We start from the raw sequence: 57671 nt of genomic DNA on the forward strand, positions 1-57671 counted from the left end.
CAATCTGGGATCATCCTAGTCGCTTTCATTTGGTAGAAGTAAGTATCTCAGCATTTAAAAGTGTACTAGAACATTTAACACAACTCGATTTAGATTTCTTGTTGTTGCCAGGAGATTTAACCCAGCACGGCGAACCAGAGAACCACGCCTGGTTGCAACAATGTTTAGCCCAACTGCCTTTTCCCGTCTATGTAGTTCCTGGTAATCATGACGTTCCTGTGCTGTTGGCCGATCGGCAATCAATTGCCTTTGCGGATTTTCCCTACTATTACACGAAGTTTGGCTATGACGATCCCCAGCAGATGTACTACATTCGTCAATTGCTGCCTGGAGTTAAGCTAATTGGACTAAATTCTAACTCCTTTAATGACCAGGGTGAGCAAGTGGGGTGTTTAGATGCCAAACAGCTATGTTGGTTAGAAGAGGTGCTGGCGGCATCTGGTGATGACTTAGTTTTGGTAATGGTACATCATAATGTGGTGGAGCATTTGCCCAATCAATCGAACCATCCACTAGCAAATCGCTATATGTTGTCCAATTCAGCAGAACTATTGCAGTTGCTGAGGCGCTACGGAGTCAAGCTAGTGTTTACCGGGCATTTGCACGTTCAGGATATTGCTTACTCAGATGGAGTATATGATATTACCACTGGTTCTTTAGTTAGCTATCCTCACCCTTACCGAGTGCTAGAGTTTCATCGGGATAACCAAGGTAAAGAATCGTTGCAAATTTTATCCCATCGCGTCGAGTCAGTACCTGAGTTCCCTGACTTGCAACAGTCATCACGGCAGTGGATGGGCGATCGCTCTTTCCCTTTCCTAATTAAGCTACTAACTCACTCTCCATTAAACTTACCGTTATCACAGGCAAAAAAAATAGCTCCTGGTTTGCGCGATTTCTGGGCAACCATTGCCGATGGGGATGCAGTATTAGATTACCCTCATTTTCCCCCAGAAGTGCGGCGCTATATTCAGACATATAGTGCAGCATCACAGCCCAATCCAGGTATCGCTACTGCTGGCAGTTTGACGATGATTGATAATAACAGCACACTTTTGCTGAATAAGAGTTAGGAGTTAGAAGGTCATTCAATACTCAGGACTCAGCACTCAGCACTCAGCACTCAGCACTCAGCACTCAGCACTCATTACTGATTTTGGCGACAAATTCCAAATGCTGAAGTATAGGCGTGTAAAAAGGTTCTGCCACCTACAGGGCCGATTTCACCGCCACAGAAAAAGCCACCTACAGGAATATCGTTAAGGTAGCGCTGAAATAGTTCAGAATCAAAGTTGGGTTTTCCATAGAGTCCTTCACCTCGTCCCAGACAGGAAAACATTAAAGCAGCTACAGCAGAGGGTTCAGATTCTCGTTGGTGTTGATAGCTTTGGAGGAGTAATTCTAGGTCTTCAGCAGAGGCTTGGGCATCGCGGAGGTGGAATTGCAGCCTTTGACCAGGACGGACGCGATCGCCAATTGCGATCGCCCCAGCATTTGGATCGACCCCAAGAATACCACGTATTAAAAAGTCTCCTTGCTGCAAAGCCAGCTTAAACTCATCCATTGCCACACCAACAAACAAAGAATGCTGTGCTAAAATCCGTTCTTGTTCGCTGAGACTAGCAATCAAATCTCGCAATACTACCAGAGGCACTTTCTCATCTAACTCTAAAATAATATTGCGATCGGCTTTTGTAACTTGTAATGGCTTGCCAATTGGTCGGCATCCTTGGGCAACAATCGTTTCTAAAACAATATTGCCAGTCAAAGCTATACCAACAGTCCCCTCACGATACAAGTTTTGCTGTTCCTCACCGTTAGTATCGTTACAAAAAAGGGCAACACGACCACCCATACCTCCACCACTAGCCTGTCCCCCCACAATCGTCGATCCTGGATAAGCAAAATCTAGACCTTGCAACAAATCGTTGATTCCAGAGGCGAAAGAACTAGATAGCAAAATGAACTGCGGTGTCGGTGATGGTGGTACACCGATCAAATCAAGCCAAGCATCTGGTGAACTGTCTAAGTCAGGTAATTCTTCCGCAACAACATGAAAAACTTGAATCTTCACTCCTGGAAGGTGTGCTAAAGTCAAGCTAATAGCTGGTTCAGATTCCAATTCTTGGGTTTCTCCGCTAACTGTCGTCCCAATTACACCACCACCACTACAGCCAATTAACACAGGCACAGAAAGTTTTTCAGCTAACAACGGTAACAGTCGGGAATACTCACTCGCAAAAGCAGACGAAATGAATACCAGTCCTAGATCCGCAGGTAATGTTAACGATGAAACAGCTCGTTCCACCACATCTGTAACAGCGGCTTCCAGAGAATGACGGGTTGATAGGGCATTTGCCCACTGCATTTGGTCTGCCATGAGTTTTGAGCTTCTTTCTCTTTTTAGGCTAGTAGATTTTGACTTTTTATTTTGGGAAGAATTGCATCTTACAAGAATTGATGCCAGCCCTTTATCTCCTCCATCCCAAGAAGCTGGGGTTGTCATTCCCTAATATAGGCATCTAAATATATTGTATGATTATTTATCTATGCTACTAATTCCACAAAATCTTAAAAAATAAAGGTAAATGCATTATAGATGCGGTAGCTTAGTGTATTGGTTATAAATCAATGGGCTAAAACACTAACTTACCATCGGCTAAATAGTTAGAATGGTTAGTAATCAAGCGAAAAACTGCCATTTCTGAACATTTTCTATACTAGTATTAACAACACACAACGAGACTAAAGCTAATGACCAACATCCAAGAAACAGCAAAAGGCGACATCCAAGAGAAAATCCAAGAAGAAGTGGAACAAGCGCGTACTGTCTGTGATATTAACGGTAGCAACTCACCAGAGTGTGCTGCTGCTTGGGATGCAGTAGAAGAATTGCAAGCCGAAGCTTCCCACAAACGCCAAAGCAAGCCAAAAAACTCTCTAGAACAGTATTGTGATGACAACCCAGATGCAATTGAATGCCGGGTTTACGACGACTAGAAATTGAGGCAACTGGATTTTCTGTTGTTTGGTCAGCAAATAACCAGCATTGACTAAAGAAGACGCCTAGAGTGGAGGACGTGGAAACTCACCAATGTCCTCCAATCGCAAGCGTTTTGTTTAGAGTTACCGATTTTAGTCGTGGAAACAAAAAATAAATTCCTTATTTGCATCAATAAGCTTCTTCCAAAGGGATAAGTTGCGATTTTCATAAATTAAACAACCAATTAATTGGTATTAGGGGCGTACAGATGTACGCCCCTATAAATTTTTTGACTCGTGACTTCTAGTCATACTAGGTTCAATAAACTATTATCAAGAAGAATTCAGGATGAATGGGAGTTCGACTGACTCCTGAATAAAAGGGTTTAATATCCCTGCCTTATTTAGCAGTCTACAATCAATTAGTGGTATAAAATGTTGCTTGATTGATTCTTTGAACTCCTGACTTCTTTTTTATCTATTGTTTGAGAAAAAATATGGACTATGATATTTGGTTTCGACCTTTCGTCTGGATTGATTACCGACTGGCAGTATTATTTCTGGTAATTATTCCGCTAATTCTTCTGATTTGGGCATTTGTACAAAAAACAGAAGGCATACAACGCTTATTGGCTATATACTGGCGAGTATCAAGCTTGGTGGCAATCACGATTTACTTAATGATTGCTCAATATCCAGTTAGCTTTATCTCTGGGTTGATAGCTCAGATTTTGATCCCGATTTCGCTGTGGTTCTGGGTAGATATCAACGATGAAATTGAGTATCAAACCAGTGGTTCTTTGAAATTTATTTTTACCTCTTGGCGCTGGGCGACAACTGTTTATTGCTTTTTGGGCGCACTAGCCTTTATCCCTTTTTTGGGTTGTGCTTTTTCTGGCAATGTGCTGAAGACTTCCTATTGTCAGGTTTGGTTCGAGGCTCCGTTACTATTCAAAGAATATTTTCATGCTAATAGTAAGGCTGAGTTCTTAGGTTTTCTTGGCATAACTAGTTTAGTAATTTATGTGCTTTACTTAAGCTATTTTGTTCTAATTAAGCTGGGCAAACAAGGACGTTCAGCTACACCACAGTAACTGTCGCTGTTCCACCTTAACCCCTACTTAAAAAAAAATGAATTCCATTGGCAAGCGACTGGAACAATACACAGCTAAACGCACCAAAGAAGTCCTAATTGTAACGGTGGAAATTGCTGATGAGCAAGATACAATTGCTATTTTCAAAGGCTTTTCTAGTTCTTTGATGCGTCCAACGGCATTTGATGCAGATGTACCAGTTCTACCAGATGGGGCAAACATCCTCAACATTGACCGAGTAGCAAGTCCTTACAATCCTGAAGCACCCCGCTATATTCAACAAGGACTTTCTTGGGAAGCTATGGAAGCTCTATTATCAGAAGTAGGTGTTTGACTAATTACGAATTACGAATTAGTAATTTTGGTGTAATTAACTAAAATGCCTACTGCTGCTCAAGTAGCAAGTTTGTATCGTATTAGCTATCAACTAATGTATATCATGCTTCAACCCATATACATCATTTGTGTTGATAATCGGACTTCGTAATATATACATCCTTGCTGGGTATGACGAAGAGATTGAATTCCAAATTTTACCCAACGGACAGTTATCTGATGAGCCGGATTAATTACGATTCAATGTCTGATGTTGAAATGATCAACCATTTCAGGCTTGGCGAAGCTTACGCAATGTGTATCCATTACAGACAGTTTGCTCAGTGAGTAGGATTCTGAGCGACTGTGATAGAGCGATCGCCCTGTTTGATAAGATGGTTGGCATAGTTGGAGAAGTTCATAAGTCGTTCGTTCACCCTATGACAACCAAGAAATATGTTTACTGGCAAGATGAGGAGATGTGGCTTGGCTATCTCCAGGAGTATCCAGACTACTGGACTCAGGCAGAAACCGAAAACGAATTGAAGGAGAACTTAACTGATATTTACAAAGAATTAACGAGTGGCACAATCCCCAATGTCCGAAGAGTAGCTGAACTTGAGGTATCGTGAAACGACGGGACTTGATCAAATGCCTCGAAGAAATGGGTTGTGTATTTATTCGTCATGGTGGCAAACATGACTGGTATCAGAACCCAAGAACGAAAGTATCTCAACCTGTTCCAAGGCATCGAGAAATTAAGGAACAGCTTGCCAAACACATGATCAAAATGCTTAGTGACTAGAGCTAACACAGCGGTTTCTGGCAGCCTTTGAACGGGGGCGTTACCCTGAAGGAAGTAAGCTACAGTTGAGGTCTAAATTGGCATCTGAAACTGTCTTTATTTTTGAAGAATTATTTTGACTTTTAAATTTACAAAATGTCCCGTTCTGGATACACACTTCCCGTCTTTGCGTGCGCTGCTGCTGTTGCAGCTTTACACTGGTTACACGATCGCAAAACCCTAAGCATAGCATCTGTAGATTTGATTGAACCCGCACAAATAGCCGAAATCCCCATTGAACAGGTTGCAGGATTATCTGAGAATACAGCTTTGGCGATCGCTCGCAGCGATCCCGGTGATAATCTTGACCTGACTAAAGATACACCGATTTGGGCATTGGTGGAATGGCGAGAACAGGGTGATGATGCAGTAATTATTAAAGGTGGCGAAGGGATTGGTAGGCAATTAAACGCTGATGACAAGCCGGCTATTTATGCTTACGCTCAAAGGCTGTTGCAAGAGAATTTGCAACGAATGCTAGCACCTGGGGAAAAAATCACGGTGACGATTATTCTACCTGAAGGGCGATCGCTAGCTGTGAGAACTTCAAATTCTGCCTTTGGTGTGGTTGAAGGACTTTCGCTTTTAGGTACAACCGGCATTTCTCAACCTTTGAGTACACCAGATCAGCTTGCAGTTTTTCGGGCGGAATTACAAAATAAAGCCAGTCGTTTTGAGAGTTTAGTATTCTGTATTGGGGAGAATGGCCTAGATTTGGCGCGTAAACTAGGGATTAATCCTGAGCAATTGGTCAAAACTGCTAACTGGCTTGGCCCAATGTTAGTAGAAGCTGATGTGCTGGGTGTCAAAGAAATCTTATTATTTGGCTATCACGGGAAACTGATGAAGCTGGCTGGAGGGATTTTTCACACCCATCACTACTTGGCTGATGGACGGCGGGAAATTTTAGCAGCCCACTGTGCGATCGCAGGTTTAAAATTACCAGATATCCAAGCTGTGTTTAACAGTGCAACTGCTGAAGCAGCACTAACACACCTAAAATCCCTAGATGCTGCAACTGGTAGCGATTGGGTAAATCAAGTTTACAGTGCGATCGCCGAAACTATCGATGTTCGTTCTCAAGAATACATTCAAAGTCATAGCGAAAGCGGCACAAAAGTAACAGTCTGTGGCTCTATTCTCTTCGATCGCGATCGCAAAATTATCGTGAAGAGTAAAACTGCTGGTCTGTTGATGGGAAAATTATGTTAATTTATTATGAATAATCGTAAACAATCCAAAAAAATAATCCTTTAAGTAACCACTCTAGGGTAGATTTATCGTTTTAATACCATCTCCAACTCCGGGGTTTGACAAATGCACGTAAACTAGCGTTTGTCAAGGCTTTCTATACCGTTATCAGCCTATCCAGGTTGAATAATAGCATCACCATAGACCACAAAGCATCTATTTATCCTTAACAGATATAACACTTCCGTCATGAATACAGCGGTGACTCTACCAACAGAACAAGCGCCCCAAACATTGGAAACTTTTGGGCGGCTTGATCGCCAATTGATTGTAATTTTGGATTTTGGCTCTCAATATTCTGAGCTGATTGCTCGTCGCATCCGCGAGACTCAAGTATACTCCGAAGTTTTATCCTATCGCACTACTTCTGAACATTTGCGCCAACTCAATCCCAAGGGAATCATCCTCTCAGGTGGGCCAAGTTCAGTTTATGGTGATAACTCTCCCCATTGTGACCCAGAAATCTGGAATTTGGGAATACCCATTTTGGGTGTTTGCTATGGGATGCAGTTGATGGTAAACCAACTTGGTGGGGAAGTGGCAAAGGCCGATCGAGGTGAATACGGCAAAGCCTCATTATATATTGACGATCCCACAGATTTGCTCACTAATGTCGAAGATGGCACTACCATGTGGATGAGTCATGGAGACTCAGTGACTCAAATGCCATCGGGGTTTGAATTGCTGGCACATACACAAAATACTCCCTGTGCTGCGATCGCCGACCACGAAAGGAAACTTTACGGCGTTCAGTTCCATCCAGAGGTGGTGCATTCTGTTGGTGGTTTAGCATTAATCCGTAATTTTGTCTACCATATCTGCGATTGCGAACCCACTTGGACAACAGCGGCTTTTGTTGAAGAAGCAATTCGAGAAATTCGCGCCAGAGTTGGTGAAAAACGGGTGCTGTTGGCGCTGTCTGGGGGAGTGGATTCTTCTACCCTGGCTTTCTTGCTGTATAAAGCCATTGGCGAGCAACTGACTTGCGTGTTTATCGATCAAGGCTTTATGCGAAAATATGAGCCAGAGCGATTGGTCAAGCTGTTTCAAGAGCAGTTTCACATTCCTGTTGAATATGTTAATGCCCGCGATCGCTTTTTAGCTAAAGTTGCTGATATCACAGATCCTGAAGAAAAACGCCGCCGCATCGGACACGAATTTATCAGTGTATTTGAAGAAACATCCAAGCGCCTCGGTCACTTTGACTATCTAGCTCAAGGAACTCTTTATCCAGATGTGATTGAATCTGCTGACACCAACGTTGATCCCCAAAGTGGTGAGCGGGTAGCGGTGAAAATTAAGAGTCATCACAATGTTGGCGGTTTGCCCAAAGACCTAAGATTTAAATTGGTCGAACCACTGCGGAAACTATTTAAAGATGAAGTCCGCAAACTTGGACGTTCCATTGGTTTACCAGAAGAAATTGTTCAACGGCAACCTTTTCCTGGGCCTGGTTTAGCAATTAGGATTCTGGGGGAAGTTACATCTGAGCGGTTAAATATTTTGCGCGATGCTGATTTGATTGTACGGCAAGAAATTAACCAACGCGGTATGTATCATGATTTCTGGCAAGCATTTGCTGTATTGCTGCCAATTCGTAGTGTTGGCGTTATGGGAGATCAACGTACTTACGCTTACCCCATTGTTTTGCGGATTGTCACCAGTGAAGATGGCATGACTGCTGATTGGGCGAGAGTGCCTTATGATGTCCTGGAAGTGATTTCTACTCGAATTGTGAATGAGGTAAAAGGGGTGAATCGGGTAGTTTATGACATCACCTCTAAGCCGCCTGGAACCATTGAATGGGAGTAATCAAGTTTTGATATGAATCTTTCATCTAATTCAGATTAGTTGTATTAGTTGAGATTCATGTACAGCAGTTTGCAAGTTAATAGTCAAGGATAAAACCTAGTTTACTTCTGACTCCTAATTCAAGACTTGCGGTAGAGTGTCTCCGCCTCCGCTTCAGTTGTATTTCAAAATGACAATGCCGGAATGACTTGTTTGAAGCCTCGGTATTGTCTATTTTTTTGACTTTGGTATTACTACCTTTAATTTTTAAAGCATCGATCAAAATCTAAACCTGTTAGTAATAAAGCGGTTATTAATCAGCAAGATGATTTTATAGGAATCCAGTTTGATTTTTGAAAAAATTAAGTATTTGTAGTGCGTTAATGTTTCGCGTATCGCACCCTACTGGTGTGGCAAGCAAAAAAAAATTGTGCATTAGACGTAGGTTGGGTGGAACCCAACATACATATATAGGAATCCGGTTTGATTTCTGAAAAAAATTAAGTATTTGTAGGGTGCGTTATGACTTTAGTCTAACGCACCAAACCCTTTAAAATGGTGCGTTACGCTTCGCTATAACACACCCTACGTGTTGTTCAAAAATCAAATAGTAATCCTATATCAGGATGTTGGCTTTGGCAAAGCCTCCAACGCCACTTGCTACAACGCGGGGAACCCGCAAGGGCGCTGTGGCTACCCAACCTACAATTTTTTTGTAACATTTTAGCCTTGATACGCGACTACTAGCGTGTCAAAAATCAAATAGTAGTCCTATAGAACTTCAGCTATTCGTGAAAGGTAATTTTTTAAATATAAAGGAATTTAAACACTAACATAATTTTATCTACTCAATAATTATAAATACCAATGAATAATTAATCATCAATTGGATGGTGGCTAGACAAATTGAGTTATTGTCTAGGAAAATAGGCGCGATCGCAGTAAAATTACCAATGGTATGGTGATAGAGAAAAAAACAAGCAGCTGATTGGAAATACATTTCATTCGATCAACATTAATGGAGATGTTATGGAACCTGCTCTTCCCCTTGCTGGCTTAAACATCCTCGTAGTTGATGATGATGATGATAGCCGCTTTTACATTACAACTGTGTTGGAAGCTGATGGAGCAACCATTATGGCAGTTGCATCGGCAGCGGTAGCATTGAAAGTATTACCTGAGTTGCAACCAGATGTCTTGATTTGTGATATTGCTATGCCTGATGAAGATGGCTACACCCTGATCCGCAAGATCCGGGCACTGAAGCCCGATCTTTATGGAAAACTTCCCGCGATCGCTTTAACTGCTTATGGTGATAGCGAGTATCGTAGCCGTGCTTTGGAAGCGGGTTTTCAGACTCATGTACCTAAACCAGTCGATCCCGGAGAACTAGTTGCGATCGTCGCAGAATTGGTTGCTTCTTATAAGAGTTAATACAAAGATGCAGTTATTTGTCGGTCGTTATTTGTTATTTTCCTTATCATATTTTTAAACGAAGAAATTAAGGTTATAAAACATCACTTTTAGTAAGGTATTGGCTTGGGAAAAAAATGTTGACAATAACACAATATACTTAGGTTCAGGCTTGATCCCCCCTAACTCTCCTTTTTAATGAGGGAATTAAAGCAAGCATTTTTAAGGAGAACCAGCATAGTATAGGGCGTGATTTAAAGTTGCTGAGACTACTTTGCTCCAGTTTCAAAGCTAATTTGCTCAGACTTATACGCTGGTGGCTCGACGTGAATTAAAATTCTCACTGGACGAAATCGTTCTTCTAATCGGCTTTCTACTTCTTCAGTGATGTGGTGGGCGGTTTCTACATCTGCTGCATCCACTATTAAATGCATTTCAATGAACACTTGACGACCAAGAACGCCGCGAGAAGCGATCGCATGACAGTTAATAACACCTGGAACAGAAGTAGCGATCGCGTGTATTGCTTCTGGTGCGATCGCCATTCGATCCACAAGCCAAGGCAAATTCTCTTTTAAAACTGACCAGCCACTCCAAAATACCAACAAGGCGACAGGAAAAGCTAACACCAAATCCATCCATTGATAACCTAGCCAAACTCCTATCAAGCCGCCAATTACAGAGATTGTCACCCAAATATCGCTCATGGTATGTGTCGCATCAGCTATGAGAATTGAGCTACCTACCCGCCTACCCACAGCACGTTCATAAAACGCCACAAAAATATTCACACCTAGCACAATTAATAATAACCACAATTCTGGTGGCGATATTTTTATTGGTTCACCACCACCTTTAAGAATTCGTTCGATTGCTCCTTGCAGAATTTCAAAACAGGCTATTCCTAAAAACGAGGCTATTCCTAAAGCGCCTACTGCTTCAAACTTGCTGTGTCCGTAGGGATGTTCGCGATCGGGTTGTGGAGAAGAAAATTTACTCGCAATTAATCCTAAAACGTTGTTGGCGCTATCTGTCACACTATGCAAGGCATCAGCTAATAAACTCAAAGAACCTGTCCAGTAGCCCACAATTGCTTTCAATCCCATTACAAACAGGTTGAGCAATAGGGTAATAATTAAAACCTTTCGCACTTCAGCGCGGTTATCGTAAATCATAGATAATTTATCACATCAAGTTCTATGACTTCTAATGTAGACCTCAAAATAGAAATAAACACAAATGAAGTGTATCAAAGTCTTACACAGTAAGAGTTAAGTCTCTCTATAGTCTCTATGTTTTAGATCAATTTATTGAGATTCTTTTTAACTAACAACAGCTACAAGTTGGATAGGCATTAGTAATGGCTTTATAAATAACCGCGTATATTTAGCATTAATTTCAGTAATATTTTAATTAACTTTGTTATTAATACATCAACTGAGATCGTATTGAATTGTATTCAAAGAGATTATGACGACCATCAGTGGTCTGTATTTACTCTAAATAACCGATCGGCTTAATGAGTGTTATTTACTGCCTGATAAGGATAAATAAGCTCATGTTTTATTCAGGAAATTGTCAAAATTTGAGGAGCGAAATCTGACAATTTCCACGTCAGATGTCCATGTGATACCAAATAGGCTCTATCTTTACTGCGGCCACGCTTGCAACGCTGTCTCCACAACCCGCAGGAGTTCTGTTCGGGTAGCTCCGGTTGCCGCCAGAACTGATATTCCACAATTGACCGTCACAACAAAGCGAGCGAGAACTGCTGGATCTGAATCGGCTGGCAAGTCCCCTTCCGAAATCGCTTGCTCGAAACGCTTATGCAGAGAAGCTTCACTCGATTCTCGGCGTGCAGACAATTCCTGCCGGATCGGATCGGCTGGATCTCCGCATGAAAGCGTGCCATGAACCCAGAGACATCCCGGTGGATTACGTGGATCGGTTCCTAAGTCAACGACCCCATGCATCATCCTCTCGGCGACCTGGCGCGCAGTTGGCTCTTTGAGAGCTTCACGAAGATAAGCTGATGGCCCGTCGGCATAGCGATCCAGCACTTTGCGGAATAGAGATTCCTTATTACCAAAAGCGGCGTAAAGGCTAGGACGATTAATGCCCATAGCCTCAGTTAGATCCGAGAGGGATGTGCCTAGATAGCCCTTGCGCCAGAACACATACATTGCACGATTGAGCGCGTCATCGGTATCGAACTCGCGGGGTCGGCCTATGGCCGCAGTGGTTTTTTCCTGTTTCATACTCATCAGTATAATAATTTCTTGACAGGCTTACCCCCATGCTTTATATCTATACCAGACGATACAAAACTTTAACGACAAAAGAATACTATGAGCAACAAAAAACTTACAGGTAAGGTGGCATTGGTAACAGGTGGCTCACGCGGTTTGGGGGCAGCGATCGCTAAACGTCTTGCACAGGATGGCGCAGCTGTTGCCCTCACCTACACTAGCTCGCCGCAAAAAGCCGATGAGGTGGTGCTTGCGATCGAAACAGCAGGTGGGCAAGCCAAGGCTCTTCGCGCCGACAGTGCCAATGCTGAAGCGGTGAAAAATGCTGTCACCGAGACTGTAAAAACCTTTGGCCGTCTCGATATCCTCGTGAATAACGCCGGGATCGCCACCTTGGCCACTATCGACGAGTTCTCACTAGATGATTTTGACCGAATCATCGCGGTTAATATTAAGGGCGTGTTTGTGGCAACTCAAGAGGCTGTCCGCCATATCGGCGAGGGCGGAAGGATCATCATGATTGGCAGCGTCAACAGTGACATCATGCCATTTGCTGGTGGTTCCGTCTATGCTTTGACCAAGGGTGCGATCGCTAGTTTTACGCGCGGTCTGGCCCGCGATCTCGGCCCTCGTGGCATCACAGTAAATAATATCCAACCCGGCCCTGTGGATACCGACATGAACCCAGCGGAGGGTTCCTTTGCCGACACCATGAGAAGTATGATTGCCCTCCAGCGCTATGGTCGGAGTGAAGAAGTCGCCGATATGGTTTCCTATCTTGCCAGCGCGGAAGCCGGTTTTGTCACTGGTGCGAGTCTGAAAATTGATGGCGGCTTCGCAGCGTGATTCGGCGGTAACAGAACGACCAGGTAATAGTGTGATTGCAAGGTAATAAAAGCCTGTTACGTAGTAAGCACTTCAGTGCTTAACACAAGGACTAAAGTCCTTACTACAAACTTATTTACCCAGGAAAAAATACTTGTCTTGACAGACTAACGAATTACGCCAAGCTGTACTAATGGTCTTTGAAGAAGACATCGGGAACTATCAGAGTGGGATTCAGACCCCTTCTTCCGGTAATATAAGTACTTATCAAGAAGTTTTAATAAAAAAAATATGTCTTCAATTCCTCTAACATTGAACTTAATTGAAGGTTCAGTCTCCTTCAGTTTTTCATCCCAAGCAGCACGAGAATTAAAGACAGCGACGGATGAACTGATGGAACGCCTAAAAGCGATCGCTGCTAAACCCACTCCTGGCGGTGGTAGAGTCACTCCCCAGCCTCCCCTGGAATATCGTTATACGGGTGAAGTATTTTTAGAAATTTTTTGTAATCCTAATATCTGGCCAACGCCCTTCGCAGCCAAAGTTTTGCTGACTGTCCGCAATGTCAACATCCGCTTGACTACTGAAGCTGAACTTACTCGCATCATTGAAGACATTAATCAATATTTAGAGCAAGTAGGATAATAGTTCATCCAATTTTTCTGTGCTTTTCGAGATTTTTTCAGAAAAAATACTATAAAAATTTTGGATTTTGCGAAAGTTGAGCCAGTTGCTTGCGGAGGTTCCCTGTATTGTCGCAACTGGTGACGGTTAGCCGTACTTCGCAAACTTTTTAAGGCTGATTTTGGCTTTTAACAGCAAGCAGACAATCGCTTCCCTCAAGTAAGGGATGCAATAAATTGCGAGTCAAAAGTGAAGTTCCTACACTTCTATCGGATCGATGTAGGAACTTCGCAGAATCTATATACTAAACTCAAGCCGTGACACCAGATGTACAGAACAAATGGTTTTGATGCCTTCTTTAACTTGAAAAGTTGTATAAGTTCAGACTCAAATGCTTCTGTATTAATCAAAAACGCAAGATTCTGTATAGGGCAATGCTCATTCAAAACTAGAGATTATCCCCCAGATTGAGCGTTGAATCGTTGATGCTGACATCCACACATCAAAAACAAACCCCAATCCCAAACCCGAAATCAAACATTGATTAGTCGTTGTCCCACTGTTCGCGACCAATTAGGTCGCCAATGCGATCGCGCAACAAAAAGTCACATTTCTCTAATTCACATTCAACGCAAACCCACTCTCTAGCTGGAATGTATTGGCAGAGGCTATATATTGGCTGTTGCCGGCTAACCATTCCCTTTTGCACCAGTCGGCGTGCTTCGTCTTGAATCACATCTAGAGAGTAGTAATTGATAGAAGGCACCGTATTCACACTCATGTTTTTTACTCACAAATTAACACTTACGATAGTGTTCCCGTTAATAATTAGGAACAAACATTACAGAAATTAGACTTGTGGCTAGGATTTTGTAGTTTGCTATACGGAACTATTTTTATTTTGACGCTACATCTCCTGAAATTATCTCAAGAAATGTTAAGAAAGTCAACGAATCCTGACATTTATCGAAAATCCGCTTTACAAAAAAAATTCCAACTAGTTAACTTAACCTGCTTATGTAGCTGTATGACTTTGATGCCACAAGTCTGAAAGTCTTGCCATTACTGTATTTAGGCAAGATTTGGTGGGTGGGAAGAGTTTATATCGCGATTCGCTTACATATCAAATAATCACCTTAAAAGCTGGATCTATAACTGCGGGTATTCATCTAAGGGTAAACAACACAATAATATTTGTCAGTTACTAGGGTATAAATTGTTGCAAAACATAACGGCTAAAGTATACTACGAACGCTTTAACCATAGCATCTGTTAACAATTTCTTAAGTAAGCCTGTAATTTCTTAGTTAATTTCAGCACTAACACCATCCAATTTTCTTTTGAAAAACATCTGTAAAAGGGTGGAATAATACTCTAATTCGTAATCAGGACATACATAAACAGGAGTCAGAATTTCAGAATTAGTGAATATTCCACCCATCAAGGAATGGAGTTTTAGCAACGAAGAATGTTTAAACCTTGTTTCGCCTACAAGAAGAGAAGTGTCTTGCTGAATTGGGTTATGTTCACATTAAAACAGACGCGATCTAGTCACGTCTGTAAACTGTTTGGCGGATTTGCTGAGATTAATTGTTCTGAAGTTACATTGTTGTTTTAGTTACTTATTCGGAGAATTCTTCATCATTTTGAACAGTGCCGTCTTCTACTGCTACCAGATTTTCTGGCGGGCGATCGTGATTAAGTTGATTTAGTAGTGCTAATACTTTATTACCGCGTTCTATAGAGCGATCTTCGAGAAATATCACCTCTGGTGTACGACGTAGGCGTACCCGCGCCCCAAGTTCGCTGCGGACGTAACCTGTGGCCGACTTTAAGCCTGCCATTGTTTCTACCTTAGCTTCATCCGTACCATAAATGCTGACGTAGATTTTGGCGTGTTGGAGATCGCCGGAAACATCAACATCAGTCACACTGACCATTCCAGTACCCACACGGTCATCCTTAATTCCGTTAAGCAGCATTTGGCTAACTTCCCGTTTGATCAGTTCAGCAACGCGGGAAACCCGACGATTTGTAGCCATAAAAATTTCGCCTCGTCACAGAGGTTGTACGACAAAAATAGATGCAAGTTGTGTAGACAGTACTTAGCGAGAGCAACGCCAAGAGCAACCGTCTGTAGGGCACAGCCCCGATATAACGCTAGTCTAGATTGTACTTAAGCCCAGCATTGCCCGTAAGGTGAAAGTCAGGAAGACTAAGCTGCTCACAAATAACCCCAAGATAGCGATCAAGGTGATAGGGCGTTTCAACAATGGCACTAATGGCGCAAAGGTGTTCAGAAACAAGCCTAAGACGATCGTAATTAAGTATCGGGGGTAGCGAAAGACGTTATCCCAAAATCCGTCAAACATCTGAATGTAAACTGCCTTGTTATATACTTACGTTTGTTTTGATATGCTTTATCTACTCAATTGTAATATATGCGGCTGGAAAATTAGTCAGTTAATCTAAAATTTGGCTTGTCGGTTATATTGGCTTTATTTAGTCATAATTTTTTTCAGTTAAATTGTAAGTAAATGGTAATTCAAGTCTCGAAGGAAACTAGCCCGCGTCCATTTTTGAAGTGGGCGGGGGGTAAAAGTCGGTTGATACAGCAATATATTCCTTATTTTCCCAAGAGTTATAAAAATTACTATGAGCCATTTTTAGGTGGTGGTGCTGTTTTTTTCTATCTCCAACCAAGTGCAGCTATTTTAACTGATATTAATGCCGAGTTAATTAACACTTATTGTTGTGTTAGAGATCGTGTTGAGGAATTAATTTCTCTATTGAAGGAGCATAAAAAACGACATAATAAAGATTATTATTATAGTGTTAGAAATAACTCCATCGGTACTGATATAGAAAAAGCTGCTCGTCTAATTTATCTTAATAAGACTTGTTTTAATGGTCTTTATAGAGTTAATTCACAGGGTAAATTCAATGTGCCTTTAGGCAGATATGAAAATCCTAATATTTGTCATGAAAATTTGCTGAGAGTAGCTTCCGAAGCACTTTATTATGCAGAAATTAAACAAGCAGATTTTACAGAAGTCCTAAATCATGCTACTAGCAGTGACGACTTTGTATTTTTTGATCCGCCCTACCATCCTATCAGTGACACTAGCTATTTCACTGCTTATAGTCAAAATTGTTTTAGTAAAAAAGACCAAGAGATTTTAAGAGATACTTGTGCAGAGTTAGCAAGTCGTGGTGTCAAAGTTATGGTATGTAATTCTGATAGCGAATTTATTCAAAAAATTTATACTGATATCAATTTTGAAACCTATAAAATCAAAGCAGCGCGTTCAATTAACTCAAATACAAAAAATAGAGGCATGATTGATGAACTACTAATTACATCTTTTAAAGATTTTTATTTGCCCAAGCAATGAATCTGTCTAAACTATAAACTGCTAATAAATTATGGTTATCATTAACTCTTGCTTTCAGCCATTTGCTTGCGCCCTCTCGCATACCTTCACCGCCTAAAATTACAATAGTTGGTGCAGGATAATAGTTCTCGATATTCATATTCAAGTAAGGAAACTTTTCATCAACGGAACCGGGGCTTTCTTGCCATTTGCACTCGAAAATCAAACCAGATGGCATTGCAGATGAGCCAACAACATAAAAATCAACCTTCAAATAGGTATGATAAATTCCAGTTCCGATATAAACTTCTTTTCCATAACGTTTTGGTAATAAAGTAGCATTTAATATAAATTCTTTTTGGACATAGTTCCCTACTTGGAAATAATTATGCCCATGCAAGATTGCTTCTACATTTGCTTCTAAAATATTCCCAGACTTATTTGCCCGTCCGCCTTGAGTCAGAGCCATCTTCAATCCCTCTGCCAAAAGTCCTGCTTATTATAGGATTTCACAGAAGTAGTAAAAAATGGTCAGTTGCTTAATATGAATTTTTTATTTTGGCTAAATGTGGTTGGATTAATGGCTGAAAAATCGGAAAATATTGGTATTTTTGTACTAAATAAATACAAATGTATTAATAATTTGGATTATGAACGAGTTACTAATTCAGGTAATAGTTAAAGTAATGGATTTATCTTTAGTCTCAAAGACGAACTATTGCAAGCGACTCCGCCATTTTTCTGGGTCTTGGGAACAGTGGAAAACAGCGTAGATAATAATCTCCTGTTCATTAAACTCGTAAAAAACGACGTAGGGAAAACGCCTAATTGTAGCGCGGCGATAGGTTTCATGAACAATCTGGTATGTGCTGGGGTGACGCTGAATTAAAGGCAGGCATCAATACATCGTAGGAACTCAGCGCCTAACCCAAATTCCCGCCCCTCGTACCAGTCATAAGCTTCGATAATATCTAGTTCTGCGGCTGTAAGGATAGTTAAGTTTCTAGCCATGTCGTTGAGAGATTCTGGCTTTTACATCTTCCCAACTGTTGCTGATGGCTGGATTTTGCAGATATTCGGCTTTGCGACGAGCTAGCTCTTGTTTCTGCCAATCTAAAACTGGGAGTGCTGCTGGTGTAGCGGCAATCTCATCCCATAAATCTTCTACCAGTTGGAGTTTTTCCGCTCTCGAAAGACTAGAGAGTTCGGGAAATACTGGGTTCATGGTCTTCTCTATATTTTATTCACCTTTATTTTAGCCCGTCTGGGCTTCAGTATGACCGTTGCGGATAGACCATGCGATTTCTAAAAGTTGAGTCCAGCGCTTTTGTAGCTGTTTGGGGGTGCATTTGATGGCTTTGGCGATCGCCAGATCGTTTTCTCGTGCAGTTTTTAACTGTAATATTTCCTGTTGCTGTTCTGTTAGTTGATTCACAAAGATTTCCCACTGCTGGGAAGATAAACCCAACTTTTGCTCTAAACCCGCGCCTAACCATTGATGTACTAATTGCCAGTGGTGTTGTTTGGCAAACTTTTCGACGTGGTATTTAAAGCGCTGTTGGAGATAATCGCGCTGACGGCTAGTTAAACCGAGAATTTGGTCAATTTCGGGGGCTGAAAGGTCTTGAAGTTTCAAGCTGAGGTAGTTCATACAGTCAGATTGACCTTGAGACTCCAGGTATTTCATCAATTCAGTGATGACGCGATCGCGTTCTGACTCTTCAGATGGATCGAAATTAGTTTGAGCAATCATTTGCGATCGCAGCTGTTGCACCGCCGAGTTACGCTGGTAAGATTCTGCTTCTTCACCCTTAGCAGACTCTACCGCCATTTCAATATCCACGGTAGTTTCTTGGGGCTGACGACGAGCAAAACCTTGGGCGCGCAAGATAATCAATTGCTGATTTGCACCACCAGGTAAATTGATCCGGCGTTTGGCATACTGTTCTGTAAAAGCCATGTATTCAGCTAATTGCAGCTGAGTACGCGGCGTGTGATTCTCTGGTAGTTCGTTTTCTCTACGGAAAGCTTTAATCGCTTCGATATAAAATGCTTGTAAAAAATCTTCAATCAGGCTGTAACGAGCATCAAAGCCCAACTCCGAACCAGACATAGTTACATGACGGTAAACCATAGCACCCAAATTGCTATGTAATTCCACCCGCCCTTGTTTGGAACCTAGTTGGTAATAACGTAAGCACTTTTGCATCCGATGCCTTCCCAACGTCATCTGCCAGGACTTGATTTCCCCAGATGTTTGAATGCGGGAGCTTTTATCGCAAATGCGTTCTACTTCTACGGCTATGCGCTTTGCTAAAGCTTCTACGCACTTGGGCGTTGCTTTCACTTGCGCTTGCATTTCCTCAGACAGCAATTGAATCAAGCGATCGCTGCTGCTATTTGAAAATTCTTCAGTTGAAACGTGGTTCTCAAAAATGGGTGTAGAGTTTGGTAGATTGACGACGTTAGATTTCATGACTTTTCCAGTAGTATTGCACCGTAATTACAACGCAGACACAGCAATCAAAGCTGTCCAAGGCTTGTGAATCTTTAGGCATTCATCCATCAAGACTTGCCGTATATAATGCTCACATCTAAAGCTCATATATCAAAACTATAGGAAATACGAAAGAGTTACAGTTATGGCAATGTGTCGGTTTCCTTCACAAGCCACCATCTCAACGCTGGCACACGAGTACCCGCCATTTTCTTAAAGTTGTCAAATACCTTACTGTGCCAAGTTTTGCCACCATCCTCTTATATCCACTGTTTCACCGAACAGCCCATCATAGACATCGCTTTTAAATATGACAATTTTAAAACTGGAGTTGTTTTTATCACAATTTCCGAAACGGAGAGGTGTGCTTGTGAAGTGGAATTTTTATACCCATGTGGCTGCTGTTTCCCAACCTAAACCCCTCCGTATAATTGCTGGTTCGTCTCCAGTCATATCCAAGATGGTAGATACTTGATATGTAGGTTCCTCGCCAGTGTCTACAATTATGTCTACCAACTTGTCCAAACGATCGAATAGCTCTACCCGCGACTGAACAATTTCTGGATCTATCCGAACTATGCCATTATCTGCTTCATCTGGTGGCAGATGTGCTGAAGTTGAAATAATCGGATTGCCCAATGCTGTCAGCAACTCCAAACATACAGTATGGTTTGGTACTCTAATTCCAGTAGTTTTCCGCTTGGGGCTTTGCACCAATCGCGGTACTAACTTCGTAGCTGGGAGCAAAAACGTGTATGGCCCTGGAATCAGGCGTTTCATAATCCGATAAGCTGTGTCACTTACGAAGGCATAAGTTGCCACATTTGAAAGTGAGGGACATAAAAATGTCAATGGTTTATCGTTTGCTAGCTGTTTAATTTGCCGCACTCGTTCTACCGCCGACTTGGCATTCAAATCACAACCGATGGCATAGACTGTATCAGTAGGGTAAAGCATGACTGCGCCACTAGAGAGCGCCGACTTTATTTCCTCTATTCGGCGAGTTTGAGGATTATCCGGATGAACGGGGAAAATTTTTGCCATAGGACGGGGATTGGGGAGGGAGAGCAGGGGAGCAGGGGAGCAGGGGAGCAGGGGAGCAGGGGAGCAGGGGAGCAGGGGAAGAAGAACTATTAATTATTGATCAATTCCCAATTCTCAATGCCCAATGCTCAATGCCCCATGACTAATGACAAATGACAAATAACTAATGACAAATTTATTATGAATAAAATTGCTTATCTTCAATGTCCGACAGGAATTTCTGGTGATATGTGCCTGGGTGCTTTGGTAAGTTTGGGTGTTCCTGTGGAGTATTTAATTGAAAAACTCAATGGGTTGGGTATTGAACAGGAATATCAGTTAAGGGCAGAATTTGTCCAACGGAATGGTCAACAGGCAACTAAAGTCTATGTGGATTTAGTACACGATCGCCATCACCACCATCACCACGATGGCGAACACAGTCACCATCACACACGCCACTTGCCAGAAATAGAGCAGATGATTCTCAAAGCGGGGTTGCCATTACGGGCAGAAGCTTGGAGTTTGGCGGTATTCCGGCAGCTAGCGGTGGCAGAAGGCGCGGTGCATGGCATTTCACCTGAAAAAGTTCATTTTCATGAGGTTGGTGCTATAGATGCGATCGTAGATATTGTGGGTACTTGCCTGGGGTTGGATTGGTTGGGGATTGAGAGCAATCAGCAAGGATTGCCCCTACTTTACTGCTCGGCGTTTCCGACTGGTGGCGGCACTGTTCGGGCTGCACATGGTCAGATGGCAGTACCAGTCCCAGCGGTATTAAAGCTGTGGGAAATGCGGGGTTGTCCAGTTTATAGTAATGGCATTGACAGAGAATTAGTAACACCAACAGGAGCCGCGATCGCCACTACTTTGGCAAGAGATTTTGGTTCACCACCTGCGATCGCTATCAAGCAGATAGGACTGGGAGCAGGAACCATAAATTTACCCATTCCCAATATTTTACGCCTCTGGTTGGGTGAAAGCACAAGTTTACAGTCAAATTTCAGTGATTCTGAAGAAACTAGCTCAAATTTGGAAACCATCTCGGTATTAGAAACCCAAATTGATGATTTAAGTCCACAAGCTATTGGCTATACGTTTGAGGCGTTGTTTGCAGCTGGTGCGCTGGATGTTTTTACCCAAGCGATCAGTATGAAAAAGTCCCGTCCGGGGATTTTGCTAACTGTGATTTGTCATCCAGAAAATTTACTCAGTTGTGAAGCCGTTATCTTCCGCGAAACTACAACTTTAGGCATTCGGCGCACAACTCAGCAACGCGCCATTTTACAACGGGAAATTCAACAAGTGGAAACGGAATATGGCAAAGTGCGTGTCAAGATAGCATGGAAAGGGCAATCATCAGAAAAAGTTATTGCAAATGTGCAGCCAGAATATGAAGATTGTGCAGACTTAGCCCGAAAACATAATATTCCTTGGCGCGAAATTCAGCGGTTGGCGCTACAGCGTTGGTATTTGGTAAATCAAGATACTAATACTATTTCTGTTTGAAGATGCGTCTATAGGACTGATGCAAAACTATAGACTATAGCGGCAGTTCATGAATTGCCGCTACCCAAATAAAGCGCAGCCTTACATAGAATTGGTATTACTAAATACAATATTTTTTAATTCAATAAATAAAAACTCTCGCACACCAGCTTCTTCAAAGATTTTATATTGATAATCTCTTATTAAATCTATAGTTACAGGTATATTAATTTGCTGGCCATCTTCAGGTTCTAAACTAATAAAGCCATCTTTGATTTTAATTTCTTTCCCTTCATTTTTAAACAATACTGTATTGAAAATTTCTTCTAAATTTAAAGGATTATATGGTAAATGCTCTAAACAATCTTTTAAATATGAATTGTCCCAAAGCTCAGGTTTTTTAGTTTTGTGATCATACTTATCTATTCTATTTATATGACTCTCGCTGTATTCGTAAGCATCCTTGTGCCATATACAGGTTGAACCATAAGTATCAAAAAATTTTAATGGACTACCAGGAGGATGATCGTTAATAAATAATTCCCATATAAAAGCTACTCTTGCCCATTTTTGTTGTCTTCTTAATTGATGATGAAAATGAGATATCTCCTGATTTGTATAATGAGAAGGCATATCATTTTTTTGATATTTATCCCAATTACTCTTCATTTTAAGTTTGGGATATTTAGCCTCAAACATACAAACTTTAACTTTATCTCCTGCACGAAAGATTATCAGTGCATCACAGCCAAATTTTCTTTCTAAACTTTTATTTAGAACTTGAGAGCTATAAGAATCATCATTTGATCTTTGTATTTTAAAACCATAAATTTGTTTAGCAAGCTGTTTACTACGAAAAAATAATCTTATATAAGCCATAAGTGTAGAAACATAATCTACCTCGCTTTGAATACAACCTTCGCAAATATCTTGTCGAATATATTGATCTAAAATATAAATACCTTGTGCCATATCTGAGGTATAAGGCTGCGAGAAAAAAGGATAACTGTTAATCATGTGCTAAATATTTGTAATATAAAACTTAAAAACTGTTTAATTCCTTAGAGCTTTCATCAAATATTGTGTCAATGTAAACGCATCTACACCTAATTCGGTACGCTCTTGGGCTGCTAATATACCTGCTTGGGAATGCCACCATGCAGCAGTTGCCACAATATCTTCTACAGGAATCTGTTTAGTTGCTGCTTGCGCTAACAGTCCACCCAGTAGCCCAGTTAACACGTCGCCGCTACCGCCACGGGCTAAGGCGGGTGTGCTTTCAGGAACAATCCAAACAGCACCTTGAGGGTTTGCGATCGCAGTTCTTGCCCCTTTCAACAATACTACTGCCTCACTTTGGGCGGCAGCTTCTTGTACTGCTTTCACTCTGTCATGTTTGGCATCGGCGACATCAGGAAACAATCGTTCAAATTCGCCAGTATGGGGTGTGAGTATGGTTACTGCTTGGCGTTTTTTTAATGTGGCGATCGCTCCCATTTGTGCCAAGATATTTAAACCATCGGCATCGAGAATTAGAGGGCGGTCGCTCTTAATTACTTCTTGCACAATGGGAGTAGCATCTCGTGTTAAACCGGGGCCACAAGCGATCGCATTAAAAGAACTTAGATTGGTGTTTTCTGGTAATTGTAGGTGGGCAATGGCTCCACTTTCCGTCTCTGGACAACCGACAATGAGCGCTTCTGGCAAGTGTGACACCAAAAGAGGTTTTAGGGATTCGGGTACGGCAATCGAAAGCATCCCGACACCACTAGCCCTAGCACCCAAACCAGTTAAAATTGCCCCACCTGCATAGCGCCGCGAACCGCAAATCAGCAGTAAATGTCCTTCTTTATATTTGTGAGTAACTGCTGGACGGGGTAAAGGTAAAGTAGCAAGTGCCTTTGCTGGTGTAATCCGTTTGATTTTAGGTGCATCTTTGAGAACAGCTTCCACATCAGCTAAAGGAATATCAAAATCGATTAACTCAGCTTTACCAAGATATTCCAACGCTCGATCTTGGAAGAAAGCGAGTTTCCATAAACCTAAGCAAAATGTGTGAGTGGCGCGAATGGCAGTTCCCAATACTTCGCCTGTGTCGGTGTGTAAACCTGAAGGTAAATCGATACTATAAATCGGTATAGATAATTCATTTAGCTGATTAATTGCAGAGGCAATGGGATCGGTCAGGTTTCTTTCTAAACCAAATCCAAACAAGCCATCAATCAACAAATCAGAATCTGGCAGTTGTTCAATTGTTTGATAAATTGGAATGCCCAAACTCTGGGCATATTGCAAGTGCTGCGAAGTTAATTCTTTAAGCTTAGAAAAAGGAGAATAAATCCAAACCTTATACCCGCGAAAGTGTAATTCACGGGCTACGACTAAAGCATCGCCACCATTATGACCGGGGCCGACAAGAATTCCCACACGAGATCCCCTTAACAAAGGGGTGTTTGCAGGAATCTCTGGAATGCGACGAGCAATTAATCCCGCCACCTTTTCCATCAAAGCAACTACAGGCATTCCCACTGCAAAGATCCGCTTTTCAATATCGCGCATCTGCCCAGCAGTCACTACCACTTGCGAAATTTGTTCTTGCCTATCTTGCATCAGTCTTGAGTGGTGAGTTATGAGTTCGTATTAACTCTTATTTTGACACTACCAAAATTGACTCATATTCGACTCAAAAAAGTTACAAACCGATTTCCACATCTTCAAGGATGCCAAGTGCGTCGGGAATGAGGACAGCTGCGGAGTAGTAGGCGGTGACAAGGTAGGAGATAATGGCCTTTTCGCTGATGCCCATGAATCGGACAGACAAACTGGGTTGGTATTCGTCCGGGATACCAGTTTGATGTAAGCCAATCACACCCTGATCTTTCTCACCAGTGCGGAGTATAAGGATAGAACTGGTCTGATTCTTAGTAATCGGGATCTTGTTACAGGGCAGAATCGGTACATTGCGCCACGTGATTATTTTGCTCCCATCCATGTCGATGGTGTCTGGATAGATACCTCGACGGTTGCACTGGCGACCGAAGGCTGCAATAGTGCGGGGATGAGCCAGGAAGAACCTCGACTTCCGCCGACGAGTGACCAGTTCATCAAGGTCATCGGGAGTGGGGGGGCCGCTGCGGGTGTAGATGCGCTGTTTGAGGTCGGCATTGTGCAACAATCCAAATTCGCGGTTGTTAATTAACTCGTATTCTTGACGCTCTCGCAATGCCTCAATCGTCAGCCGCAATTGTTCTTCCGTCTGGTTGTATGGTTGATTGTACAGATCCGCAACGCGAGTACTTACTCGCAACATAGTTTGAGCAATGCTTAACTGATATTCGCGGGGTGAAAGTTCGTAGTCAACAAATGTTCCCGGTAATGTCGTCTCTGTGCTATGACTGGTTGACAACGCGATCGCAGCTTCCCCATACTTGTTTTGTGGTTGTTCGCCACGAGTCCTAAACTGCTCAAGTTGAGCCTGCAACGCCTGCGACTGGTTGAGCAGTTCCCGAAATGCCTGTTGTGGTAGCACTAATACGGTGCATCTGGTTACAGCTTGGACTGTGAACTTCCAATTGCTTTCTGACTCCGCTAATAGATCGCCAAAATAATCACCGTCAGCTAGCATATCCAATAGAGGCTGCTCGTCATACTTGCCAATACCAATCTTGTTTACCTTGCCATGTGCGATCAAGAAAAGCTGATTGGCTGGCTGACCTGACTGGACTATGATATCACCAGGTGCGAACTCCTGCTGAACAAACCGACTTGCCAACGCCCTCAGCACCTCGGTGTCGTCAAACCCTCGCAGCAAGGGCAACTCACCAAGTTCCTGGGGAATCACCTGCACCTCGGCTCCGGTGTTGGAGAAACTCAACCGCCCATCACCCACAGTATAGGTTAACCGACGGTTCAGCCGATAAGTGCCGCCCTTCGTTTGCACCCACGGCAACATCTTCAACAACCACCGTGAGGTAATTTCCTGCGTCTGCGGTGCAGATTTGGTGGTCGTGGACAAATTACGCGCAGCATCTTTACTCAAACTCAGTTGAGGTTGTCCACTCTCAACATTTAAATTTGATTCAATAAAATCGGTCATCACCTCATCCTCTAATTACTAATAAAAGTGCCATTCAGTGCCAATACGGTTCGGTTAAGGTTTTTTGATGAAAATTCTAGATCCAAAGACGCGATAAATCTCCGTCTCTACAAGGATCAATCTTTTGTAGAGACGGCGATTTATCGCGTCTCTTGCCTTAATCAAACCGTATTGCATTCAGTGCTGAGTGCTGAGTTCCATTAGCGGTAACGGGGCGTTGAGCCAGTGCTGAGTTAAAATACTGCCCACTTTCTTGCAGGGTATCAACAGTCAGCTATAATTTTTACTCACTCAGCACTCAGCACTCCTGATATTTAGCGCCCAATTTCGACATCTTCGAGGATGCCAAGTGCGTCAGGAGTGAGGACGGCTGCGGAGTAGTAGGCGGTAACGAGGTAGGAAATGATCGCCTTTTCACTGATGCCCATGAATCGAACAGACAAGCTGGGTTGATATTCATCAGGGATACCAGTTTGATGTAAGCCGATCACCCCTTGTTTTTCTACACCGGTGCGGAGCAAAAGGATAGAACTAGTGCGGTTACTGGTGATGGGGATCTTGTTGGAAGGAAAGATAGGTACACCGCGCCAAGATGTAACCTGAACACCGTTCACATCTACGCTTTGTGGATACAGACCCAAGCGGTTGGCTTCACGACCGAAAGCAGCGATCGTCCGGGGGTGAGCTAGGAAGAATCCCGGCTCCTTCCATACGGTCGCCAACAGTTCGTCCAAGTCATCGGGGGTGGGTGCGCCGCCACTGCTGTAGATACGCTGTTTGAGGTCGGCGTTGTGCAGCAACCCGAATTCGCGGTTGTTGAGCAACTCGTGTTCTTGACGTTCCCGCAATGCCTCGATAGTCAGCCGCAGTTGTTCTTCCGTCTGGTTGTACGGTTCGTTGTACAGATCGGCTACCCGCGTACTGACTCGCAACACTGTTTGAGCAATGCTCAACTCATATTCTCTGGGTGTGAGTTCGTAATCGGCGAAGGTTCCGGGCAACTCAGCCTCTTGGGGATGATCGGCTGCCAGTTCAATGGCAGCTTCACCTTGGGCAGTTTGTGGCTGGTTCAGGCGGGTGCGGAACTGTTCAACATGGGTTCCCAACGCCTCGGATTGAGCGATCGCCCTTTCAAACGCCGCTTGGGGTAGTGACAAAACGATGGTTCTAGTAATCGCCTTGAGGGTGTACTGCCAAGTATCCTCGGACTGCACCACAGTTTCATCGCCGAAATGGTCGCCGTCAGCTAGCACATCGAAGACAATCTGCTCGCCATACTTGCCAACACCAATTTTGTTGACCTTACCACGAGCAATCAGAATCACGCGATCGGCAGGCTGGCCAAGTTCGACGATTACATCATCTGGAGCGTACTCCTGCTGAACAAACTGGTTTGCCAACCCGGTCAATACGTCAAGGTTGTTAAACCCTCGCAGCAAGGGCAACTCAGTAAGTTCCAAAGGAATCACCTGCACCGTTGCTCCGGTGTTGGTGAAAGTCACCCGTCCATCACCCACGGAATAACTCAACCGACGGTTGACCCGATAAGCGCCACCTTTTGTCTGCACCCACGGCAACAGTTTCAATAACCACCGCGATGTAATTTCCTGGGTTTGCGGTGCAGATTTGGCTGTTGTCGCCAAATTACGCGCCGCTGCTGTACTCAAAGTTAACTGGGGCTGCTGATCTTCTACCAAATTGGGATCGTTAGAATACGTCACAACTTAATCCTCCACTTTATTAGTTACTAAAAAAAACCAATCTCACGCGATCGCATACTGACCTTGAACCAACTCACCAACAAAAAAACCTGACTTTATTGACCGAGTAATGACCTTAAACCCTCACCGATCCAATACGCCTAGCTGAAGTACCCAGCCCTCTGGGGCCGCTAAGTAGCCGCCCTGCTAACGAACTACGCAATTCAAATTCCTTATAGCGGTCTACCGTTATATGCCACTTGAGGACGCCGCACATCCACTGCTCTAGTTTCTTGACGTATCCAAGCAGTTTCTCGCGGGTACTTGCATCCAGGTCGAAATCATCGAAAAGGGCTGGCAGTTCGGTGGCGACGATGTGTTGAAACTGGAGCGCCCGAGCGGTCATCAGGTTGTTGACAACTTCAACTGCCTGTGGTATATCACAATTGAGGAAATTCTGAACGACCAGCACGCAGTTATGGATTTCGCCCTCGAATTCGATTTCTTTCTGATAGGAGAAGATATCGTTGGTAAAACAGGCGAAGTCGGCGGCGGAATTATCGAGCGATCGCATCGTTCGGGTGCGGTAAATCTCCTGCGGGATCTCGCTCCCCTGAGCTAGTCGCGACAGACTCATGGTCAGATCCGAGCCAAAGGTCTTACGGCGCATCTCAATATAATCTATCGGGTCGGGAATCCGATTTTGGATCTGGTTGGCGAGTTCCCACACCCAGCTGTCAGTCATATCCTGGATTGCGCGGCGGAACTGAGTCCGCGCGTTTGCGGACATGGGGCCTGCTGTGCGAGACCAAATATCTGCCAAGCCGGCTTCCACCGGATTAGTTGGAATCTCGCTGGGGGTGGAGTCATCCAGAGGCATAAACGCCGACAGTCTGGCATTGAACACTTTTGCACCAGCCATGTTGCGATTATTCCCGTAGAGTGCCGGGAAGTAATCGTCGGCATAGGTTCCCCAAACAAGCCAGCACGCTGTCAGATTCAGTTCAGCACCAGATCCATTCGGATGGATCAACGCACCGCAAAGGGCTACGTCGGCAACATCAAACTTGTGGTCATCCCAGATGACAGCATCAGGAATCCCAGGTAGTGATTCCAGCATCCCCATTTCGCGCGCCCATTCCTTGGAATGCTTCCGCGCAGCATTTAGATGGGGATTCAAGTTTGTAGTGAAGGGCATATAAAACTTCGGCAGTGTTACTGGCCCAACAGCCTGGTATGGAACGTGAGTAAAGCTCTTGAACCTTCCCAAACCCAAGGCGGCGTATAGCGATTCAATCCGCGCCGCCGATGTGCCTAGCCCTGTGGGGCCTCCCAGAAGTGGCGTGGATGTCGAAGAATTCTCTCCTCCCTTGTTCATATAACGGCTCGATCGCATGTGCCACTCGTGACCGCCCGATTGCCAGTCCTGGAGTCCTTTGATGTAAAGGAGAACGTTCACACGAGCCACTGGGTCTAGTCCGTACTCTTCAAAGAGAGGGGGCAACTCGGTGACAGCAGTGTTATCAAACTGGTATAACCGCGAGGTTAGCAGTTCGTTGGTAAGGTTAGCCGCTTCCTGAGTACTGACATTTAAAAAGCGCTCCAAGACCAGCACGCAGTTGGCGTTCTCACCTTCATCCTCTACTTCTCTCTGGTAGGAAAATAAGTCATTGCGAAGATGCACTCCATCGGCAAACGTGTCTTTGAGGATACGCATTGGTCGAGTCGAGGCGATTTGGGCCGGAATCTCTATAAACACGGCGTGTTCGACGAGATCCGCTGACCACGGAGCGCCACCAACTTTGCGGCGCATCTCGATGTATTCGATAGGGTTAGCAACTCGATCTTGGTTGATATTGGCGAGTTCCCACAGAGACTCTTCTAGGAGGTTCTTGGTACTCTCGAAGAATCGAAGTCGCCAGTCCACAGATTTAGTAAAGGCGGTGCGAGACCACAGGTCAGCCAAGCCGCGCTCTACTGGGTTGGTCGGAACCGAAGGGGTATCAGTGGGATGCACTGGCATAAACGCTGGCAATCGATCAAGGTACTCCTTTGCCCCAACCATGTCTTGGGTGCGCTTATAGATTTCCAGGAAATGATCGTCGAAGAAGAACACCCAAACATACCAGTCGGTTACTAGGTCAAGCTCCGCTCCCGGCGCATCTGGATGGGTATAAGAGCAAAGCAAGGCGTAGTCGTGCGAATCAAATGTATGTTCATCCCAGATAACCGAGCTTTGCGCTTCCTCTTCTGAGCCAAGTATCCCCATCTCGTAGGCCCAGGCTTTGGAATGGACTCGTGCCGCTTCCAGGTTTGGGTTCAGCCGTGCGGGCCAAGGCGTGTAAAATTCTGGCAGTTCAAAGGGTTGCATGATCTGCGCTAAACCTCCTCTGGGGTCTTCTTGCTATCTTGGTTTCGTGGCCGATCTGAGCATCGTTGCAGTTCACAAGTATCATCACTACCCAGCCTGGATTTCTCACTTGTGAGAAATCAAAGGGGTGTGGGAGGTGTGGGAGGTGTGGGAGGTGTGGGGAGTGTGGGAGGTGTGGGAGGATGGGGAAGAAGTCTTACCCCCCACACTCCCCACACTCCCCACACTCCTCTTCCCCTGGAGCCTACACTATGCGTGAGAAATCCGGGCCAGCTAAATATCCACATCTGGTTTGCTTGTGGTGGCTCGTTTCAAGGCGATAATATTAAGATGCTCCTAATCTAAAGAATGAGTTATGTATGTTTTATTTGAAGTTTCCCATACCGAAAGATCAAGCATTTGAAAAAGCTGTTTAAGTCATTACTTATTTCCGATATTGGCAGATAAATTTTTAATACTGGATCGTCGTGTTCTCATAATTTTTCATAGTTGTAAATAAAAAGCAATCCGTACATTAAAGTCGTTAAGCAGATAGTTAAATCAAAAATTGAAGAATTAGGAGACAGTTAAGAAAGTTAAGACAGTTAAGCAGATAGTTAAATCAAAAATTGAAGAATTAGGAGACAGTTAAGACAGTTAAGACAGTTAAGCAGATAGTTAAAAGATTTAAGATAGTTATTAAAGAATAATTACTAATTGTTAATTTTTGCAACCAATGTCCATTAAGGCATCACCGTGCCAAAACCGGAAAATTATGCGTTTGCCTGAAACCACATCAGGATAAGTATTTGTGGCTTATAGCAATTCAAAAATATTTGCGTATACTGCGCACCCTCCCTGATGTCTTGGCTACGGTGTACACACAAGTCGAATTACCCCCCTTAATCCCCCCGATGCATTGGAGGGAAACCAGAAAATCTAGTTCCCTCCCCAATACATACCTACGGTGTACACACAAGTGTTGGTGCAGTGTATCTATCCCGCCTCGGAATAAATTCCGAGTCTCATAGCGAAAGTCTTCTAAAAGAAGACTAAACAAGAAATTTAGTTCAGTCCACGCTTAGTGGACTTTAGCTATCAGCCCGGAACTAAAGTTTCGGGCGTAATATTTGCTCAGTGTGCGACTTTCACTTGAACAGAAATATTGGGTGGGTAGGATTTTTAGAGATGTGTGTACACTGTAGCCAATACATACGGGGAGGGTTAGGGTGGGGTAAAACCGTAATTTATCAGCTATTTTAGACTTGTGTATACACGGTAGGACATATTGTGAGAAAACATGAAATTTAGTTTTCTCTCGTTCACAAAAGTAGAGAAAAAACTGACGCAAAAACCTTTGTATTCTTTTTGAAAATTGGTATTAGCGATTTCCAAAAAATAATAAATTACTACTATTTAGAGAGTGGGCCGGAAAGCCAGCTTTCTAGAACTACCTCACAATAAATAATTGGATATTTTTTATTTGAAATGTGACTAATATGCCTGTGAAATGCTTATAAGGTTTTAAGACGAATGGCACGAAGAAAAGCCCAAAGGCTTGTGTCGTCTTGTTCCCAGCCTCCAGGCTGGAAATATATCTAAAGTGAGCTTCTGCCTCTTGTCAAGCTACTGGAGGCGGAGCCTCCCAGAATGGGTTCCCTGCCTAGAGGCAGGGAACCAGTCAGAGCAAGGGCTGTATTTTTTCTTAGTGCCATTCGGTTTTAAGACAGCTAATCATGGGAAAATCCCAAAAGGGCTGAAAAAGCTTTCTTTTCCTACTCCCCACTTGCTTTTTCAAGATAGTGATCAAAAAGTATTGCTGTCACTTTGGCTGAAAGCTAGATACCATTAGATTCGGCGTGTTTACTGTTCGGGAGTGCCAAAATGTCTAAACAGCTGGGTCAAAAAATTGCACCCACACCTATATCAAATGATATCAGTGTGGTGGATTTGATCGATCAATACTTCACCGCTTATAACTCAGCGCGGTTGCGGGAAATCTGCCAACTACTGAGTCGCGATGTCCTAACGGAAGGTGTGACAGTGGGAGTTAGCCTTTCCGGTGCGATGACGCCAGCAGGATTCGGGGTTTCAGCACTTGCACCCTTAATTCGCAACGGCTTTATTGACTGGATGATTAGCACTGGTGCAAATCTTTACCATGATATGCATTACGGATTGGGTTTTGAACTCTTTGCTGGTAATCCGTTTTTGGATGATGTGAAACTGCGCCAAGAAGGCACGATCCGCATTTATGACATTATTTTTGGTTACGATGTGCTGCTAGAAACTGATGCGTTCATCCGCAAGATTCTCCAAGGAGAAGCGTTTCAAAAGCGGATGGGAACGGCTGAGTTTCACCATTTACTAGGTAAATATGTCCGAGAAGTAGAAAAGCAATTGGGTGTGCAGCATTCCTGCTTGCTCGCTACAGCTTATGAATATGGCGTACCGATTTATACGTCTTCTCCAGGAGATAGCTCAATTGGGATGAACGTGGCGGCTTTAGCATTGGAAGGTTCGCAGTTGGTAATAGATCCATCAATTGACGTGAATGAGACAGCAGCGATCGCATATAATGCCCGTGAATCAGGAGGTAAAAGTGCGGCTGTAATTCTTGGTGGCGGTAGTCCTAAAAACTTTTTGCTACAAACTCAACCGCAACTCCACGAGGTTTTAGGCTTAGAAGAACGAGGACACGATTACTTTATACAGTTTACCGATGCGCGTCCAGATACAGGCGGTTTATCTGGAGCAACGCCATCGGAAGCTGTCAGTTGGGGTAAAATTGACCCGGATGAGTTACCTAACACAATTGTTTGTTATACCGATAGCACAATCGCTCTACCACTGGTGACAGCGTATGTGTTGAACAAATGCCAACCTCGTCCCCTGAAGCGTATATACGACAAGCGAGAAGCCATTTTCGACAAACTGCAAAAAGACTATCTAGCAGCCAAAACCCAACCATCGGATCGGGTTCCAGCAGCAGTTGCTGAAAATACTTCACAGCCCACAGCGACTTATCCCTGTGGGCGGTTGATTCCGAATACTCACTAGGGGATTAGGCAGGGGCAGGGGGAGAAATCAATTCAAAATTCAAAATTCAAAATTCAAAATTAAAGAACTTCTGCCCCCTGCCTCCTGCCTCCTGCCTCCTGCCTCCTGCCTCCTCTTTCCCAATGCCCTCATTCCTTCCGTCCAATCAACAAATAAGTTGTCATCTTCCCTTTGCCTTTAACTTCGATTTCGCCTCGTTTTTCAAATACAAATTCATCACACAAGCACTTATAAGTATTTTCTGTAACCTGGATTTTACCAGCAATACCTTGGGATTCCATATAGCTAGCGATGTTTACTGTGTCTTTACAGAGTTCATAAGTAAACTTATTCGGATCGATGACTCCCCCCATTACCGAACCGCTATGGATGCCGATACGGATGCTGAAATTTTGGTTATTCTCAGTATTAAATAGAGCGATCGCAGTTTGCATATCCAGTGCCATCAGAGCGATCGCTTCAGCACGATCTTGGCGGCGTGTAGGTAAGCCACCAACCACCACATAAGCATCGTTAATAGTTCTGATTCTCTCTAAACTATATCGTTCGGTGAGGCGATCGAAAACTGAGAAAATTGGGTTGAGTAGGTTCAGCAGTTGAATTGCTCTCATAGAAGTAGCAATTTCGCTCAAGCCAACGATATCTGCAAATAAAACTGTGACATCAGCAAAGTCTTCGGCAATGCTAGCTGGTTGTTCTTTCACTTCTCTAGAAATTGCGACTGGCAAAATATTCAGCAATAAACGTTCGGTTTCTTTCTGCTGATAACGAAGTGCTTCTTCTGCTGCTACTCGCTGGCTTACATTGCGAAAAATGCCGCGAATCGCAACTGGATGACCTTCAACAAATTTACAATTAATATTGCCTTCTAAAAAGATTGTTTGACCATCTTTAGTAACGAATATAGCTGTTACTTGCCCAAGATTTTCTCCTGATAAGACACGATAAAACCTTTGCAAACAGTGTTGCTTAAACTCTGGATGTATAATATCGAAAACACTCATATTTGCGATTTCAGCTTCGCTATATCCCAAGGTTTCTCGCCATGCACGATTGACATATAAAAAACGACCAGATGGATTGACAGATTGAATCAAGTCATTAGCATTTTCAAATAAATCTCGATATCGTTCTTCACTTTCTACAAGAGCATTTTCTGCTTGTTTGCGTTTGATAAACTGAGAGATTTGGCTACCAATAGAACCCATCATTTGTAATAGGTCTTTATCTTTTGGTTGTACATCCCGGCTAAAGAAAACCATCACTCCTAAGATTTCACTATCGTCTAAAATGGGGAAGCCAAAAGCTGCGTGCAATCCAGCCTCAGCAGCAGGTTGCGATCGCCTTTGATCTCCATCTACTGTGATATCTTTAATCCACAAAGGCAAACGTCTGATCCAAATTCGACCAGGTAAGCCAACACTAGGTGTATAAGTAGTTTGCCAGGTGATTGCTTTAAACTCTCGAACAGAAACTAATCGACTTGACCAAATTTCTACACACCTTAGTACTGCATTGAGACTATCTCCTTGCACGGAAGTGCCAATATATTGACTTGGTGTCCATAGTTCGCCTAAATCCCATCCCAAGTTTTGACAAATCGACTGCAAAATTTGAGGAATTCCCTGCTTTATGCTCTGTGATTCTGATAATATGCGAGTAATAGAATACTGGGCACTTGTACGCTGTTCCCGGCGTTGCCAAGCAGTAATATCCCGACCAATGTAGACAATATCTTCTAGTCCTTCTGTTCTTTTGGGAATTACTGAGCAAGAAAAAGCAATCAACAGTTTTTCTCTAGTTTTTGTTCGACAAACTACTTCTAGACTCTGGGAATTACGCTTTAAATAAGAATGTTGATAAATAGCTTTAAGTACAATTTGATCCTCGTCAATGATTAGTGAGATTGGTTGATTTATTAATTCTTTTTCCTCAAAACCAAATAATTGTTGAGCAGCACGATTTACTTTTTTTATTTTTCCTGAATTACTGGTTACTAACAAAGCATCTGCCATTGAAGTAATGACTTGTTCCATGTAATTTATGTATGAAATTTAGGAAAGAGAATATTTCAAGCTATAGGAAGATAAAATCTCTAGTTTTGGCTAGATGACGCTATAATTATAGTGATAAATAATCAATCAGTAATCATAATTATAGTTCAGTATGGTTAGTGATTTTTTTAGCAATCTTTTCAAAGATGTAATTAATATACAAGCCTATTTTTTAAAAGTTTATGGGAGTTATTATTACTCAATTTTTTACCAAATCTATATTACTTGATTAAGTGTGCTATTTTTTCGCATCAATCGAGTATAATTGGGCAAAAACAATTAGTTCGCTGTGGTGGAAATTTGCCTACCTTTAACAAGTTGTTCAGAGCAACTTATCTAGTTAATTGAGATAGTAGCTAGATTTACGTCGTGCTGTACTAGTACAATGTCTAAGCTAGTAAAAGAGGTTTTGTAATAAGGGACTTGCGTAAAAATAAAGTACCAATAAACCGAGTTTCGACACTATTAACCCGTAGATCCTTAAGCACTTTAGTCCTTACTACAAACTTGCTTACCCATCAATTTAAACTAAATAAGCTTGATTAATATTTTTAATATACTTCTTTTGGATGATTGACAATTTAATATAATATTGCTGTTTGAGCAGCTTTTAGTTAACAATTGCCCTCATGTTTAATTTTAATCCTATGTGGTATTTACAAAACGGCGAATTAAATAAGTATTTCAACCAAATATTGCCGTAAACACCTTTCATTGTTTCGCTATCTTGAAAATGAACTTTTAAGATAGTGCGATCGCCAGCATCTGGGAAATTTAATTTATAAGAGAGTGGCGAGTCTGTAGCTAGGTTCCCACCACTCTCTTATTCTTCTATTCCATCAATGAAGTTTATGATTGCGCGCTGGCTACAATTTGATTCCAGGCTTTGACTGCTGTCTGTAAATTGTTTGGCAGGTTATTTTGAGAAATATCGTTGTACTGAACCGTACCTTCTTGGCTAGTGAGAGTGTAGGTGATATAATCAGCAGCACCACTGGGGGCTGGGTAACTCAAATTCCGAAATTGACTAAACTGAGAACGTTTTAGCGATCGCACAAATTCTTGCACCTGTTGCACAGAAACACGGCGAACACTACGTTCAGAATCATTAGCATCACCAATCCGCACGCGAATCAGTCGCCCATCTTTGAGTAAAACAGTCTCATAGGTTCTGCCAGCAAAACCCCCGCTGGAGATTTGGCGAAATACTATATCTCGATCTAACGGTGGTGGTAACTCACTAGCTGGAATTTGCACAGGATTCAGTGTAGTTTCGTTAACCTTTTGATTCAGCCTGAGTGCGGAACCTGTTTGATTGGTATGATAAACCAAGGTTTGGCCAACTCCGCCGACAACCACCCGCCAGCCACTTCCTATAGCCTCGGTACAGTTTTCATCAGGACGTGGTAGATTCAAACAGCCATTACTCCAAGTTTGCTGTTGAGCCTCAATAATAGTTAACTGAGAAATTGGCTGTTGCAAACGTCTGGATGCGGCTTGTAAAACCGCATTTTTTACAGATGTAGGTAATTTATTTGGCAGATTTTCTGAGGGAGTATTTGCCGAAGCTAAACGTAGCGATCGCCCATTGTTATTGGTATGATAAACCCAGTTTTCTTTGCCATTAGATACCACAATCCGCCAACCAGGAACTAATGCTTGGGTGCAGATTTCATCAGCTTGAGGTAGTTCCAAGCAACCATTGCGCCAAGTCTGCTGATTGTAGTCAATAATTTGCAGTTGTCTAGTAAAAACTCCCTGCCTGCGGGCTAAATCTCGCAGTACTGCATTAGCTACTGGACGTGGCAAGCGATTTGGTTTAATATTGTCTTTGAGAACTTTATTGCTTGTTTCTAGAGAAAAGTTCGCAGAAGCGCCTGTAGCACTTTTGACAAGTGTTAAACCGCTAGCAACAGACAAAATTCCAGTTAAAATAAAAGCAGTGAAAATTCGCCCTTGATTGGTGTTAAAGTAGTTTTTTAGCATGATTTTCATAGTAAAATAGAACTAAAAAATAGTATCCAGCCACTAATAGACAATAAAGTATATAATTCCAGAACTTTATCAGCTGGAATTATTTTAGTATCTATATTCTGAGAGATATATAGAGACAGACGCTGATGTACTGATTGTTTGTTCCTTATACTAATTCTCGTTGAAGAAGAATTCAGACTTCAGGATTCAGAATCAAGACGCTCATTCGCCCTTGGCGTCTCTCTCCCCTTCTCCCAAAGGGAGAGGCTAGCGCCAAGGGATAAGACTCGCTAACACTGCGCTATCTATCAGCGGAGGATTCAAACCCACCACTGATTGAAAACCACTAAATCTTCTCTTTCGGAGACGCTGTTCGCGTTTGATTTGGTGGGGATTTTCAACCCTCTTATAGCGTTTACTAATCACATGAGGTACATCATAGTCCCCTCCTTGCTTGTGGGGAGGGGGTTGGGGGTGGGGTTCTTGGGGTTTAGTAAGTAATCAAGCGGACATGATATTATTCATCCACCAGCAATACACTGAGTTTCGACACTTCGACTGCGCTACCTCGGCTCCCTTCTCTACGAGAGGCTGCACTTCGGCTACGCTCAGTGACCACGCCAACGACTGCGCTCAGGGCAAGCCGCTCGGCACAAGTCAGTGCATCGCTGCGCGGTAATCGAGCGAAGTCGAGATTCAACTACCGCCTGTCGTACCACTTGCCTACAGCACGCTGCGCGAACGTGGAAGCAAGCTACGCGGAGCGTCTCCAAGAGTTGTGTCGTACAGAATTAATTCTGACTCCTGACTCCTGACTCCTGAATTCTGTTTGATAAATCCATCAAATTTGCCAACTTGTAAACTACCCGCGCTCCAACATTACCATCCCACTCTGCATCACCGACTTCGCAGATATCAAAGCCAATAATTTTTCTTCCACTATTGACCAATTCTCGGAACAGACAAAAAGTCTGCTCTAATTCCAACCCACCTGGAACAGGAGTACCCGTACTCGGACAGAGTTTTGGATCTAAACCATCTACATCAAAGCTAATATAAACATATTCAGGTAAATGACTGATCATTTCTCGGCATAAATCAATCCAAGTTGTTCCAGAGTAAAGCTTTTGCTTAATAGCTGGGTCGTAATAAGCAATAATGCGACTATCGGATTGGTCAATCATTTGCACTTCATCATGACTAATATCACGCAAACCTACCTGCACTAACTTAGAAATTTGCGGTATTTTCATCGCATTAAACATAATTGATGCATGGGAAAACTCAAATCCCTCATAAGCATCGCGTAAATCTGCGTGGGCATCAATGTGCAAAATACCATAGTTTGGGTATTTAGCTGCTAATGCTTGGAAATAACCTAAAGGCGAACTGTGATCTCCACCAATGACTGCAACTCGCTTACCATTATTAAATGCTGCCTGACAATTTTCAAACAGCCATTGATTAACCTGTTGACCAGCCTGATTAATTTCTGTCAGCACAGATGTTAAATCTGGTGTATCGGAGAGTTGTTTACCTTGGGCTAATCGCTCGATAATTTTTGCTGCCAAGCCGCGGTAGTATGTGTTCTTCTCTAAAATATCTTGGGGAATTTCTTCCATAAAAATTCCCTGCTTCCAACCATCAGGATTATCAAAATCGAACAAATCTAATTGAGTCGAAGCATCTAGAATTCTCTGTGGGCCATTAGCAGTGCCAGCACCATAGGAAACAGTCACTTCCCACGGTACACCAAAGACAATCAAGTTTGCAGACTGATAATCGCAGGGCAAACCTAAGAGGTTGCCATTTATTTCACCTACGCCGCTGGGATTGTAGTCTTTTAATTGATTACTCATTGAGTATCTTCTGGATTTACGTGGATAGACAGCACGCCGCCTAGTTGACATCTGCATTGTAATCAAAATTTTTCACAGGCGGTAAACTGCTTCAAAAGATGAACAGGAAAAACCCACGAGTATACAAGTCACTTCAGCATAGATTATGGGCTGCTACAGGGGATAGTTTGTCTTTCCTGTGCCCTTGTTAACTCCCTACTCAACCCGCTTAACTTCAAATCCCCGCAACCCTTCTGGTTCCTCATACTCAACCACAACATCTTTAACTACAGCAGCAGGTGGCCCAGAGTGACACCAACGAACCATGTCATCTACAACCTCTCGCGCCCCTTCAAAAACTGCCTCTACTCGATTATCGGGGAGATTCCGCACCCAACCGGTTAATCCCAATTGCCTAGCTGTATCGACAGTGGAATAGCGATAGCCCACTCCTTGGACTCGGCCAGAAATGAATACATGGGCGCGGATAATCTTTGGCAGTGCTGTAGAATTCTGCATAGACTGGTCTAATCTTTACGATTCCAGTCTACCTAGTTTGTGTATACACAATCTGTTTTTAACTCCAACTCGCCAAATTAATCCCAGTCTTTCTCAATACCTACTAGTTTTTGTATATTTCCCGAACTTTTCAAGTAATTGAACTACCCTACTCTTCATTGAAGTCCTATAGGAATCATATTTGATTTCTGAAAAAATCTCGGTAGTCAAGTAATGGACTGTCATGGCTTTAATGATTGCAAAAAAATTGTAGGTTGGGGAGCCACAGCGCCCTTGCGGGTTCCCCGCGTTGTAGCAAGTGGCGTTGGAGGCTTTGCCAAAGCCAACATCCTGATAATATGTTGGGTTGCGCTCCGCTCCACCCAACCTACGTCTATGTCTAATGAACTATTTTGCGTAGACAGTCTACTACGTGCATTTCAAAAATCAAATACTAGTTCCTATAGTCTAAATACCTGAAAACTGCTGTAATTTAATCAGTAGTCAATTTTTCCACTTGGAATTTTAAATTGTTTATGTCTAACCTGCCACCACTTAATACAGAAACAATTTGGGCGATTCTTGACGATAAACTTGATGATGCCACAGTCAACCAGTTGCTATGGCATTATTTAGGCTATCGCTATGACTCCTCAATTGCACAATGGGACGTTAGCCAAGTTGCACCAGAATGGCATAATGAATACCCACAACCACCAGATTTCATTGAATCTCGCCCCGCAACTGTCAAGCTGACTCGTTCCATTCCGGCTGAAAATAAACAAATGCTAAAAGAAAAACTGGGTTTCAAAGGTTACAAAATTGGGGAATTTGGGCCTCGGCAAACTCGCAGAGCGACAGCGGCGAATTGGTTATTAAGTTATCTACAACAAGCTAATAGCAAAAAAGATTAACTTTGTAACATATATTTGGTAAAAAGCATCCTATTTTTACCAGATAAATACTGTATTTGAACATGGTTAAAACTTTTACTTTGTTTAATATTTTTATGTATTTGTATGCGGTAGGTTAAAAAACATTAGTTTTATAGACAATCTTTACAAGATAGTAAATCCGTATTTGAGTCAACAAATAAATATTATAAACAGACAAAAATCAACAATATTCAGTTAAGTTTTATAAATAAAATATAAATTATTCCTGAAGAGAGAAGCACTCACGATCTAATTATTTCTCTAGAGCTATTTGCAAATTCAATTCAGCATCAGAGAATATTTCTATCAACCCTTGATATTACAAATACTTCTATGGCAAAGCCAATTGAATTTAATTTATTTGCACCTTACAACAAAGGAGCCGCATTAATTGGTTCTTTTTCTGATTGGCAAGATATTCCAATGGAAAGAGGTGATGATGGTTATTTCCGCACAAGTGTTGAATTAGAAGACGGCGTTTATAAATATAAATTCCGCGTTCAATCAAATTCATGGTTTTTTGAACCAGAACAATGGGTTGATGTTACAGATCCTTGTGCAACTGACATAGATGAACAAAGTGGAAAAGACGATGGTGTTATCAGGATCAAAGACCGCAAAAGGATTACTGATACTTACGTTTGGCAACATGATGACAAACCTTTACCTGCTGACCACGAATTAGTAATTTATGAATTGCACGTTGGTGATTTTTCTGGTGGCGAGGACGATCCTTATGCACGAGGTAAGTACAAACACGTCATTGAAAAGTTAGACTATTTGTGTGAACTGGGAATCAACGCTATTGAGTTGATGCCACTTAAAGAATATCCTGGTGATTATAGTTGGGGTTATAATCCCCGCCACTTCTTTGCAACAGAATCTAGTTATGGTTCGACTGCTGAGTTAAAAAATTTGATTGATGAGTGTCACGCTAAAGGTATTCGTGTAATTCTTGACGGTATTTATAATCACTCAGAAGCATCTGCTCCATTAACACAAATTGACCACGATTATTGGTATCATCACGAACCTCGCGACCCTGATAATAATTGGGGGCCTGAGTTTAATTACGAACATTATGATGAAAAATTAGATATTAAGCCAGCCTGGAAATTTACTGGTGAGGCAATCCGTTTTTGGATATCAGAATATCATCTTGATGGTATTCGCTATGATGCGGCGCGGCAAATTGCTAACTACGATTTCATGCACTGGATTGTTCAGGAAGCCAAAAAAACTGCTAGCATGAAGCCTTTTTACAACGTTGCCGAACACATTCCTGAAACTCCCAGCATTACCAATGTAGATGGGCCAATGGATGGTTGCTGGCATGATAGTTTTTATCACTGCATTCTAGAACATATTTGCGGTGATACATTTGATTTGGAGCGTCTTAAAGATGTCATTGACTGCAAGCGCCAAGGCTTTTTGGGTGCTACCAATGTAGTAAATTATCTCACCAACCACGACCATAATCATGTCATGGTTGAACTGGGGAACCGTGAGATTTTTGACGAAGAAGCATTTCGGCGGGTTAAATTAGGAGTAGCGATCCTAATGACTGCTGTTGGTGTACCTTTGATTTGGATGGGAGAAGAATTTGGCGAGTATAAACCTAAACAACCTGAATCATCCAAAATCGATTGGACGCTGTTAGGTAACGATCTAAATCGTGGTTTATTTGAATCATACAAAGGCTTAACCAACCTGCGTAAAAGCAATCATGCTCTCTACACAGAAAATATCGATTTTATCCACGAAAATCCTGAAGCAAAAGTATTAGCTTATACTCGTTGGAATGATGAAGGTTCTCGTGTAGTCGTAATTGCAAATTTTTCAGAAAACTTTCTAGCAGGCTATCACGTTCCTAACTTTCCTAGCGCTGGGACATGGCACGAATGGACAGGCAATTATGATGTCGAATCTGGTGAAGATGGCATCATAATTGACTTGGGGCCATACGAAGCTAAAGTGTTTGTATGGCAGTAATGATATACACTACCACTAAGTCGGTAGTCCAATAGAAAAGAAAAAGGGGAAAATATTTCCCCTTTTTTAGTTATGATTTTACTCGGATACAGTTTAATAAGAAATTTGTCAAGCAGAAAACAAGCTATTTTAAAATTTCATAGGTTTGTGTTACACTTCTGAGTTGAAGTGCGTCTATAGTATTGCCAAAGCATCCCCATGCACAACAAATTATTTAATAGTAATATCGACAACGCTAACATTGAGAACGATCGCATTTTATTAACCCCCAATGAAGTTAAGTCAAAATTACCTTTAACACAATTAGCTGAACAAAGAGTTTTAGCATATAGACAGGAAATAGAAGATATCCTCGATTTTAAGGATCGCAGGAAATTTATAGTAGTTGGCCCATGCTCAATCCACGACCCAAAAGCAGCGCTCGAATATTCTGAGAGATTGAAAATATTGTCCGAGCGAGTCAAGGATAACTTGCTACTAATTATGCGAGTGTATTTTGAAAAACCAAGAACAACTGTAGGCTGGAAAGGGTTAATTAACGATCCAGATATGGATGATTCTTTCCATGTAGAGAAAGGTCTATTAATTGCACGGGAACTACTATTAAAAATTACAGAGTTTGGATTACCTGCTGGCACAGAAGCACTAGACCCAATCATCCCTCAATACATCAGTGAACTGATTACATGGTCTGCCATCGGCGCACGCACAACTGAATCACAAACTCACCGCGAAATGGCAAGTGGGCTTTCGATGCCTGTAGGTTTTAAAAACGGTACTGATGGCAATATTCAAGTAGCTTTGAATGCCCTACAATCTGCTGGAAACCCGCATAATTTTCTGGGAATTAATCAAAACGGACAGGTCAGCGTCTTTAAAACTAAAGGTAATGGCTATGGTCACGTAATTTTAAGGGGTGGTAGTCAACCCAACTTCGATCCAGCAAATGTCAAACTGGTAGAAGAGAAATTAAAACAGGCAAATCTACCACCAAGAATTGTGATCGACTGTAGCCACGGCAATACCAATAAAGATTACAAATTACAAGGTGCTGTCTTAGAAAATATTATTCAGCAAATAGTGGATGGTAATACATCAATTGTTGGCATGATGCTGGAATCGCATTTGTATGAAGGTAGTCAACCAATTACTGGTAAACAAGAAGAATTAAAATATGGTGTTTCTGTAACTGACAAATGTATTAACTGGGAAGAAACTGAAAAAATTATTTTGGCTGCTCACGAAAAACTTAAATGAGAATTCAGAATTCAGAAGTCAGAATTCAATCAATGGGGGATTTAGAGAATGTTTATCAAGCCTGAAAGTATACTAAAACCCCACTTCTGTTTCTCTTCGCGGAACGGGGAGAGGCTTTGAAATCCAACTTTGGGCGAAAGCACGGCAGCTAATGACCTGGAAAAAGCGCCCAAGTGGTGACGACGAATTTTATTTATCGAGGAAAGGTTTAAGAGCCGCGCTGTTGTGTAAGCTTGCCGCAGGGTAGGAGAGTTCAGTGGCTACAAATCAGTAGGAATCGAATCCTCAACAGAAGAGTTACCTCCTGCCGTCTTTTAAGATATACCCAAGATAGATGTAATAATATTTAATATGTGCTAACAACTCAATACTACCAACTGAAAGATTGAAAATTAGTATTTTTCTACATAAAATTAAAAATCTAAAAATAAAAATTGGTAACACTGATGGTTAGGAGTGTTAGAGTTTCAAGAAATTCACCGAAACTTTTCAGCGGGTATTCATGCTGAAGAAACTACAGAAAAAGCAAATTTCGATAATTGCGGGTGCGGCGCTGTTTGCCTTTTTGACTGGGGCAATGGTATCAGCACCTGAGATTGGTAAATCTCTGGGAAAATGGCTCAAACTGAGTCAGAATCAAGCAGAGCAAAAATCGGACGGTAGTGTTGCCCAATCAGCCGTCTTTGGGCTGATATCGCAATCGCTGCCAGAACGGGCGGCAAAACTAGCAACGATCGCTCAAGAATCGCGATCGCCTGATCGAAATCGCGCTCGTTATCTTTTGGCGAGTGATTATATTGAAAGAACTCAAGGGCAAAAAGCTCTAGTTTTACTCCAAGGACTAGAGAAAGACTATCCCATCCTCGCGCCCTACATTTTGCTGAAACAAGCTCAGGCAGAGGATATGCTGGGCGAGGACGGCAAAGCCTCGGATCTCAGGCAAAGGGTGCTGAAACAGTATCCCAAAGAAGCGGCCAGCGTGAAAGCGCTATATCTGATTGCTCAACCAAAGCAACAAGAAACTGCGATCGCTCAATTTCCTTCCAATCCTCTAACTTGGGAAATTATCCGCAAACGCTTGCAAGAAAATCCCAATCAGCCACAATTACAGTTGATTTTGGCTAAGTATGCCTACGATCAACCAGGCATAGTGGGCGTTTTGGATCAGCTAGCAAAACAGACTACCCTCAAACCCGAAGATTGGGAACTCATTGGTACTAGCTATTGGGAAAATAGTCAATTTCCGAAAGCGGCCAATGCTTATGCCAAAGCACCCAAAACATCCCGCAACCTCTACCGTACTGCACGCGGGTTACAGGTGGGAGGCAAAGATAAAGAAAAAGCGATCGCCACCTATAAACAATTAGTGCAGCAATTTCCCAATAGTGAGGAAGCTGGGACGGCACTACTACGGTTAGCAGAAACCGCAAAAACACCTCAAGACGGCTTACCGTATCTTGAGCAGGTAATTAGTAAATTTCCCAAACAAGCTGGTACTGCACTGGTACAAAAAGCCAAAATCCAAACTCTCAAGGATCAAAAGTCAGCTAGCGCGGCGTGGCAATTACTCATAGGTAAATACGGTAACTCTGACGAAGCCGCAGAATACCGTTGGAAAATCGCCCAAGATAAAGCCAATGCTAAAGATTACGTCGGTGCTTGGCAATGGGCAGAACCAATTGTCACCAATAACCCCAATAGTATTTTGGCTCCCAGAGCAGGCTTTTGGGTAGGTAAATGGGCGGCTGCACTGGGGAAACAGCAAGAATCTAAAACTGCTTATGAATATGTGGTTAGCCAGTTTCCCTACTCTTACTATGCATGGCGATCTGCGACAATGTTGGGGCTAAATGTCGGCAACTTTGACAACGTGCGCGTCATGAACCCGGAAGTCATCGCGCCCCAGCGTCCAGTACCGCCTGCTGGTTCTGAAACTTTCAAAGAATTGTATCTACTAGGTCAAGACCGCGATGCCTGGTTACAATGGCAAACAGAATTTCAGAACAAAATTCAGCCAACAGTAGCAGAGCAATTTACTGAAGGGTTGATGCGGCAGGCTAAGGGAGAAAATCTCATCGGAATTGATGAAATTTCTAAATTAGAAGACCGAGAAATACCAGCCGAACTTGCCCAATATCAAACTCTGAGTAAACAAATCACCTACTGGCAAGCGCGTTATCCATTTCCTTATCAGCGAGAGATTGAAAAGTGGTCTATTGACCGTAAACTTAATCCTTTGCTAGTAACTGCTTTGATGCGTCAAGAGTCACGGTTTGAACCAAAAATCAAATCTGTCGCTGAAGCTACTGGTTTAATGCAGCTGTTACCGAGTACAGCTAAATGGATCGCGCCACAAATCAAGGTGGATTTCAAAACAATAAGCTTAGAAAATCCCAACGATAACATCATGCTGGGTACATGGTATTTGGGTCATACCCACGATCAATATAACAATAACTCCTTGCTGGCGATCGCTAGTTACAATGCTGGCCCCGGCAATGTCTCCAAATGGTTACAGACTCTAACTACAAAAGATCCAGATGAGTTTGTTGAACAAATTCCCTTTGATGAAACTAAAAACTATGTGCGGCAAGTATTTGGCAATTACTGGAATTATCTAAGGCTTTACAACCCGGAAATTTCTGGCATAGTGACAAAGTACTCGACCACACACCCACAACTGCCGGCGCAATAATTTGAGAAAGTTATGAGTTGTGAGTGTTGAGTTCAAGCAATTTTTTAATTCAAAGTTCACAACTCATAGTGATATCTGTTTGGTCATGTGCTGGTAAGAGTGTTATTAAACACAATTTTTGGAGAGGCGATCGCTAATAGGTTGAGTTTATTTCACGTGTAGGCGTTAATATATCTTAATGTATTCGGTATTGCTTTTTTAGCGCCCCAATGGAGTTAACTTCAAAAGAATTTAAGTCAGAACTGATATTAGAAGTCCAAGCCTGCCTGCAATTAGCAGTTCCCTTGGTAATTACTCAAATATTAGAAGCCGGCATTCCTTTATTGGATGGGGTAATGATGGGCTTACTTAACAGCCAAGCTTTAGCTGCGGGTGCTTTAGGTGCTGTTGCCTTTTCTACTCTAGCTTCCGTTTGTCGTTCTATTCTTTCAGCTGCGGGTGTGAATGTCGCCAATGCCTTTGGTGCAGGAAAAATAGACCAAGTTAGCCGTGCTACCGGTCAAGGAATTTGGTTAGCTGTGACGATGTGCTTACCTGTAATGTTTATCATTTGGCACTTTGATTATATCCTGCTGCTAACTGGCCAAGAAGAAAGCAATGTATTATTGGCTCAAACATATTTGCGAGCTATTGTTTGGGCAATTCCTGCTGCCCTCGGTTTTTGTATCTTAAAAGAAGTTAGCTCTGCCCTCAATCGCCCCCAATTCTTAACAGTAATTACGGTAGCTGGACTACTATTAAATGGGATTGCTAATTACGTGCTAATATTCGGTAAATTTGGTTTACCAGCCATTGGTTTAGCCGGTATCGGTTGGGGAAGCACACTCATTTTTTGGTTAAATTTTATCGCTGCCGCCAGTTGGATTTGCTTTGATAAATACTTTAAAGAATATCAACTTAATAGCGCTTTAAATCAATTCGATTGGGAGATGTTTGTAGATATCTTCCAAACTGGATGGTTTTTGGGGTTGCAGTATGGAGCAGAAATTGGAGTATTTACTGCCACTGCTTTACTGATGGGGTGGTTTGGGACAGACACGTTAGCAGCCCATGAAATTACCGTCGAGACAGAAAGTTTTGTCGAAACAGTGTCTATAGGTATTTCCTATGCCGTCACGATGAGAGTAGGACAGTTGAGGGGACAAAACGATCTTAAGGGTGCAAGCAGAGCGGGATTTGTCTGTATTGCGCTTGTTACTCCCATTGTGAGCATTGTGGCACTAATTTTTTTGCTGTTTCCCAACTATATTGTGGCAATGTATTTGGACACCAGTAATCTAGATAATATCGAGATAGTTAAAACGGCAACTTCTTTTCTTGCTGCGGGGGCAATAGTCCAAATATTTTATTCTATTCAGACTATTGCTGCTGGTGCTTTAATCGGGTTGAAAGACACCAAAGTACCAGTCTTAATTACTATGTTCGCTTACTGGGGAGTAGGTCTAGGTGGGGGCTATCTGATGGCATTCACTTTCGGCTGGGGTGCTATAGGTTTATGGTTGGGTTTAGTACTAGGGCTACTTATGGGTGCAGTGCTTTTAACGGGGCGTTTTTATCTTTTGACTTCTGAGATTGAGTCTGGTTGACTAAAGACGACTTGGGGACAAGGAGAAAGACTTGTTGTAACCCGGATTTCTCACTTGTGAGAAATCCAGTGTAAGTTCTCACCTTTTGTCCCCTTGTCCCCCCTGCTCCCCTGCTCCCCTGCTCCCCTGCTCCCCTGCTCCTCGGTCACTGAGCGAAGCCGAAGTGCTACTCCCTGCCCCCTACCAAGTCGTGCATAGTATCAACAATACCCACTTCTCATTACTGGTTAGAAGGTCTAAGTCTATCCCGCCAAGATGGTGGTGACGATGAAGAACCAGAACTATTTGCGGGAGGCAACTCTCGCCGACTTCTTGTAGGTGGGGGTGAATCAGATTCTACTCTTCTAGAGCGTCGCCGTGGAGTAGATGATTCTGAGGAGGAATTACTAGAACTTGATTCGCTGCGATCGCGTCTTCTCCGTCTTGGGGTATAATCGCTCGATTGCTGTTCTTCTTGAGAATAGCTTCTTCTGCTTCTACGTCTGCGAGATGAACCACTCTCATCAGAATTTCTCGCACTTTCCCCTTCTGAGTCATCATCATTAGAGGCAATAGAACGATTCAGCATTTGTTTGGGCTTGATAGACTGGGCTTTGATAGTGCCTTTGCGACCGTCTAACTTGGGTCGTTTGGGAAACTTTTCTACAGGCATCCCCTCTACCGCTTTTTCCATAAATTCGTGCCAAGTATAAGCGGCACTACTACTACTGCCATAAGTGGGGCGGTTGTCATCGTTACCTAGCCATACCCCTGTCACCATCTGAGGAATGTAGCCAATAAACCATAAATCGCGGGCTTCGTCGGAGGTGCCGGTTTTGCCTGCAACTGCTCTATTATCTAATTGAGCAGCACCGCCAGTTCCCGCTTCGACAACGTTGCGTAGCATCCAAGTCATGATGGCGGCACTGTCAGCGTCAAGGGCGCGTTTTGACTTGAAATTAGCTGACCAGATGACTTTGCCTTGGCGGTTGAGGATGCGGGTAATACCATGAGGTTCTGCGTGCAATCCTTGAGTTGCAAAACTACCATAAGCGCTGGTTAACTCTAGCAGATTGACTTCATTTGAGCCAAGAGCCAAGGAGTAGGTGGGCTTAAGTTCAGATTTTATCCCCATATCATGGGCAAGTTTAATCGTTGGGGTAAATCCCACATCAATCAACACCTTGACCGCAACAATATTAACAGAGCGGGTGAGGGCATCTCGGATGTTCATTGAACCCCGGAAGTTTTCACTATAATTTTTTGGTTCATAGCCATCTACGACAAAGGGCGCATCCTCGTAGCTATCGTAGGGGCTTTTGCCAGTTGCGATCGCAGTGGCATATACAAATCCTTTAAATGTCGATCCTGGCTGCCGTTGTGCCTGGGTAACTCGATTAAACTGATTTTTACCAAAGTCTTTTCCCCCCACCATTGCCTTAATTTCACCGTTGCGGGGGTCTATGGCCACCATTGCCGCTTGCTTAAAGTTTTCCCAGCGTCCTTGATTTCGCAATGTTTTCGCAACTGCCTCTTCTGCGACCTTCTGCCAACTTGGGTTGAGGGTGGTTTCTACTACTAAACCCCCACTTTTTAGCACATTAGCAGAAACATACTTCGGCAATTCTTTTTGGATGTAGCTGGTAAAGTAGGGTGATTCTACTTGGACTCGCTTGGGTGAGCTGCTTTTAAGGGTTAATGGCTCCTGAATGGCTGCTTGCCTTTGCTCTGGTGTAATTACTTTATCTTCTTGCATCCGTAGCAATACTAAGTCACGTCGCCGTTTTGCCGCTTCGGGATTTTTGTCTGGGGCGTACAAGCTAGGAGCAGGAGCTAATCCCGCAATCGTTGCCATTTCCGCAAGGGAAAGTTGATCTGGCGACTTACTAAAGTATACCCAGGCGGCATCTGCCACACCATAAGCTCCAGATCCCAAATAAACCAGATTTAGGTAACGCTCTAGAATCTGATCTTTGGTTAATTCTTGCTCCATTTTTTGGGCTAGGCGAACTTCCTTGAGTTTGCGCCAGATTGTCTGCTCTTGTTTCAAAAACAGAATCCGCGTTAACTGTTGGGTGATGGTGCTACCACCTTCTACCACACCTTGCGATCGCAAATTACTTAAACCCGCTCTGACAATCCCTTGCGGATCGACTCCATTGTGTTGCCTAAATCTTCTATCTTCTGAGGCGATGAAAGCTTTTTTTAAATTATCTGGTATTTGTTCTAGCTTTAGCTGTTCTCTGGTCGCTTCACCTTGTTGTTGTAATATAGTGCCATCAGCAGCTTTAATGGTCAGTGTTTGCTCTCGAAACACAGCATTCAACTCGGACTGATCTGGCAAAGTCCGATCTATTAAACTGATGCCGTAGATCGAGGCAACTATCCCACCACCAACACCCAAACCTGCCCAAAACCAGATGCGGCGATAGAGTGGTCTAGCGCCAGTTGCCCGATTGACCCTCATCTTAGATGGTAAAATTTTCATTTTGCTCAGTAACTGCCTCGTCTGCGCCAGATATGCTGGTGGTAAGCTCTCATTCGTTCCTCCTTGTCCAGAGTCACTCAAATTAGTTGGTCTTCGCTTGAACCAGGAGGTAAGCTTCCCCACGTCAGTTCCTCGCTCAAAGTAGTAAGCAATTATATAACCACCATCAATCAACTTTGGGGTTATAGCACTACCATTGTGTTAGTATAATATCCTATAAATAATTAACTGAATTCACTATAGAAATAATGTTTTTTAAATTTGGTTAATTTAGTTTTGTAAAAAATGCGGCAATTTTGATCGCTACTGCGAATATAAAAGCTATTGACAAATATCCGCAAAGACAGCCCGAAAAAGGCTTATAGCCTTTACTAATCACATGAGGTATATCATAGTCCCCTCTCGAAGAGCGGGGAGGGGGTTGTGGGTGGGGTTATTGTACCTCACTCAACTGAGAACCGCTATATTTCAGGAAAGTATAATGTCTACACGGGGCTACGATAAAGCAGAGCTAAGACGAAGCGCCGTTGCTCTTGGTAGTAATATTGGCGATTCCCAGACAATTTTAGAAGCAGCTATAGAGACTTTAGCCCAAACGCCAGGTATTGTTTTAGAAGCCAGATCCCATTGGTATCAAACCAAAGCTGTCGGGCCACCACAGCCAGATTACCTCAACGGCTGCGTCACATTGCAGGTAGAAATACTCCCCCAGCAGTTATTAGAAATTTTGTTAGGAATTGAACAACAATTTGGGCGCGTGCGTCAGGAGCGCTGGGGGCCAAGAACCCTAGATTTGGATTTGTTATTATATGATGACATTACGTTGGATACACCAAATCTCCAAATTCCCCATCCACGAATGCGGGATCGCGCCTTTGTGTTAGTCCCCCTGACAGAAATTGCCGCAGATTGGATAGAACCAGTTTCCGGGTGTGTTATTAAAGAGCTGCTGAAAGAGGTAGACTGTTCTGATGTGCATTTATGGATGGACAATTAAAATTACCATCCTTAAAAGCAGAAGAACACTGATTTTGCCTCTGTATTCACAGATAATCAGATTTTACTATGCCATTAGGTAGAGAATTACCACAACTGCTGAGACAACGCCTGTTTCATAAAGGACGCAAGTTTGATTTTGAAGTTAATCGCTTGCGTTTGCCGAATAAATCGGAAGGAGAATGGGAATGTATTCGTCACCCTGGTGGTGCGTTAGCTGTGCCAGTGACAGCGGAAGGTAAACTTATACTGGTGCGCCAGTATCGTTTTGCAATTCAGGGACGGATATTAGAATTTCCGGCGGGGACAGTGGAAGGAACTGAGCAGCCCTTAGAAACAATACAACGTGAAATTGCCGAAGAAACTGGTTATAGTGCCCAAAAATGGGACAAATTAGGCGAATTTTTCCTAGCTCCTGGTTATTCTGATGAAATTATCTATGCTTTTCTGGCGCGAGATTTAGAAAAGCTGGAGACACCACCACCACAAGATGGAGACGAGGATATGGAAACTGTGTTTATGACTCCTGAAGAATTAGAAAAAGCTATTCTGGAGGGAGAGCCTGTAGATGCTAAATCAGTTTCTAGCTTTTTTCTGGCGCGTCCGTTTTTAGGTTAACACCCTTATGCTGCTAGAGTTAGCGATGCCTTCGGCGGGCTACGCCTACGCAGATGCCTACGGTGCAGGTTTTGAATATGCAGACGAGATGATCGTTAACAATGATTTGAGTCGATACGTTCAACATCCGCGTTTTCGACTCAATCCTGGCAGCTACACCGACGACACCCAGATGAGTATTGCCATTGCGGAAGTGATTGTCGCTCAATCAGCATGGACACCAGAAGTTTTAGCCGATAGTTTTGTGAGAGCTTTTAAACGCGATCAAACGCTCAAAAGGCTAGATTTTAGTGTTTAATTTTAAGTTAGATAATCGAAAGCATATTTCAAGCCAACATTGATGAATAATAGTCTAGCTTCTACTTTAGGAGAACTACAAGCAAAAATATATTGGCTACATGATGCTGAAAAATTTGCTGAATTGGCAGAAGCAGCAACTGAAATATATATTAAACTTGGATATGACCAACAAAAAGCAGAAAATGTTGGTCATTTAATTAGTGAAGCCTATAAGTTATCTGATGATGCTGATTTATCATACAAGGCTGGAGAAATTGAAAAAGAAATAAAATTTTATAATCAAGTAAAAGATAAATTTATAGAGATTGAGGCTATATTAGGTCTACAAAAAAATATAGCTGAACATCAAACAAAATGGTGGATACATTTTCGCCATAGACAGAAACTTCAAGTTATATATCACCTCTTTTTGCAACATTTAAAACCTTTGGGTTTAACTTATTTATTTGTGGCTCTACAACTAACATATTATATGTTAAATATAGGCAAGGGTCATAATTTGCGCGATATAGAAATAACTCAAAAAAACGCTACAAAATATTGGATGCAATTATTAAAATGTAAGATTACCAAATATCCATATTTAGGTTAATTTGGTGTTTTGTAAAATCTTTCAAGAAGCAACGCGTAGCATTTTGTAGAGAAAGTGATTTGAGAAATTAAGCTTTTTAGTGAATTGCGCGTAAATCGTGGTTTTGTTTGTATCCTTGCAATTGATAAACACTTTTTAAGATTCTTACTCATTCCCTACATAGTCAAGAAAGCTGAAAATACTGTAATCCTCAAAGACTCAGCTAGTTTTAGTATCAAATAGCTATTTGTTTAGTATTTAGCCGTCCTTCTATATTTGCAGATATATATCGAGATAAACACTCTTATACATATAAACATATATTTCTTATATAGCCTAGTTTAAATATCAATTTATACCTTGTGTTCTTTCAAAAAAAGCTCCATGATTGATTTATAAAGCCCATAACTATAGGTTGGTTAGTTAATCAGTATGCCAATATAATTCCTAAATATTTCCGATTTCTAACAAGAAAATATCTGATATTTATCTCAAATTTACTTAGGTTGGAGTTTGATTAACTCATGCTAGAAGGATGGATTCAAATTATATTAACGCTACTAATTGTAGTAGCAATTACTCCTGTTTTTGGGCGCTACATGGCGCGGGTCTACCTAGAGCAAAGTACTTTTCTCGATCCGATTTTGAATCCGGTTGAGCGAGTGCTTTATGCTTTGGTTGGCGTTAAAAGCAAAGAAAATATGACCGGCTGGCAGTATGGGCGGGCAATTTTATACAGTAACGTCGCAATGGGGTTGCTGATTTTCTTGATTATTATGAATCAAGGATGGCTGCCATTAAACCCAACCAAGATCGATGCCCCAACCTGGGATACAGTGCTGCATACGACTATTTCTTTTATTACTAATACTAACCAGCAGCACTATTCTGGTGAAACCTACATGAGTTATGGCAGCCAAGTGTGGGGACTTGGTTATCATATGTTTACCTCTGCTGCTACTGGTTTAGCGGTAGGGATTGCTTTTATTCGCGGATTGACTGGTAGATCGTTGGGCAACTTTTATGTAGATTTAATTCGCTCGATTACGCGAATTTTGCTGCCTATTTGTCTTGTCGGTGGCATTGTCTTAATGGCAGCTGGCGTTCCTGAAACACTGGGGGGTGCGGTTGTATTCCCGACTTTAGAAGATGCGAATATTAGTCAGGCGATCGCTCGTGGCCCTGTTGCCCATTTTGAAATTATCAAACAATTAGGGGAAAACGGCGGCGGCTTTTTTGCCATCAACTCGGCACACCCTTTTGAAAATCCCAACGGATTTTCTAACTTGATTCAGATTGTCGCCATGCTTTCGATTCCAACTTCCCTAATCTACACTTACGGGTTGTTTGCGAATAACACTAAGCAAGCCTGGTTAGTCTACGGTATGGTAGGCGTTCTCTATGTAATATTTATCATCGTTACCGCCATTGGTGAATACAACGGCAATCCGGCTGTGAATGCACTGCTGGGTAGTCAGCAACCAAATTTAGAGGGCAAAGAAGTCCGGTTTGGTTGGGCACAATCTGCGCTATTTGCAACCAGTACAACTGGTACTATGTGCGGTGCAGTCAACAGTTTACACGATTCGTTCATGCCCAATGGCGGTTTTATTACCCTTTCCAATATGTTCCTGCAAATTATTTGGGGTGGACAGGGTACAGGAACCGCTTATCTATTTGCTTATCTGATTCTGGCTGTGTTCGCTACAGGGTTGATGGTGGGACGTACCCCAGAATTTCTCGGACGCAAGATTGAAAAGCGCGAGGTTGTACTTGCTAGTTTCTTAATTCTGCTAGTTCACCCGATCGCAATTATGATTCCCGCAGGTATCGCCTTGGCGTTTCCCGATCAACTATCAGGAATTAGCAATCCCGGATTCCACGGCTTTGCTCAAGTTATCTATGAATATGCGTCTGCTGCTGCTAACAATGGTTCTGGTTTTGAAGGCTTAGGAGATTCACAACCTTCTCCTTTTGCAATATCTACAGGTACAGCACCAACTGTAACTGCTTTGTGGTGGAACTTGAGTACCTGTTTCAGTTTAATTGCAGGGCGTTATGTTCCCATCATCGGTTTGCTGTTTTTAGCAGATAGTATGTCTCGTAAGCAAGCGGTTCCTTACACCACTGGTACATTGCGAACCGATACTGGACTATTTACAGGCGTTACCGCAGGCGTGATTTTAATTCTGGGCGCACTTACATTCTTCCCAGTCTTAGCATTAGGCCCCATCGGTGAAGCTTTCTTCATCGCTAAAGGTATCGGCTAGGGATTGGGGATGAGGAGACAAGGGGCATTTGTGTCAACTTAAGCTCAAACGCTTATTCCACAGGTGTTTTACCCCCCCTTAATCCCCCCTTATAAAGGGGGGAAACAAGAAAATCCAGTTCCCTCCCCTTTATAAGGGGAGGGTTAGGGTGGGGTAACGCAGATCGTGATGAGAAGCCCGTTTTGACAAGGGTTTCACGTTAAGTTGACACCAATGGACAAGGGGAATTAGAGACTGATTCATCACTTCGGAACTCCATTGATTGACCTCAGAACTCCATTTATTGACCTCAGAACTCCGTTTATCGATTTCGGCACTCCGTTTATCGATTTCGTCACTCCGTTTATCGATCTCGGCACTCCGTTTATCGATTTCGTCACTCCGTTTATCGATTTCGTCACTCCGTTTATCGATCTTGGCACTCCGTTTATCGATCTCGGAACTCTGTTCATCGACCTCGGAACTCGATTCATCCACCTCAAAGACTCATGCTCAAAATTTAATATATGCCAATGACTACTGATTCTCCCTCCCCCCGTATTCCATCTGGAACTCGTGACTCGCGCAAACACACCCCCAAAACAGATATGCGGGGACTTTACCAGAGAGCAATTCGCGAGTCATTTATTAAGCTCGATCCGCGAATTACTGTCAGAAACCCAGTTATGTTTGTTGTTTGGGTAGGGACAATTGTCACCTTGCTTGTTACCCTTAACCCAAATTTGTTTGGCACAATTCAAGCAGATATCAACCAACAACGCGTCTTAAACGGGTCAATTACCTTTATTCTCTTTTTCACCCTCGTTTTTGCCAACTTTGCCGAAGCCGTAGCTGAAGGACGCGGTAAAGCACAAGCTGATTCACTGCGATCGACGCGATCAGATACGATCGCTAATAAAATCCTCCCCGATGGTTCCATAGTAAAAGTCAATTCTACGGAACTGCGACGGGGCGATTTGGTAAAAGTCAGTGCCAATAATATGATTCCTGCCGATGGGGATGTCATTAAAGGTATTGGTTCAGTGGATGAGTCGGCAATCACTGGGGAATCTGCCCCGGTATTGAAGCAACCAGGTACAGATATTGCCAGTTCGGTGACAGGTGGTACACGCCTACTCTCCGATGAGTTGACAATTCGCATTAGTGCCGATCCTGGTCAAGGTTTTATCGATCGCATGATTGCCCTGGTAGAAGGAGCAGAACGCAGCAAAACTCCCAACGAGATTGCTTTGACGGTATTGTTGGCAGTTTTAACGCAGGTGTTCTTAATTGTGGTAGCGACAATGCCTCCCTTTGTCGGCTACATCGCCAGCTTTATCAGCACAGCCTTTGGTGTTGAGGCGGGAAACAGTTTGCGGGCGGGTGCTAGCGTTGCTATTCTTATCTCGCTACTGGTAGCTTTAATTCCCACAACTATCGGTGGTTTGCTCAGTGCGATCGGGATTGCAGGGATGGATAGAGTTGCCCAATTTAACGTCATTGCAACCTCTGGTCGAGCAGTAGAAGCTTGCGGTGACATCAACACCTTGGTGCTAGATAAGACAGGCACGATCACCTTGGGGAACCGGATGGCTGACGAGTTTATTCCCCTGGATAACCACTCAATCATAGACGTGGCGCGAGTCTCCCTAGCTGCTAGCTTATTTGACGAAACGCCAGAAGGCAAATCGATTGTGATTTTAGCAGAAAAGTCCCAGGCTGGGGTAGACTTTAACATTGATAAAGCCGAAGGTGTAGAATTTTCCGCCAAAACCCGGATGAGTGGCACGAATCTACCCGATGGCAAACAAATTCGCAAAGGTGCAGTGGATGCCATTAAAGGATTTGTCCGTTCTCGTGGCGGTAACGTTCCTGATGATATAGATGCAGCTTATGAGCGAGTTTCCCGGTTAGGCGGTACACCCTTGGCTGTTTGCCAAGATGACAAAATTTATGGTGTCATCTACCTGAAAGATATTGTCAAACCCGGTTTGCGAGAGCGATTTGACCAACTCCGCCGCATGGGTGTTCGCACCATCATGCTCACAGGTGACAATCGGATTACCGCTTCGGTGATTGCCGAGGAAGCTGGGGTGGATGATTTCATTGCCGAAGCGACTCCAGAAGACAAAATTGAGGTGATTCGCTCGGAACAATCTCAGGGTAAACTGGTGGCAATGACTGGGGATGGTACGAACGATGCACCTGCTCTCGCTCAAGCAAATGTGGGTGTGGCGATGAATTCGGGGACACAAGCAGCCAAAGAAGCTGCTAACATGGTGGACTTAGACTCAGACCCCACGAAGCTAATTGACTTAGTAACTATCGGTAAACAGTTGCTAATTACTCGTGGAGCCTTGACAACATTCTCCATCGCTAACGATATTGCCAAGTATTTTGCGATCATTCCTACAATCTTTGCCGCTGCTGGAATCGGCGCACTTAATATTATGGGGTTAAAGAGTGCCCAATCTGCGATCGTCTCGGCGCTAATTTACAACGCCTTGATTATTCCGGCATTAATTCCGCTAGCACTCAAAGGGGTGAAGTTCTTACCTTTAACAGCAGATCAACTGCTGCGTCGTAACATCTTCATCTTTGGTCTGGGCGGTATCGTTGCTCCCTTCATTGCCATCAAACTGATAGATATTATCTTACCTTTGTC

Annotated in this window: 50 protein-coding genes and 1 pseudogene (2 of these 51 only partly in view); 27 read left to right on the forward strand and 24 right to left on the reverse strand. The window is 42.8% G+C overall.

The window, feature by feature from the left end:
* Positions 1–1073 carry the 3' portion of a metallophosphoesterase family protein gene (locus tag V7K61_RS19765; protein WP_335055815.1) on the forward strand. Its footprint begins 58 nt before the window's first position, so only the last 1073 of its 1131 coding nucleotides appear in the window; its start codon lies beyond the left edge, outside the window; its stop codon occupies positions 1071–1073.
* A 74-nt stretch (positions 1074–1147) separates the two neighbouring features.
* On the opposite strand, the gene V7K61_RS19770 is transcribed toward V7K61_RS19765, so the two are convergent.
* Positions 1148–2380, reverse strand: coding sequence for an FIST signal transduction protein (locus V7K61_RS19770; RefSeq protein WP_335055817.1), 1233 nt, complete (start codon positions 2378–2380; stop codon positions 1148–1150).
* Positions 2381–2754: 374 nt separating this feature from the next.
* On the opposite strand from V7K61_RS19770, the gene V7K61_RS19775 reads away from it, so the two are divergent.
* From V7K61_RS19775 to V7K61_RS19810, 9 genes are all read left to right on the forward strand, one after another.
* Positions 2755–3000: a Calvin cycle protein CP12 gene (locus V7K61_RS19775; RefSeq protein ID WP_069074399.1), complete on the forward strand. Its 246-nt coding sequence runs from the start codon at positions 2755–2757 to the stop codon at positions 2998–3000.
* A gap of 479 nt (positions 3001–3479) precedes the next feature.
* Entirely contained in the window at positions 3480–4076 is a 597-nt protein-coding gene (locus tag V7K61_RS19780; RefSeq protein ID WP_335055819.1) for a DUF3177 family protein, read from the forward strand.
* 37 nt (positions 4077–4113) lie between these two features.
* Entirely contained in the window at positions 4114–4410 is a 297-nt protein-coding gene (locus V7K61_RS19785) for a DUF7734 family protein (RefSeq protein ID WP_335055821.1), read from the forward strand.
* 45 nt (positions 4411–4455) lie between these two features.
* Positions 4456–4563 (forward strand): DUF6888 family protein, encoded by a 108-nt coding sequence (locus V7K61_RS34170; RefSeq protein ID WP_442936332.1) that lies wholly within the window; start codon positions 4456–4458, stop codon positions 4561–4563.
* Positions 4564–4735: 172 nt separating this feature from the next.
* Complete coding sequence (locus V7K61_RS19790; RefSeq protein WP_335055823.1) at positions 4736–5023, forward strand: hypothetical protein; 288 nt, start codon at positions 4736–4738, stop codon at positions 5021–5023.
* Positions 5020–5196, forward strand: a complete 177-nt coding sequence (locus tag V7K61_RS19795) for a type II toxin-antitoxin system HicA family toxin (protein WP_335055824.1) — start codon at positions 5020–5022, stop codon at positions 5194–5196. Before V7K61_RS19790 ends, V7K61_RS19795 begins: the two co-directional genes overlap by 4 nt.
* 135 nt (positions 5197–5331) lie before the next feature.
* Positions 5332–6447 carry a cobalt-precorrin-5B (C(1))-methyltransferase CbiD gene (gene cbiD / locus V7K61_RS19800; protein WP_335055826.1) on the forward strand — a complete coding sequence of 372 codons (1116 nt, stop codon included), beginning with the start codon at positions 5332–5334 and terminating at the stop codon, positions 6445–6447.
* A gap of 228 nt (positions 6448–6675) precedes the next feature.
* Positions 6676–8298 (forward strand): glutamine-hydrolyzing GMP synthase, encoded by a 1623-nt coding sequence (gene guaA / locus V7K61_RS19805; RefSeq protein ID WP_335055828.1) that lies wholly within the window; start codon positions 6676–6678, stop codon positions 8296–8298.
* Between the two features lie 1008 nt (positions 8299–9306).
* Positions 9307–9711 (forward strand): response regulator, encoded by a 405-nt coding sequence (locus V7K61_RS19810; RefSeq protein ID WP_335055830.1) that lies wholly within the window; start codon positions 9307–9309, stop codon positions 9709–9711.
* Positions 9712–9959: 248 nt separating this feature from the next.
* On the opposite strand, the gene V7K61_RS19815 is transcribed toward V7K61_RS19810, so the two are convergent.
* The 3 genes and pseudogenes from V7K61_RS19815 to V7K61_RS34175 all read right to left on the reverse strand — a co-directional run.
* Positions 9960–10865, reverse strand: a complete 906-nt coding sequence (locus V7K61_RS19815) for a cation diffusion facilitator family transporter (protein ID WP_335055832.1) — start codon at positions 10863–10865, stop codon at positions 9960–9962.
* 474 nt (positions 10866–11339) lie between these two features.
* Positions 11340–11666 (reverse strand): TetR family transcriptional regulator C-terminal domain-containing protein, encoded by a 327-nt coding sequence (locus V7K61_RS19820; RefSeq protein ID WP_335055833.1) that lies wholly within the window; start codon positions 11664–11666, stop codon positions 11340–11342.
* 96 nt (positions 11667–11762) lie between these two features.
* Positions 11763–11954, reverse strand: a pseudogene (locus V7K61_RS34175) (TetR/AcrR family transcriptional regulator); the annotation flags it as partial.
* A gap of 84 nt (positions 11955–12038) precedes the next feature.
* On the opposite strand from V7K61_RS34175, the gene V7K61_RS19825 reads away from it, so the two are divergent.
* Together V7K61_RS19825 and V7K61_RS19830 are read left to right on the forward strand one after the other, a co-directional pair.
* A complete protein-coding gene (locus tag V7K61_RS19825; protein WP_335055835.1) occupies positions 12039–12785 on the forward strand; it encodes a 3-oxoacyl-ACP reductase family protein in 747 nt (248 codons plus the stop codon).
* Positions 12786–13055: 270 nt separating this feature from the next.
* Positions 13056–13409: a hypothetical protein gene (locus tag V7K61_RS19830; protein WP_335055837.1), complete on the forward strand. Its 354-nt coding sequence runs from the start codon at positions 13056–13058 to the stop codon at positions 13407–13409.
* A gap of 523 nt (positions 13410–13932) precedes the next feature.
* On the opposite strand, the gene V7K61_RS19835 is transcribed toward V7K61_RS19830, so the two are convergent.
* The 3 genes from V7K61_RS19835 to V7K61_RS19845 all read right to left on the reverse strand — a co-directional run bounded on the left by V7K61_RS19835 (position 13933) and on the right by V7K61_RS19845 (position 15760).
* Positions 13933–14169, reverse strand: a complete 237-nt coding sequence (locus V7K61_RS19835; protein ID WP_094347157.1) for a DUF4327 family protein — start codon at positions 14167–14169, stop codon at positions 13933–13935.
* 841 nt (positions 14170–15010) lie between these two features.
* A complete protein-coding gene (gene rbfA / locus V7K61_RS19840; RefSeq protein WP_335055839.1) occupies positions 15011–15430 on the reverse strand; it encodes a 30S ribosome-binding factor RbfA in 420 nt (139 codons plus the stop codon).
* Positions 15431–15553: 123 nt separating this feature from the next.
* Entirely contained in the window at positions 15554–15760 is a 207-nt protein-coding gene (locus V7K61_RS19845; protein ID WP_104908071.1) for a DUF751 family protein, read from the reverse strand.
* Positions 15761–15925: 165 nt separating this feature from the next.
* Here V7K61_RS19845 and V7K61_RS19850 point away from each other — a divergent pair, with 165 nt between their 5' ends.
* Positions 15926–16783 (forward strand): DNA adenine methylase, encoded by an 858-nt coding sequence (locus tag V7K61_RS19850; RefSeq protein ID WP_335055841.1) that lies wholly within the window; start codon positions 15926–15928, stop codon positions 16781–16783.
* Here the strand turns inward: V7K61_RS19850 and V7K61_RS19855 are convergent.
* From V7K61_RS19855 to V7K61_RS19880, 6 genes are all read right to left on the reverse strand, one after another.
* Positions 16755–17231, reverse strand: a complete 477-nt coding sequence (locus tag V7K61_RS19855; protein ID WP_335055843.1) for a PD-(D/E)XK nuclease superfamily protein — start codon at positions 17229–17231, stop codon at positions 16755–16757. The genes V7K61_RS19850 and V7K61_RS19855 overlap by 29 nt on opposite strands.
* 246 nt (positions 17232–17477) lie before the next feature.
* Entirely contained in the window at positions 17478–17657 is a 180-nt protein-coding gene (locus V7K61_RS19860) for a type II toxin-antitoxin system RelE/ParE family toxin (RefSeq protein ID WP_335055931.1), read from the reverse strand.
* The gene (locus V7K61_RS19865) at positions 17648–17773 is read right to left on the reverse strand and encodes a hypothetical protein (RefSeq protein ID WP_335055845.1); all 126 of its coding nucleotides are present in this window, start codon (positions 17771–17773) and stop codon (positions 17648–17650) included. Before V7K61_RS19865 ends, V7K61_RS19860 begins: the two co-directional genes overlap by 10 nt.
* Positions 17766–17987: an addiction module protein gene (locus V7K61_RS19870; protein WP_334709836.1), complete on the reverse strand. Its 222-nt coding sequence runs from the start codon at positions 17985–17987 to the stop codon at positions 17766–17768. Before V7K61_RS19870 ends, V7K61_RS19865 begins: the two co-directional genes overlap by 8 nt.
* Positions 17988–18017: 30 nt before the next feature.
* On the reverse strand, positions 18018–19238 hold the full coding sequence (locus V7K61_RS19875; protein WP_335055848.1) for a HetZ-related protein: 1221 nt from the start codon (positions 19236–19238) through the stop codon (positions 18018–18020).
* Positions 19239–19643: 405 nt separating this feature from the next.
* Positions 19644–20303: an L-threonylcarbamoyladenylate synthase gene (locus V7K61_RS19880; RefSeq protein ID WP_335055850.1), complete on the reverse strand. Its 660-nt coding sequence runs from the start codon at positions 20301–20303 to the stop codon at positions 19644–19646.
* Between the two features lie 180 nt (positions 20304–20483).
* On the opposite strand from V7K61_RS19880, the gene larC reads away from it, so the two are divergent.
* Positions 20484–21791 (forward strand): nickel pincer cofactor biosynthesis protein LarC, encoded by a 1308-nt coding sequence (gene larC / locus V7K61_RS19885; protein WP_335055852.1) that lies wholly within the window; start codon positions 20484–20486, stop codon positions 21789–21791.
* Between the two features lie 81 nt (positions 21792–21872).
* Here larC and V7K61_RS19890 read toward each other — a convergent pair whose 3' ends face one another.
* The 5 genes from V7K61_RS19890 to V7K61_RS19910 all read right to left on the reverse strand — a co-directional run bounded on the left by V7K61_RS19890 (position 21873) and on the right by V7K61_RS19910 (position 29937).
* The gene (locus V7K61_RS19890) at positions 21873–22742 is read right to left on the reverse strand and encodes a hypothetical protein (RefSeq protein ID WP_335055854.1); all 870 of its coding nucleotides are present in this window, start codon (positions 22740–22742) and stop codon (positions 21873–21875) included.
* Positions 22743–22823: 81 nt separating this feature from the next.
* Positions 22824–24380, reverse strand: coding sequence for an NAD(P)H-hydrate dehydratase (locus V7K61_RS19895; RefSeq protein WP_335055856.1), 1557 nt, complete (start codon positions 24378–24380; stop codon positions 22824–22826).
* 82 nt (positions 24381–24462) lie between these two features.
* Positions 24463–25866 (reverse strand): family 2B encapsulin nanocompartment shell protein, encoded by a 1404-nt coding sequence (locus V7K61_RS19900; RefSeq protein ID WP_335055858.1) that lies wholly within the window; start codon positions 25864–25866, stop codon positions 24463–24465.
* A 314-nt stretch (positions 25867–26180) separates the two neighbouring features.
* Positions 26181–27587: a family 2B encapsulin nanocompartment shell protein gene (locus V7K61_RS19905; RefSeq protein WP_335055861.1), complete on the reverse strand. Its 1407-nt coding sequence runs from the start codon at positions 27585–27587 to the stop codon at positions 26181–26183.
* Positions 27588–27702: 115 nt separating this feature from the next.
* On the reverse strand, positions 27703–29937 hold the full coding sequence (locus tag V7K61_RS19910) for a family 2 encapsulin nanocompartment cargo protein terpene cyclase (RefSeq protein WP_335055863.1): 2235 nt from the start codon (positions 29935–29937) through the stop codon (positions 27703–27705).
* Between the two features lie 111 nt (positions 29938–30048).
* On the opposite strand from V7K61_RS19910, the gene V7K61_RS19915 reads away from it, so the two are divergent.
* Together V7K61_RS19915 and V7K61_RS19920 are read left to right on the forward strand one after the other, a co-directional pair.
* Positions 30049–30282, forward strand: a complete 234-nt coding sequence (locus tag V7K61_RS19915) for a hypothetical protein (RefSeq protein ID WP_335055865.1) — start codon at positions 30049–30051, stop codon at positions 30280–30282.
* Positions 30283–31800: 1518 nt separating this feature from the next.
* The gene (locus tag V7K61_RS19920) at positions 31801–32976 is read left to right on the forward strand and encodes a homospermidine biosynthesis protein (RefSeq protein ID WP_335055867.1); all 1176 of its coding nucleotides are present in this window, start codon (positions 31801–31803) and stop codon (positions 32974–32976) included.
* Positions 32977–33104: 128 nt separating this feature from the next.
* Here V7K61_RS19920 and V7K61_RS19925 read toward each other — a convergent pair whose 3' ends face one another.
* The 4 genes from V7K61_RS19925 to V7K61_RS19940 form a co-directional block, all read right to left on the reverse strand.
* Positions 33105–35012 carry an adenylate/guanylate cyclase domain-containing protein gene (locus V7K61_RS19925; protein WP_335055869.1) on the reverse strand — a complete coding sequence of 636 codons (1908 nt, stop codon included), beginning with the start codon at positions 35010–35012 and terminating at the stop codon, positions 33105–33107.
* A gap of 867 nt (positions 35013–35879) precedes the next feature.
* Positions 35880–37025 (reverse strand): hypothetical protein, encoded by a 1146-nt coding sequence (locus tag V7K61_RS19930; RefSeq protein WP_335055871.1) that lies wholly within the window; start codon positions 37023–37025, stop codon positions 35880–35882.
* A 770-nt stretch (positions 37026–37795) separates the two neighbouring features.
* Positions 37796–38863 (reverse strand): agmatinase SpeB, encoded by a 1068-nt coding sequence (speB, locus tag V7K61_RS19935; protein ID WP_335055873.1) that lies wholly within the window; start codon positions 38861–38863, stop codon positions 37796–37798.
* Positions 38864–39058: 195 nt separating this feature from the next.
* Positions 39059–39361 (reverse strand): acylphosphatase, encoded by a 303-nt coding sequence (locus V7K61_RS19940; protein ID WP_292775585.1) that lies wholly within the window; start codon positions 39359–39361, stop codon positions 39059–39061.
* Between the two features lie 515 nt (positions 39362–39876).
* On the opposite strand from V7K61_RS19940, the gene V7K61_RS19945 reads away from it, so the two are divergent.
* From V7K61_RS19945 to V7K61_RS19965, 5 genes are all read left to right on the forward strand, one after another.
* Positions 39877–40254, forward strand: a complete 378-nt coding sequence (locus V7K61_RS19945) for a DUF1823 family protein (protein ID WP_334895975.1) — start codon at positions 39877–39879, stop codon at positions 40252–40254.
* Between the two features lie 354 nt (positions 40255–40608).
* Positions 40609–42267, forward strand: a complete 1659-nt coding sequence (locus V7K61_RS19950) for an alpha-amylase family glycosyl hydrolase (protein WP_335055875.1) — start codon at positions 40609–40611, stop codon at positions 42265–42267.
* Positions 42268–42465: 198 nt separating this feature from the next.
* A complete protein-coding gene (locus tag V7K61_RS19955; RefSeq protein ID WP_335055878.1) occupies positions 42466–43524 on the forward strand; it encodes a 3-deoxy-7-phosphoheptulonate synthase in 1059 nt (352 codons plus the stop codon).
* Between the two features lie 502 nt (positions 43525–44026).
* Positions 44027–46219, forward strand: coding sequence for a lytic transglycosylase domain-containing protein (locus V7K61_RS19960; protein WP_335055880.1), 2193 nt, complete (start codon positions 44027–44029; stop codon positions 46217–46219).
* Positions 46220–46428: 209 nt separating this feature from the next.
* Positions 46429–47805 carry an MATE family efflux transporter gene (locus V7K61_RS19965; RefSeq protein WP_335055882.1) on the forward strand — a complete coding sequence of 459 codons (1377 nt, stop codon included), beginning with the start codon at positions 46429–46431 and terminating at the stop codon, positions 47803–47805.
* 220 nt (positions 47806–48025) lie between these two features.
* On the opposite strand, the gene V7K61_RS19970 is transcribed toward V7K61_RS19965, so the two are convergent.
* Entirely contained in the window at positions 48026–50395 is a 2370-nt protein-coding gene (locus V7K61_RS19970; RefSeq protein ID WP_335055884.1) for a transglycosylase domain-containing protein, read from the reverse strand.
* A 358-nt stretch (positions 50396–50753) separates the two neighbouring features.
* On the opposite strand from V7K61_RS19970, the gene folK reads away from it, so the two are divergent.
* The 5 genes from folK to kdpA all read left to right on the forward strand — a co-directional run bounded on the left by folK (position 50754) and on the right by kdpA (position 55027).
* Entirely contained in the window at positions 50754–51269 is a 516-nt protein-coding gene (gene folK / locus V7K61_RS19975; RefSeq protein WP_335055886.1) for a 2-amino-4-hydroxy-6-hydroxymethyldihydropteridine diphosphokinase, read from the forward strand.
* 68 nt (positions 51270–51337) lie between these two features.
* Complete coding sequence (locus V7K61_RS19980) at positions 51338–51886, forward strand: NUDIX hydrolase (RefSeq protein WP_335055888.1); 549 nt, start codon at positions 51338–51340, stop codon at positions 51884–51886.
* Positions 51887–51893: 7 nt separating this feature from the next.
* Positions 51894–52184, forward strand: a complete 291-nt coding sequence (locus V7K61_RS19985) for an ADP-ribosylglycohydrolase family protein (RefSeq protein WP_335055890.1) — start codon at positions 51894–51896, stop codon at positions 52182–52184.
* Positions 52185–52226: 42 nt separating this feature from the next.
* Entirely contained in the window at positions 52227–52778 is a 552-nt protein-coding gene (locus V7K61_RS19990; protein ID WP_335055892.1) for a hypothetical protein, read from the forward strand.
* Positions 52779–53281: 503 nt separating this feature from the next.
* Positions 53282–55027 (forward strand): potassium-transporting ATPase subunit KdpA, encoded by a 1746-nt coding sequence (kdpA, locus tag V7K61_RS19995; protein WP_335055894.1) that lies wholly within the window; start codon positions 53282–53284, stop codon positions 55025–55027.
* A gap of 129 nt (positions 55028–55156) precedes the next feature.
* Here the strand turns inward: kdpA and V7K61_RS20000 are convergent, their stop codons facing one another.
* Positions 55157–55504, reverse strand: a complete 348-nt coding sequence (locus V7K61_RS20000; protein ID WP_335055896.1) for a hypothetical protein — start codon at positions 55502–55504, stop codon at positions 55157–55159.
* A 29-nt stretch (positions 55505–55533) separates the two neighbouring features.
* On the opposite strand from V7K61_RS20000, the gene kdpB reads away from it, so the two are divergent.
* Positions 55534–57671, forward strand: the 5' portion of a protein-coding gene (kdpB, locus tag V7K61_RS20005; protein WP_442936335.1) for a potassium-transporting ATPase subunit KdpB. Its footprint extends 4 nt past the window's final position; the window shows 2138 of its 2142 coding nt (coding positions 1–2138); the start codon lies at positions 55534–55536; its stop codon lies beyond the right edge, outside the window.

Origin of the sequence: Nostoc sp. (genome assembly GCF_036918015.1) — a bacterium.
Classification (GTDB): Bacteria; Cyanobacteriota; Cyanobacteriia; order Cyanobacteriales; family Nostocaceae; genus Nostoc.

Coding starts and splice junctions, on each gene's coding strand:
- V7K61_RS19770 (WP_335055817.1), bottom strand. CDS start 2,380: ATGGCAGACCAAATGCAGTGGGCAAATGCCCTATCAACCCGTCATTCT.
- V7K61_RS19775 (WP_069074399.1), top strand. CDS start 2,755: ATGACCAACATCCAAGAAACAGCAAAAGGCGACATCCAAGAGAAAATC.
- V7K61_RS19780 (WP_335055819.1), top strand. CDS start 3,480: ATGGACTATGATATTTGGTTTCGACCTTTCGTCTGGATTGATTACCGA.
- V7K61_RS19785 (WP_335055821.1), top strand. CDS start 4,114: ATGAATTCCATTGGCAAGCGACTGGAACAATACACAGCTAAACGCACC.
- V7K61_RS34170 (WP_442936332.1), top strand. CDS start 4,456: ATGCCTACTGCTGCTCAAGTAGCAAGTTTGTATCGTATTAGCTATCAA.
- cbiD (WP_335055826.1), top strand. CDS start 5,332: ATGTCCCGTTCTGGATACACACTTCCCGTCTTTGCGTGCGCTGCTGCT.
- guaA (WP_335055828.1), top strand. CDS start 6,676: ATGAATACAGCGGTGACTCTACCAACAGAACAAGCGCCCCAAACATTG.
- V7K61_RS19810 (WP_335055830.1), top strand. CDS start 9,307: ATGGAACCTGCTCTTCCCCTTGCTGGCTTAAACATCCTCGTAGTTGAT.
- V7K61_RS19815 (WP_335055832.1), bottom strand. CDS start 10,865: ATGATTTACGATAACCGCGCTGAAGTGCGAAAGGTTTTAATTATTACC.
- V7K61_RS19820 (WP_335055833.1), bottom strand. CDS start 11,666: ATGATGCATGGGGTCGTTGACTTAGGAACCGATCCACGTAATCCACCG.
- V7K61_RS19825 (WP_335055835.1), top strand. CDS start 12,039: ATGAGCAACAAAAAACTTACAGGTAAGGTGGCATTGGTAACAGGTGGC.
- V7K61_RS19830 (WP_335055837.1), top strand. CDS start 13,056: ATGTCTTCAATTCCTCTAACATTGAACTTAATTGAAGGTTCAGTCTCC.
- V7K61_RS19835 (WP_094347157.1), bottom strand. CDS start 14,169: ATGAGTGTGAATACGGTGCCTTCTATCAATTACTACTCTCTAGATGTG.
- rbfA (WP_335055839.1), bottom strand. CDS start 15,430: ATGGCTACAAATCGTCGGGTTTCCCGCGTTGCTGAACTGATCAAACGG.
- V7K61_RS19845 (WP_104908071.1), bottom strand. CDS start 15,760: ATGTTTGACGGATTTTGGGATAACGTCTTTCGCTACCCCCGATACTTA.
- V7K61_RS19850 (WP_335055841.1), top strand. CDS start 15,926: ATGGTAATTCAAGTCTCGAAGGAAACTAGCCCGCGTCCATTTTTGAAG.
- V7K61_RS19855 (WP_335055843.1), bottom strand. CDS start 17,231: ATGGCTCTGACTCAAGGCGGACGGGCAAATAAGTCTGGGAATATTTTA.
- V7K61_RS19865 (WP_335055845.1), bottom strand. CDS start 17,773: ATGGCTAGAAACTTAACTATCCTTACAGCCGCAGAACTAGATATTATC.
- V7K61_RS19870 (WP_334709836.1), bottom strand. CDS start 17,987: ATGAACCCAGTATTTCCCGAACTCTCTAGTCTTTCGAGAGCGGAAAAA.
- V7K61_RS19875 (WP_335055848.1), bottom strand. CDS start 19,238: ATGAAATCTAACGTCGTCAATCTACCAAACTCTACACCCATTTTTGAG.
- V7K61_RS19880 (WP_335055850.1), bottom strand. CDS start 20,303: ATGGCAAAAATTTTCCCCGTTCATCCGGATAATCCTCAAACTCGCCGA.
- larC (WP_335055852.1), top strand. CDS start 20,484: ATGAATAAAATTGCTTATCTTCAATGTCCGACAGGAATTTCTGGTGAT.
- V7K61_RS19890 (WP_335055854.1), bottom strand. CDS start 22,742: ATGGCACAAGGTATTTATATTTTAGATCAATATATTCGACAAGATATT.
- V7K61_RS19895 (WP_335055856.1), bottom strand. CDS start 24,380: ATGCAAGATAGGCAAGAACAAATTTCGCAAGTGGTAGTGACTGCTGGG.
- V7K61_RS19900 (WP_335055858.1), bottom strand. CDS start 25,866: ATGACCGATTTTATTGAATCAAATTTAAATGTTGAGAGTGGACAACCT.
- V7K61_RS19910 (WP_335055863.1), bottom strand. CDS start 29,937: ATGCAACCCTTTGAACTGCCAGAATTTTACACGCCTTGGCCCGCACGG.
- V7K61_RS19920 (WP_335055867.1), top strand. CDS start 31,801: ATGTCTAAACAGCTGGGTCAAAAAATTGCACCCACACCTATATCAAAT.
- V7K61_RS19925 (WP_335055869.1), bottom strand. CDS start 35,012: ATGGAACAAGTCATTACTTCAATGGCAGATGCTTTGTTAGTAACCAGT.
- V7K61_RS19930 (WP_335055871.1), bottom strand. CDS start 37,025: ATGAAAATCATGCTAAAAAACTACTTTAACACCAATCAAGGGCGAATT.
- speB (WP_335055873.1), bottom strand. CDS start 38,863: ATGAGTAATCAATTAAAAGACTACAATCCCAGCGGCGTAGGTGAAATA.
- V7K61_RS19940 (WP_292775585.1), bottom strand. CDS start 39,361: ATGCAGAATTCTACAGCACTGCCAAAGATTATCCGCGCCCATGTATTC.
- V7K61_RS19945 (WP_334895975.1), top strand. CDS start 39,877: ATGTCTAACCTGCCACCACTTAATACAGAAACAATTTGGGCGATTCTT.
- V7K61_RS19950 (WP_335055875.1), top strand. CDS start 40,609: ATGGCAAAGCCAATTGAATTTAATTTATTTGCACCTTACAACAAAGGA.
- V7K61_RS19955 (WP_335055878.1), top strand. CDS start 42,466: ATGCACAACAAATTATTTAATAGTAATATCGACAACGCTAACATTGAG.
- V7K61_RS19960 (WP_335055880.1), top strand. CDS start 44,027: ATGCTGAAGAAACTACAGAAAAAGCAAATTTCGATAATTGCGGGTGCG.
- V7K61_RS19965 (WP_335055882.1), top strand. CDS start 46,429: ATGGAGTTAACTTCAAAAGAATTTAAGTCAGAACTGATATTAGAAGTC.
- folK (WP_335055886.1), top strand. CDS start 50,754: ATGTCTACACGGGGCTACGATAAAGCAGAGCTAAGACGAAGCGCCGTT.
- V7K61_RS19980 (WP_335055888.1), top strand. CDS start 51,338: ATGCCATTAGGTAGAGAATTACCACAACTGCTGAGACAACGCCTGTTT.
- V7K61_RS19985 (WP_335055890.1), top strand. CDS start 51,894: ATGCTGCTAGAGTTAGCGATGCCTTCGGCGGGCTACGCCTACGCAGAT.
- V7K61_RS19990 (WP_335055892.1), top strand. CDS start 52,227: ATGAATAATAGTCTAGCTTCTACTTTAGGAGAACTACAAGCAAAAATA.
- kdpA (WP_335055894.1), top strand. CDS start 53,282: ATGCTAGAAGGATGGATTCAAATTATATTAACGCTACTAATTGTAGTA.